Below are 56,527 nucleotides of genomic sequence, written 5' to 3'. Positions count from 1 at the left end.
TCGTGATCTGCGGCTACACCGACCCGCAGGGCTCGCGCACCGGCCTGGGCGCGCTGCTGCTGGGCGTGCATGGCGATGACGGCGCGCTCCGTTACGCCGGCAGCGTGGGCACCGGGTTTACCGAGCGCACGCTGGCTGAGCTGCGCGAGCGGCTGGGCGCGCTGGCGGCGGATGCCTGCCCGTTCGAGCGGGCGCCTGCCATCGGCAAGAAGCCGCACTGGGTTCAGCCTCGGCTGCTGGCTGAGGTGGCGTTTGCCGAATGGACGCGTGAAGGACGGGTTCGCCACGCCGTGTTCCACGGCCTGCGTGAAGACAAGCCAGCACGGGCGATCGTGCGGGAGAAGCCGCTGCCAGCGCCGGGCAAGGCAGCGCGCAGCAAGGGCACTGGCGGAAAGAAGGGACAGAGGACGGAGCTGCCGGCATCGCTGCGGGTCACCCACCCTGAACGGGTGATCGATCCGTCTACCGGCATCACCAAGATGGATCTGGTGCGCTACTACGCCCGGGTAGGGCAGCTGATGATGGAGCATCTGGCTGAGCGCCCGGTGGCTCTGGTGCGTGCACCCGAAGGCGTGCGCGGCGAGCTTTTCTTTCAAAAGCACATGGAGCGATCGGCGCTCGACGGCGTAGCCCAGCTGGACCCTGCCTTGGACCCAGGCCATGGCCCGCTGATGGCAGTGAGCCAATCGCAGGGCCTGCTGTCGGCCGCGCAGATGAACGTGCTGGAATTCCATACTTGGAACGCGCGCCAGGACCGTATCGAAAAGCCTGACCGCATGACGCTGGATCTGGACCCGGGCGAGGGTGTGGCCTGGGGCCATGTGCAGGAAGCAGCGCAACTGGTGCGCGTGTTGCTGACCGAATTGGGCTTGCCCGCCTTCTTGAAGACCAGCGGCGGCAAGGGGCTGCACGTGGTGGTGCCGATCAAGCGGCTGCACGGCTGGGATACGGTCAAAGGCTTTTCACAGGCCTTGGTACAGCACCTGGCTTTGACGTTACCCCAACGCTTTGTCGCCAAGAGCGGGTCGCGCAACCGCGTGGGAAAGATCTTTGCGGACTATTTGCGCAATGGCCGAGGAGCCACCACGGTCAGTGCGTGGTCCGCACGGTCACGACCGGGCATGGGGATATCGGTGCCGGTCGCGTGGGAGGAGTTGGACAGTCTGACCAACGGTGCGCACTGGACGGTGCAGACGATAGGCGACCGTCTGACGGTGGGCAATGCACCGTGGGAAGGCTACGCGCAGGCAGCTGTGTCGATCACCGCGGCAATGAAGCGATTAGCTGCGCTGTCGGAAGGGTGAAATGAGTACAGGATGTGACGTCGCGGACACAAATCAGCCGATCGCCTGGCGCTCGTAATATCCAGCGTCGGAAAACTGCCGTTCCGGACACTCCCAGTGCCTGTCGCCGATGTAAGGCGGCAGGTTGTCGCTTTGTTGACGCTGTGTGTCGGGCAGGTCGCGTTCGCCCATTTGCCTGCGGGGCGTACTGTCATCGGCGTGGTTGTCAAACAAGAACATGGGTGTCTCCAGTGCCAGTCGTAAACACCAGCGTCATGGGTGTATTTGGCCTGATGAAGCACCTGGCCCGGGTCGGTGGCCGGGGGCATCGCGCGTAGGAGGGCGCTGACGCCCCGGCGGAGGCAAGGCGCGGATTCGGGCCAGTCTGCTTCTTTAGAATCGCGCCCTTTGCCCGCTTCCGCATTTGTCACGCCACACCATGCACATCGTCGTCAACGAAGAACTCAAAGCCTACATCGACCCGCTCACGCCGCAGGAGCTTGAATCGCTGGAGCGCAGCATCCTCGCCGAAGGGTGCCGCGACGCGCTGGTGCTGTGGGGCGACGTGCTGGTGGACGGCCACAACCGCTACGGCATCTGCGTGCGTCACGGCCTGCCGTTCCAGACGGTGCAGGCCACACGTTTCGAGACGATGGAGGACGTGCATCTCTGGATGATCGAGCAGCATCTGGGACGGCGCAGTGTGTCGGACTTCCAGCGAGGCATATTGGCCTTGCGCAAGAAGGAAATCATGCAGGCCCGCCAGTCGCGGACACAGGCAACGCAAGCTGTTGACCCATCAGAGGATGCGCCCGCAGACCAGGTGGCATCGCTGCCCACTCAGGCCCCTGATGCACTGGACAGCCGTGAGGCCATCGCCCGCGCGGCCCGCATCAGCAGCAGCCAGGTGCTGATGATCGAAAAGATCCGCAAGCAGGCCGCGCCGGAAGTGGTGGCGGCCGTGAAGTCCGGCGCCATCTCCATCAACGCGGCCGCTGCCGTCGCCACACTGCCGCAAGACGAGCAAGTGGCTGCAGCCACCGCGGGCAAGAATGAATTGCGGCAGGCCGCCAAGCGCGTGCGCGAGGCCAAGCGCAAGCCGCCCTCGGGCGACTCGGCAGAGCAGCCGTCGCCGTCGCCAGCCAGCGGAGCCGCGCCGTCGTCGGCCGTGCCTGATGAATTGCAGTCCTTGCGCGACCGCGTCACGGCGTTGACAGCTGAGAACGCGGCCCTGCGCGCCCGCCTGCAAGCGCTTGGCGACGACGCAGCCGCGCCGTTCTGACGCAGGCCATCTGCAACGGCGCCGTTGCAGGCTTTTGCCTACAAGCGCACGGGCTTGGCACCCCTATCATCCGCCACCATTCCTTTAGCCATCCCAGCCTGTGACCTCTTCCGTGGACGATGAAAAGCGACGCCTTGAGCGCCCCGCCATGCCCCTGCGCCTGTTCGTGGGTTTCATGCTGGCCGGTCTGGCCACGGTGGTGATCGCGCTGTTCACCTACCAGACCAACCAGAATCGCGCTGCGGCGGTGGCCCGCATCAACGCGGCGGTGGAGGTGATATCGCAGGTGCAGGCGGTGCTTTCGACACTGAAGAACGCCGAAACCGGCCAGCGGGGCTATCTGCTCACGGGCAAGGAAAACTACCTGGAGCCGTTCAGTGCGTCCGAAGCTGCACTGGGTCAGGAATTCCAGATGCTGCGCCAGTTGCTCCAAGAAAGTCCTGAGCAATTGGCTCGGCTGGACTCCGTGCAGCGGCAGTCGTCGCAGAAGATGGACGAGCTGCGCCGCACCATCGCGCTGCATCGATCGAACCGGCACGAAGAAGCGCTGGCGCTGGTGCAAAGCGACGTGGGCCTGGTGCTGATGAACAACATCCGCATCACGCTGCGCGACATGCTGGAGGCGGAGCGGCAGGCGCTGGAGACCCGCCGGCGCACCTGGGAAGAAGCGGCCACCTTCGGCGCTTATTTCACTTGGGGCAGCTCGCTGCTGCTGCTTGTGCTGATCTGCGCCTCGGCCGCCATGACGGCCGCCGACCACCGTACCAAGGCGCGGGAGAATTGGATCAAGTCCGGCCTGGTGGCGTTGAGTTCGCGGCTGCAGGGCGACCACCGGCTCGATGAACTGGGCCAGCGGGTGGTGGAGTTTCTGGCGCAGTGGCTGGATGCCAAGGTGGGCGCCGCTTATGTAACCGAAGGTCATGGCATGTTCCAGCGCATGGGCGGTTATGCGCTGCAGGACGGGCAGGAGAAGACCAAGATCGTGAGGGGCGAAGGCCTGCTGGGCCAGGCGGTGCAGTCGCGCGAATTGCTGCATGTGCGCGATGTGCCGGCGGGCTACATGCCGATCACGTCAGGGCTGGGGCAGGGCACGCCGACGGAAATCGCCATCGTGCCGGCGCTGCTGCATGGCGCCGTGCATGGGGTGATCGAGCTGGGGTTTTTGCGCAAGCTGACAGCGACCGACATCGACTTCCTGCAGCGCGCTGCCGAGCAGGTGGCCCTGTCGGTGCGCTCGGCCATCGACCGCACGCAGCTGGAATCGCTGCTGGAAGAAACGCAGAGGCAGGCCGAAGAGTTGCAGGCGCAGCAGGAAGAGCTGCGCGTGAGCAACGAAGAGCTGGAACAGCAAAGCCGTGTGTTGCAAGAATCGCAGGCGCAGATGGAAGCGCAGCAATCCGAGCTGGAGGAAACCAATGCCCAGCTGGAAGAGCAGACCCAGCAGCTTGAATATCAGAAGCAGCAGTTGCTGCGCGCGCAGGATGCGCTGAGCGCCAAGGCGAACGACCTGGAACTGGCCAGCCAGTACAAGAGCGAGTTCCTGGCCAACATGAGCCATGAATTGCGCACGCCGCTCAATTCCAGCCTCATCCTGGCCAAGCTGCTGGCTGACAACAAGCATGGCAACCTCACCGATGAACAGGTGCGCTATGCCCAGACCATTCACGGCGCGGGCAACGATCTGCTGGCACTCATCAACGACATCCTCGACCTCGCCAAGATTGAGGCCGGCCAGGCTTCGATCACGGTGGAGACAGTGCCCGTCGCAAGGTCGGTGCAGGGCTGGATCGAGCCGCTGCGGGCGCTGGCGCAGGACAAGGGGCTGCAGCTGACGACCGTGGTCGATCCGGATGCGCCGGGTACCATTGAATCGGATGGGCAGCGTCTGGGCCAGGTGATCAAGAACCTGTTGTCGAACGCGCTCAAGTTCACTGAAAGCGGGCAGGTCACGCTGCATGTGCTGCCGCGCGAGCGCGGCGGAGTGGCTTTCGAAGTGCGCGACACGGGTATCGGCATTCCGGAGCACCAGCAGCAACTGATCTTCGAGGCCTTCCGTCAGGCTGACGGCAGCACGCACCGCAAATATGGCGGCACGGGCCTGGGGCTGTCCATCTCGCGCGACCTGGCGCAACTGCTGGGCGGCAGCATCAGCGTGCAGAGCGAGCCGGGCAAGGGCAGCACTTTCACACTGACGCTGCCTGCGGTGGCGCCTGCGCAGCCCGAGCCCGGTGCGCCCGCCCAAGCCACCGCAGCCGCCGTGCCTGCCGCTGCCCCGGCGGCGATGCCGGTGGCTTCCAGCCCGGCGCGTCCGCCGCAAGAGCCGCCAGCACCTCGCCGCGCGGGCGGTCTGCAAGACGACCGGGATCACATGCGGCCAGGTCAGCGCACCATGCTGGTGGTGGAAGACGACCCGCGCTTTGCCCGCATCCTCTACGACCTGGCGCATGAGATGGGGTTCCAGTGCGTGCTCGCCGCCACCGGGGGCGAGGGCCTCGCAGCCGCGCTGGAGCACCAGCCCAGCGCGGTGGTGCTCGACATGAATCTGCCCGATTTCTCCGGCCTGGGCGTGCTGGACCAGCTCAAGCGCAACCCGGCCACCCGGCATATTCCGGTGCATGTGGTGTCGGTGGCCGACTATTCGCAGGAAGCGCTGGAGCGCGGCGCAGTCGGCTACGCGCTCAAGCCCGTCAAGCGCGACGAACTCAAGCAGGCGCTGCAGCGCATGGAAGAAAAGTTCACGCAGAACCTGCGCCGTGTGCTGGTGGTGGAGGACGACGAGCGCCAGCGCGAAAGCGTGGGCCATCTGCTGGCCAATGGCGATGTGGAGATCGTTGGTGCTGAAACGGCGCGGCAGGCGCTGGACCTGCTGCGCACCACCACCTTCGACTGCATGGTGATGGATCTGAACCTGCCTGATCTGAGTGGCTACGAGCTGCTGGAACAGATGGCGGACCAGGAAGACGTGGCCTTCCCGCCAGTCATCGTCTACACCGGCCGCTCACTCACGCGCGATGAAGAGCAGCAGCTGCGACGCTTCTCCAAATCCATCATCATCAAGGACGCCCGCTCGCCCGAGCGGCTGCTCGACGAAGTGACGCTGTTCCTGCACCAGGTCGAATCGGCCCTGCCGGTGGAGCGGCGCAAGATGTTGCAGGTGGCGCGCGACCGCGATGCGAGCTTCGAGGGACGCACCATCCTGATCGTGGAAGACGACGTGCGCAACGTGTTCGCGCTCTCCAGTGTGCTGGAGCCCACCGGCGCCCGAGTGGAAATCGCGCGCAATGGCCGCGAAGCCCTGCAGGCGCTGGAGCGCGCCCAGGCTGCGGGAGGCACTGCTGTGGACATGGTGCTGATGGACATCATGATGCCGGAGATGGACGGTTTCACGGCCATGGTGGAGATCCGCAAGCGCGCCGAATGGCGCCGCCTGCCCATCATCGCGCTGACGGCCAAGGCCATGAAGGACGACCAGGAAAAGTGCCTGGCCGCCGGTGCCAACGACTACATCGCCAAGCCGCTCGACGTCGAGAAGCTGCTGTCGCTCGTGCGCGTTTGGATGCCCAAGTGACGGACACAGCCGCCGGCCTGCGGCAGCGCAAGAAGACCTTCGACATCGAGCAGCAGCTGCTGATCGAGGCCATCTACCACCGCTACCACTACGACTTCCGTGGCTACGCGCAGGCGTCGCTCAAGCGCCGGCTGCAGACTGCGCTGACCCGGTTCAACTGCCGCACGCTGTCGCAGCTGCAGCACCTGGTGCTGCACGAGCCCGAAGTCTTTCCGGCCATGCTGGAATACCTCACCGTGCAGGTCAGCGAGATGTTCCGCGATCCGCCTTACTTTCTGGCGCTGCGCGAGAAGGTGGTCCCGCTCTTGCGTACCTACCCGTCGCTCAAGATCTGGGTGGCGGGCTGCAGCACGGGCGAAGAGGTGTATTCGCTGGCCATCCTACTGCGCGAAGAAGGGCTGCTGGAGCGCACTTTGATCTATGCGACCGACATCAACGCCACGGCCCTGCAGAAGGCCGAAGCGGGCGTGTACGACATCGACCGCGCCCGAGGTTTCACGGAAAACCACGCCAATGCGGGTGGCCGGGGTTCGCTGTCGGAGCATTACAGCGCCGCCTACGGCCGCATGATGATTGACAAGAGCTTGCGCCGGCATATCGTATTTTCCGACCACAGCCTGGCTACCGACAGCGTGTTCGCCGAAGTGCACCTGGTGTCCTGCCGCAACGTGCTGATTTATTTCGACCGCGACCTGCAGAACCGCGCGCTGTCGCTGTTTCGCGAGGCGCTGTGCCACAAGGGCTTCCTGGGGCTGGGTTCGAAGGAATCGCTGCGCTTTTCCACGCAGGCGCCGGCCTTCGACGAATTCGTGCCCGATGAGCGTATCTACCGCAAGAAGGCGGGGCTGTGATGGCGTATCCGCAGGCACAAGCACAAGCAGATGTGCGTACGGGCCAGCGTTTCGAGGTGGTGGTGATCGGTGGGTCGGCCGGCAGCATCGATGCATTGGCCGTGCTGCTGCCCGCGCTGCCGGCCACGCTGCGCGCTGCCGTGGTGGTGGTGGTGCATTTGCCGCGCGAGCGGCCCAGTCTGCTGTGCAAGATCTTCGGGCCGCGCTGCGCGTTGCCGATGCGTGAGGCGCAGGACAAGGAGCCGCTCGAGCCCGGTGTCATCTACTTCGCGCCGCCTGACTACCACTTGCTGCTGGATGCCGGACCCACGCTGGCCTTGTCGGTCGACGACCCGGTGCACTTTTCGCGCCCTTCGATCGACGTGCTGTTCGAGTCGGCGGCCGACGCGTGCGGCGACAAGCTGGTGGCCATCTTGTTGTCGGGTGCCAATTCAGACGGCGCACAAGGGTTGGCCGCGGTGCAGGCGGCAGGCGGCGCCACGCTGGTGCAGTCGCCCGCCAGCTGCACCATGCCGTTCATGCCCGAGGCTGCATTGGCGCTGATGCAGCCGGGCCACATCTTGCCGCCCGATGGGATGGCGGCCTTGCTCTTGCAATGGCATTCAGGGAGACACCTGTGATTCTTGCCCCCTCCGTGGCGCGCGCGGCCGCACGGCCCGATCGCGTGAAATGCCTGGTCGTCGATGACGTCGAGCAGAACCTGATCGCGCTGGAGGCGTTGCTGCGCCGAGATGACGTGGAGATCCTTAAGGCCGCATCAGGCCCCGAGGCGCTGGAGCTGCTGCTGCGGCACAACGACGTGGCGCTGGCGCTGCTGGACGTGCAGATGCCCGAGATGAACGGCTTCGAGCTGGCTGAGCTGATTCGCGGCAGCGAGCGCACGCGCCACGTACCGCTGATCTTCATGACGGCCGGCTCGCGCGACCAGAACTGGCAGTTCAAGGGCTACGAATCGGGCGCGGTGGACTTTCTCTACAAGCCCATCGATCCGCACATGCTGATCAACAAGGCCAACGTGTTCTTCGAGCTGCAGCACCAGAAGCAGGCGCTGGCCTTCGAACTGCAGGAGCGCACCGAGGCGCTGCGCATCAACGACATGTTCATGGCCGTGCTCAGCCACGACCTGCGCGGCCCGCTCAGCGCGATCCTGGCGTCGGCCGTGGTGCTGCAGCGCCCGCACGATGCGGACAAGGTGCCGCTTTTGGCCGGCAAGATCCAGGCAAGTGGCCGCCGCATGAGCCGCATGATCGAAGACCTGCTGGACGTGACCCGCGCGCGCCAGGCAGGCGGGCTGGTCATGCAGACCGGTGAGCAGGTCGATCTGGCGGCGGCAGCCCAGCGCACCGTGCAGGAGCTGCGCGATGCCCACCCTGGTCGCATCATCGAGGTGAGCCAGCAGGGCGACCTGCGCGGCTGGTGGGACATCGACCGGCTGTGCCAGGTCATCGGCAACTTGCTGGGCAACGCCATCCACCATGGCGCGTCCGACCAGCCCGTGCAATTGCGTCTGGATGGCACGGCGGCGTGCGAAGTGGTGTTCAGTACGTCCAACGGCGGCACCATTCCACCGGCGTTGCTGCCGCATCTGTTCGATCCGTTCCGCGGCAGCACAAACGCCGCGCCGGGGCAGCACAAGGGCCTGGGCCTGGGGCTCTACATCGTGCAGCAGATTGTGCTGGGGCACGGCGGGCACATCGAGGCCGCGTCCAGCGCGGGGCGCACCGTGTTCCAGGTGCGGCTGCCGCGCAGCCAGGCGGCGCCTGTTGGAGTGTGACGTTTGAAGTTAAGCGGGGAGAGGGGTAGCTGGATTTGAGCATCCAGGCGCCGGGTTCAAGCCAGGCTGGACCCTTGGAGCCTGGTCTGTACGTCGTCCAGCAGCGCTTCCAGATCTTCCACCTCAAAGGGCTTGAGCAAGGCGCGAACGTGAGGCCCGAGCGTGTCGAGGCCGTGGCTCAACTGATAGCCCGAGCACAGCACGATCCAGCGCGACGGGTCTTTGGCCAGCAGCCGGCGGGCCAGGTCGGTGCCCGACATGCCGGGCAGGCTCACATCGGTGATCACCAGGTCGTAGGGCTGGGCCGCGTCGTGTTCCAGCGCTTCTTCGGCCGTGGCGCAGCTGGTGATGCTGCGGCCGTCGCATTCCAGCAGCAGGCCCATGGTCTCCCGCAGCTCGCAGTTGTCTTCGACGTACAGAATGCGCAGGGATGTCATGCAGGGCTGAGGGGGCTGGACAGAGTCGGTATGTAAAGAGGTCAGGCTGTGATTTCCCGACGCCAGGGCCGGGTTGTGGGCAGGATGCTGCGGGGGAAGAAAGCTGGGGGCACCTGGGATGCGGGTGCACCAGTAGCCATTATCGGGCGGCATGGCAGCAAGCCTGCGCATGGCAGGGATATGCGGGATGGGCAGAACGTGCGGTCAGGCTTGCCGCGGCTGCATCACCGCATGCCATGGCACAGAGGTTGCGCAAAGAGCCGAGGTGACGTGCTGCCATGGTGATTGAGCCTTCGCATGAACAATGGATCTTCGTGGCAACCCATGGGACATGCGGGAGCCTTGCGAAAAGTGGCGCGATCTTCTTCGGCTTTTTCCGACGGCCATGTAGGACAAGTGCGATGGTACGGTTGTCAGGTGTGCCCGCTCCTGCGCTTCGGTGCGGCGTTTGCCGACAGCGCTGGTTCCTCGGATCCTCGATACTGCATGTCAGCCGTGGTGGCGTGCGTCTTGCATGGCCTGGCAATGATCGAAAAGCTCCGTCCTATGATCCGAATCAAACTGCAGGTGGACCTCGCCTACTCCGTGAATGGTCCCGGAGGCGATTTCATTTTCAACTTTCATGCGGCCCACACGGGGCACCAGACAGTGCAGGACGAGAGCTTGCTCGTCACCCAGGGCCGCGGGGCCGGGGCGCCCATCGTCGCGACCAACCTGTCCACCGATCCAGTCACCGGCACACGCTGCCTGCGTTTGACCGCACAGCCGGGCCCGTTGAATTTGGCTTATGCCGCTACCATCGACATGCACCACGATGTGGCAGACCCTGCGCGAATTGCTGAGGTGCCGGTGCGTGAGTTGCCCGACGACGTGCTGCAGTACATGTACCCCAGCCGTTACTGCCAGTCCGACCAGCTATCGACGCTGGCATTCCGGGAGTTCGGCCACCTGTGGCAGGGCTACAGCCGCGTTCAAGCGATCCGCGATTGGGTGCACGGCCATGTGGAGTTTCGCTCCAACACCTCCAATTCGACCACCTCGGCCCTCGATACCTTCGTGCAGCGCGTGGGTGTGTGCCGCGACTTTGCGCACCTGATGATCGCCATCTGCCGCGCCCTGAACATTCCGGCACGCTTTGTGACGGGCACCGACTACGGCGCCGACCCGGCGCTCGGCCCTCCAGACTTTCATGCCTACGTGGAGGTGTATCTGGGCGGCCGGTGGTATCTGTTCGACCCGTCGGGCACTGCCATTCCGATGGGCATGATCCGCATGGCCACCGGCCGCGATGCAGCCGATGTGGCCTTCGCCACCATCTTCGGCAGTGTGGGCACCGAGGCGCCGAAGATCCGCGCCTGGGCCGTGCAGGATCCGTCGCGCGGCTTCGAGTTGCCGCACCACTCGTCGCTGGCCCTATCCACCGACGGGCCATCGCCAGAGCATGGCTTGCGGCAAGCCAACTGAAGTTTCAGGTCAAATGGGCCTCAAGCGCTTATCCATCAAGCGCTGGTAGCTATAAAAATAATAGTGTTCGTCAGTCTGCCTTGCGAAAGGTAAGGTTGATGCGCCACGGCCCGGTGAGCGGATGCACACCCTGAGCCACCGGCGCTACGCCGTGCAGGCGCAGCCGGTCGGCACCGCCCCACACCACGACGTCGCCATGCGCCAGCGGCACGTGCATTGCCTTCTCGGCGCGGTGATGTCCACCCCAAAGAAAAGTGGCCGGCAGGCCCAGTGACACCGACACGATCGGCGCCTGCAAGTCCCGTTCGTCCCGATCTTGGTGCAGCGACAGGCGCGTGCCGGGTGCGTAGCGATTGATAAGGCAGGCGTCGGCCACGAAGTGGGCAAAGCCCGCCTCGCCAGCCGCCGCTGCGGCCAATGCGCCGAAAGCTTGCGGCATCGGCACCCACGGCTGACCGCTCAGCGGATCGTGCGGCTCGTAACGGTAGCCGCGGCGATCGCTCACCCAGCCCAACGCTCCGGCATTGGTCGTGGCGACGCCCATGCGCCTGCCGCCTGGCGTTTCCATGTGCCGCCACGGTGCCGAAATGGCGGCCCGCTCCACGCCTTGCAGCAACTGCTGCACCCAGGGCAACGCAAAGCCGCGCAGCAGCACGGCCTGCGTGCCCAGCCGTAGCGAAGTGGGACTGCCGGTATCGTCCGAGAACAGGTCTGCGGTCATGGGGAAATGCTTGAGGTTACTGATGCCGGGAAAGCGTTGCGCCTACGATGCCAGCTTCGCATCCACTTTGTCCAACGATTGCCATGAACGCTGCTGTTGCTGCCACTCCCACACCGCTCAAGATTGACTTCGTCTCCGACGTGTCGTGCCCCTGGTGCATCATCGGCCTGCAGGCGCTGAAACAGGCCGCCGAGCGGCTGAACGGCCAGGTGGCGCTGGACCTGCATTTCCAGCCCTTCGAACTGAACCCACAGATGGCCCCCGAAGGCCAGGACATTGCCGAGCACTTGATGGAGAAGTACGGCGCCACGCCTGAGCAATCGCAGCAGAACCGCGACGCCATCACCCAGCGCGGGGCGGCCCTGGGCTTTACCTTCCGCATGGACCAGCGCAGTCGCATCTACAACACCTTCGACGCGCACCGCTTGCTGCACTGGGCGGGCGAAGAGGGCGCGCCCGGCAGCCAGGCGGCGCTCAAGCACGCGCTGTTCGCCGCCTACTTCACCGAAGGCCAGAACCCTGGCGACCACGCCGTGCTGCTGCAGGTGGCAAAAGAGGTGGGCCTGGACGTGGAGCGCGCGAAGGCCGTGCTGGCCTCGCAGGAATTCGCCGATGCGGTGCGCGAGCGCGAGGCGTTCTACCAGCAGCAGGGCATCAACTCGGTGCCGGCCATCATCATCAACGACCGCCACCTGATCCAGGGCGGCCAGCCGGTGGAGGTGTTCGAGCAGGCACTGCGGCAGATCGCGAGCGGCGGCGTCTGATGGACAAAAAAAGCGCGGGCGCTATTTTATTGATAGCTGCAAGCGCTTGCTTTATAAGCAATTCAGAGTGTTTTATATCTGAAGTTCCCTGAATTCAAGCGCTACCAGCTATTAAATAAATAGCATCAAGGTTGCACCGGAATCTTCATGGCCCGGTCCACCGGCACGGCCGTGACGCTGTTCTGCGGCGATCCTTCGATCAGCCGGTCGGAATAGGTCAGGTAGATCAGCGTGTTGCGCGGAGCGTCCACCATGCGCACGATGCGCAGACGCTTGAAGAGAATGGAGGTGCGTTCGCTGAACACCTCTTCCTGCTTCTTGAGCGGCGCCTTGTTGAAGGTGATCGGCCCCGTCTGGCGGCAGGCAATGGACGCCTCGGCCTTGTCCTCCGCCAGCCCCAGCGAGCCCTTGATGCCGCCGGTGCGCGCGCGCGAAACGTAGCAGGTCACGCCTTGCACGGCAGGGTCGTCATAGGCCTCCACGATGATGTCGTGGTCGCGCCCGATGAGCTTGAAGGCCGTGTCGACCGTGCCGATGGTCTCGCCGGCGGCCTGGGCCGACAGCGCGGCACCGGCCAGCGCCAGCAGCAGGGCGATGCGTCGCGGGGTCTGTTTCATCGTCGTCGTCCTTGTCGTCGTCATCGCCGGCATGCCCGTGCTCATGCGGCTGGAATTTCTGCACATCGCCGGGCCAGGTGGGCCAGCGCCTCTTCCACCTGATCGACCAGCACCAGGCACAGATCGCCCGGCTGGAGGCGGTCCAGCGCGGTGTCGATGGCGACGAACTCGCCGCGGATTTCTTGCACATGCGTGGTGCGCGCCGCGCCGGCCAGGCCTTCGCGCAGCAGTGCCATCACCTCGCCGTCGGCACGGCCGCGCTGGGCTGCGTCCTGGTACAGCAGCACGTCGTCGAACGCCTTGCCCAGGATGACGGTCTGCTCGCGGATGTCTTCATCGCGCCGGTCGCCGGCACCGCTGATCACCACGCTGCGGCGGTGGGCCGGCAACGCTTGCACCGCCTGCACCAGCGCGCGCATGGCGTCGGGGTTGTGGCCGTAGTCGGCAATCACCGTGGCGCCGCGGAAGTCCATCACGTTGAAGCGGCCAGGCGCGTTGTCGCTGTCGTTGACGAAGCCCGACAGCCCGCGGCGGATGGTCTGCCACGGCAGGCCCACGCCCCAGGCGGCAGCCACGGCGGCCATCACGTTCTCGACCTGAAAGCCCAGCTTGCCGCCCTGGGTGATGGGCACGTCGCGCAGGTGGATGGATTCGCGCCATGAGCCTTCGGCGGCGACGATGGAGTCGCCGTCCACATAGACCGAGCGGTGCCCCTGGGCGCGGTGCGTGGCCATCACTGGGTGATGGCGGTCGCTGGCGAAGTAGATCACCTTGGCGGTGGTGGCCGAGGCCATGGCCGCGACGACCGGGTCGGTGGCGTTGAGCACCGCGTAGCCTTCGGGCGTGACGTTCTGCACGATCACGCGCTTGACCAGGGCCAGGTCTTCCACCGTGTTGATGTAGTTCATGCCCAGATGGTCGCCCGCGCCGATGTTGGTCACCACGGCCACCGAGCAGCGGTCGAAACCCAGGCCCTCGCGCAGGATGCCGCCGCGCGCGGTCTCGAACACGGCTGCATCCACTTCGGGGTGCAGCAGCACGTTGCGCGCGCTCTTGGGGCCGGAGCAGTCGCCCGAGTCGATCTGGCGGCCGTTGACGTACACGCCGTCGGTGTTGGTCATGCCCACGCGCAGGCCCTGTGCGGAAAAGAGGTGCGCAATCAGCCGTGCCGTGGTGGTCTTGCCGTTGGTGCCGGTGATGGCGACAGTGGGAATGCGCCCGTCCTGGCCGTGGCTGTAGAGCTTGTCGACCATGGCCTGGCCGACGTTGCGCGGCTTGCCGTAGCTGGGCGCCAGGTGCATGCGCAGGCCGGGTGCGGCGTTCACTTCGACGAAGCCGCCGCCTTGTGTTTCCAGCGGCTGCAGCACCGTTTCGGCCACCATGTCGACCCCGCAAATGTGCAGGCCGACCATCTGCGCCGCGGCGATGGCGCGGGCGGCCACGTCGGGGTGCACGTCGTCGGTCACGTCGGTGGCGGTGCCGCCGGTGGACAGGTTGGCGTTGTTGCGCAGGATGACGCGCTGGCCCTTGGGCGGAATCGATTCAGGCGTCAGGCCTTGCATGGCCAGGCGGGCGACGGCGATGTCGTCCAGCCGGATCTTGGTGAGCGACGTGGCGTGGCCTTCGCCCCGGCGCGGGTCGAGGTTGACCAGGTGCACCAGGTCGCGCACGGTGCGCTCGCCATCGCCCAGCACCTGAGGGGGCTCGCGACGCGCGGCGGCCACCAACTGGTCGCCCACCACCAGCAGGCGGAAGTCATGCCCCGGCAGAAAGCGTTCGACCATGACTGTGCCGTATTCGGCAGCGGTGCGGAAGGCTTCGTCAAGCTGCGCGCGGTCGGTGATGTTGACCGTCACGCCCTTGCCCTGATTGCCGTCCTGCGGTTTGACCACCACGGGCAGGCCCACTTTCAGCGCCACGGCCCAGGCCTCGTCCATGGTTTCGACGGGCGCCCCCAGCGGCACGGGCACGCCGGCGGCATGCAGCAGGCGCTTGGTCAGGTCTTTGTCTTGTGCGATGGATTCTGCGACGGCGCTGGTGGAGTCGATCTCGGCCGCCTGGATGCGCCGCTGCTTCGATCCCCAGCCCAACTGCACCAGGCTGCCGCGCGTCAGGCGCCTGAACGGAATGCCGCGCGCCACGGCCGCGTCCACGATGGAGCCGGTGCTGGGGCCCAGGCGCTCGTCTTCGTCCAGCTCGCGCAGGCGCGCCACGGCGGCATCAGCGTCGAAATGGCTACCGGCCAGCGCTGCGCTGATCAGCGCCTGCGCGTCGTCGAAGGCCTGGCGGCCCACCGCCTCTTCGCTGTATTCGACGACGACCTGGTACACGCCCGCATCGGTGGTGGTCGATGTGCGGCTGAAGCTCACCGGGCAGCCGGCCTGCGCCTGCAGCGCCAGCGCAGCGGCCTGCAGCACGTGCGCCAGGGAGATGTCGGCATCGGTGTTTTCGGCATGCAGCGCGCCGACGGCCGGGAATAGCGCCCGCAGGCGGCTTTCGAAGCCGGCGATCTGGTGCATGGCGCGCTCGTGCTCGGCACAGGTCACGATGGCCTCGATGGAGGTGTGGCGGCTCCAGAGGTTGGGGCCGCGCAGGGCCCGGGTGCGGGATACGTCCATGACGAATCGGTCTTTCTTGTGTGCGATCGGGTCGAAAAAAGAAAAGCGAGGCAGGCCGCGGGCGGCTCAGCGCACGGCGCCGGTGCAGGGCGTTTCGGGCTCGAAGGTCTTGATGCCGGCGCCGATCAGGTCAGGCGCGATGTCCAGCGCCCAGGCCGTGGCGACGATGGCAAGCAGCGTGTCGGTGTCGGTCGCCACCGCGTTGCGGCCGAAGGTCAGGTCGGCCACCGCGCCCAGCATGTGCTCGGCCGTGCCGGTGGCCAGCACCACCTGGCCATTCTTCACGAACACGGCGCGCCCGGCGTTGTCGGCACGGTGGGCGGCCATGGCGGCCAGCGTGCCGTCCTGCGCATAAAGCACCACGCTGCCGTCGCACAGCTCGGCCAATTCCAGCACCTGCGGCTCGGCGGCGTTCAGCACCGCGGCGCCACCGGGCAGCACCACGTCGACCTGCGTGCGCAGCACTTTGTACATCTGCGACTGCTCGTGCACGTCGAATTCGGCGAGCGATGCCAGTCCGTCCATGTCGGTGACCACGCCCACCTGGCAGCGGTCGTAGGCCAGGCCGTCGCGCAGGATGGTGCGCGCGTCGTTTTCGATCACGGCGGCCTGCACCATCTGGTTCATCAGCAGGCGGTGCGCGGCCTCCCAGTGGGCGCTGTCGCCGGTGTCCACGCAGCGGCGGTCCAGGTACAGGCCTTCGCGGCAGGCGAGGCCAGTGTGCCGGCCACCCAGGTGCATCAGCCAGGCGACCACGCGGGCGATGGTGCTGGTGCCGCGCGTGCCGGCCACGCCCACCAGGGGAATGCGGCCCGCGCTCTGCTTGCCGTCGTCACTTTCATCGGCGGGGTACAAATGTTCGGCGATGGCCTGGCCCACCGGGCGCGGCGCGCCAATGGCTGGCTTCAAATGCATCAACAGGCCGGGCCCGGCGTTCACCTCGACGATCGCGCCGTTCTGCTCATGCAGCGGGCGCGAGATATCCTGCGCCACCATGTCGATGCCTGCGATGTCCAGGCCCACCACGCGGGCGGCCAGCTGGGCGATGTAGGCGACCTCGGGGTGCACGTCGTCGGTGCAATCGACCGCCACGTTGCCGTTGCGCTGCACCACGATCTGGCGGCCGGCGGCGGGCACCGAGTCGCCCCCCAGGTCCTGTCGCTTGAGTTCCAGCTGCACCTTGGTATCCGTCGCCAGGTCGATGATCTCCAGCGGGTATTCCTCTTCATAACCCCGGCGCGGGTCGGAATTGAGCTGGCTGTCGATCAGTTCCTTGACGGTGGAGCGGCCGTTGCCGGTGATGCTCACCACTTCGCCGCGCGCCGCGGCCACCACCTTGCCACCTACCACCAGCACGCGGTGCTCGTTGCCGGGAATGAAGCTCTCCACCATCACGTCGCTGCCCTCGGGGTAGGCGACGTGGTAGGCCGCTTCGATGTCCTGCTGCTTGCGCAAGTCGAGCGTCACGCCCCGGCCGTGGTTGCCGTCCGAGGGCTTCACCACGACAGGCAGGCCGATGTCCTCTGCGGCCTCCCAGGCTTCCGCGGGACTGTTCACCACCCGGCCTTCGGGCACCGGCACGCCGCACGAGCGCAGCAGGCTCTTGGTCAAATCTTTGTCGCTGGCGATGCCTTCGGCGATGGCGCTGGTGAGCTCGCTCTCGGCCGTCCAAATGCGGCGCTGCGCGGCGCCGTAGCCCAGCTGCACCAGGTTGCCGTCGTTCAGGCGAATGTGCGGAATGCCCCGGTCGGTGGCGGCAGAGACAATGCACGCGGTGCTGGGGCCGAGGTACTGGTCGTCCACCTCGGTGCGCACGCGCGCCACGGCAGCGGGCACGTCGAACGGCGTGTCGTTGATGGCGGCCATGATCAGTTGGTGGCCCTGCTCCAGCGCCACGCGGGCCACGCGCTCGTCGCGCGCCCGGAACACCATGCGGTACACGCCTGTCTGGCTGGTCGAGCGCGTCTGGCCGAAGCCGGTGGGCATGCCCGCAAGGTTCAGCAGTTCGATCACGATGTGTTCCAGCACGTGGCCGCACCAGGTGCCGCCCTCGAGCCGCTCCAGAAAGCCGCCGCGCTCGCCCACGCCGCAGTGGTGCTCGACCAGCGCCGGGAGCCATGCCGTCAGCCGCTGGTTGAACCCGGGCAGGGCGTTGGACGGGTGCTCTTCCAGCGCGCCCAGGTCCAGCCAGACCTCGAGCACGGGACGGTACGTCCAGATGTTGGGGCCACGCAAATAGTTGATGCGCAGCAGTTGGATGTCAGTGAAAGTCGCCATGGATTGCAGCGGGTAGGAATGCGGATGAGCCCTGCGGCAGGGCCGACGGACGAGAGAGGCCAAGTGGTCTGATTGTGCGCTGACTTCGGGCGCGTTCTCTGGACGGTGTCAGCGTGGGGTGCGGCGGGCGCGTTAGGCGATGATCATGCCCGCGCCGCCAGGTGGCGCCCTGAGACAATGCAACCGAAGTCCCATGGCACAGATGCCGCGCCGGCGGGAGCGCCAGAACCAAACACAATGCAGCAACATCACCATCCTGTGGACGCCTCGGGTGTCTTGACGGGCCCCGCGGGGGCCGAACTGCGAGCCAGGCTCGCACCTTCAGAAAACGTGCTGGCCGAGCTGCAGGTTGACCTGAGCCCCGAGCTGCGTTTTGCGCCCGGCGTGCTGGCACTGACCAGCGCCCGTCTGCTGGCGCGCAACGCGCAGGGCGCCGTGCACGAATGGCCGCTCGAATCTGGTATGGCACTGCGCCTGATTGACCATGCCGGCGTGGGCACGCTGGAGCTGCACGACGCCACCAGCCGCCTGGCCCTTTGGCGCTTCACCCTGGGCGCGCATGCCGGTGCGCTGCGCTTGGTGCAGGCATTTGATCGGCAACTGGCCCGCGTCTCGCTGCCCGTGGGCGCCCCGGCCGCAGCCGAGGAAGACCAGGAAACGCTGTGCCAGGACTGCGGCGCCCCGCTGCCGCCCGATACCGAGGAATGCCCCGCCTGCGCCCGCGTGCAGGGCCCGCAGACGTCCACCTGGGTGCTGCTGCGCCTGTGGCGCTTTGCGCGCCCGTACCGCAAGCAATTGGCGACGGGGTTTGCGCTCACGGTGGCATCCACGGCGGCCACGCTGGTGCCGCCGTACATGACCATTCCGCTCATCGACGACATCCTCATTCCGTACCAGAACGGCCAGGCCATTCCGGTCACGCTGGTGGCCATGTACCTGGGCGGGCTTCTGGCTGCCGCGCTGCTGGCCTGGGGGCTGGGCTGGGCGCGCACCTACACGCTGGCGCTGGTGTCCGAGCGCATCGGCGCCGACCTGCGCACCAGCACCTACGAACACCTGCTCAAGCTGTCGCTCGATTACTTCGGCGGCAAGCGCACGGGCGATCTGATGGCCCGCATCGGCTCGGAAACCGACCGCATCAACGTCTTTCTGTCGCTGCATGCGCTCGACTTCGTCAACGACGTGCTGATGATCGTAATGACCGCCGCCATCTTGTTCAGCATCAATCCCTGGCTGGCGCTGGTCACGCTGGTACCGCTGCCCTTCATCGCCTGGCTGATCCACAACGTGCGCGACCGGCTGCGTACCGGCTTCGAGAAAATCGACCGGGTCTGGTCCGAGGTAACCAACGTGCTGGCCGACACCATTCCGGGCATTCGCGTGGTCAAGGCCTTCGCCCAGGAAAAGCGCGAGGCCCAGCGCTTTCGCGACGCCAACCAGCACAACCTGGAGGTCAACGACCGGCTCAACAAAACCTGGTCGCTGTTCACGCCCACCGTGTCGCTGATGACCGAAATCGGCCTGCTGGTGGTGTGGGCCTTCGGCATCTGGCTGGTGGCGCACAACCAGATCACCGTGGGTGTCCTGACCGCGTTTATCGCCTACATCGGGCGCTTCTACACCCGGCTCGATTCGATGAGCCGCATCGTGTCCGTCACGCAGAAGGCGGCGGCGGGCGCCAAGCGCATCTTCGACATCCTGGACCACGTCAGCAACGTACCCGACCCGGTGCAGCCCGCCCGGCTGGACAAGGTGCAAGGCGCGCTCACCCTGCGCAACGTGGGCTTTCGCTACGGCAGCCGCTCGGTCATCAAGGGGCTGAACCTGGACATCCGCCCCGGCGAGATGATCGGCCTGGTGGGCCACAGCGGCTCGGGCAAGAGCACGCTGGTCAACCTGATCAGCCGGTTCTACGACGTCAGCGAAGGCTCCATTCAAGTGGATGGCGTGGATCTGCGCCGCCTGCGCGTGACCGACTACCGTAGGCACATCGGACTGGTGCTTCAGGAGCCGTTCCTTTTTTTCGGCACCATCGCCGAGAACATCGCCTACGGCAAGCCCAATGCCTCGCGCGCCGAGATCATCGCCGCCGCACGCGCCGCCCACGCGCATGAATTCATCCTGCGCCTGCCGCACGGCTACGACTCGCTGGTGGGCGAACGCGGCCAGGGCCTGTCGGGCGGCGAACGCCAGCGCATCAGCATCGCCCGCGCGCTGCTGATCGACCCCCGCATCCTGATCTTGGACGAAGCGACTTCTGCCGTGGATACCGAGACGGAAAAGGAAATTCAGAAGGCGCTGGACAACCTGGTGCAAGGCCGCACGACCATCGCCATCGCCCACCGCCTGTCCACGCTGCGCAAGGCCGACCGGCTGGTGGTGATGGACCGTGGCGAGGTGGTCGAAGTCGGCCCGCACGACGCATTGATGGAAAAGGAGGGCGCTTACTGGCGCCTGTACGAAGCCCAGGCGCGCCGTGCCGAAGAAGACGCCCAGGCGGCTGGCGTGGTGATCGTCGAAAGCGGGTTGCTGCACCCGTCGCACCCAGCGGGTCAGTCCTGAGTCCAGCCTAAGGAATCGAAAGCCTCCATGACGAATGCAGAAACTTCCCTTTCCGGTGCCGCGCCGTCCTTCACGCTGCTGCGCAATGCCCACGGCCGGCTGGTGCTGCGCCTGGCAGACGGCTCCGAGCATGCTGGTGTCGTGCCTGTGCGGGCCTTTCCGATCGCCGCGCCCGATGAAGGCGTATCGCTGGTCGGACTGGATGGGCATGAGCGGGTCTGGATTGACCGGCTGAACGCCTTGCCGCCAACCCAGCGCAGCCTGATCGACGAGGAACTGGCCGCGCGTGAATTCGTGCCGGTCATTGAAAGCATCACGGCCGTGTCCAGCTTTTCCACGCCCAGCACCTGGACGGTGCAGACCGACAGGGGCGAAGCGCGGCTGGTGCTCAAGGCCGAAGATGACATTCGCCGGCTGGGCGAGCGCACTTCGCTGCTGATCGCCGCCAGCGACGGCGTGCAGTTTCGGGTGCCCGACGTGACGGCGCTGGACCGCCAGTCCCGCCGGCTGTTGGAACGTTTTTTATAGCAGCCAACGCTTGCTGGAAGAGGCTTCGGTTCGACTCGACCGCTCGCTCGGTCAGCAGCTCGACTAGGTGTAAACCCTTGGTTTTAGGGTTAAAGGCAGAAAAGGGCTCAATTTACCCTCTTGTTTGTCGTTATAGAGTACGACAGGGGGGTGATTGCGCCTTGTCGATGCTGCTATTTCGAGGAGCCTGCCATGTCGATTCCATCTCTTGACCGTTCGCCCAGTTGGCGCCCGCAGGGTGCTGATCTGTACCCCACTGGCGCGGCGACTGCCATTCCGGCAGCGCGCGCGAGCGGCAGCAGTGCGCCTGCTCCGGTGGAGTCAATGGATCGGCTGGGCAAGGGCGCCACGGTGCGCGAGCCCGACAAGCCGTCTTCCGCGCCCGAGACTCCCAACCGCGACTGGACCGAGACGAAGAAGCAGGAAACCGTCAAGGAGCCCGAGGAGCCGCCAAAGGAGCCCATCTCCAAGATGCTGCTGGAATTCATTCAGTCGATGTGGCGCGCGAGCGGCAGCGCCGTCGACATGGCGCAGGAGATCAACAAAACCGCCCAGCAGGAGCGGCAGGCCCAGCAGGAGCAGCAAAAAGAGAACGTGCAGCTGACCTATGCCGATCCGAAGGTCAAGCGCACCAGTGGGCTCTGAGCCAGCGGGTGTTTTTGCTACTAAAAGCATAGCTATTGGCGCTTGCTGAATAAGCGCTAGAGGTCGATTTGATCCATAAGTGCGTCAGGGCTTGGCGGGTTTGGGTTCAGCCGCTGCAGGTGCAGCGCCAGCAGAAGCCGCTTTTGCCTTGGCCCGGTCCCGCTCTGCACGGTACTTGACGGCGTAGGCACGCACTTCGTCCAGGGTCACGAAGCCGTCGTGGTTGGTGTCTGCATCGTCAAAGGCGGCAGACAGGCGCGGCACGATGGCCACTTCCTTGCGGCTCAATTTGCCGTCGCCGTTGAAGTCCAGCATGTGGAATTCGCGGATCGCCTTGATCTCGCCCTTGCTCATGGGCGCACTGGCCGCCGCAGCGGATGCGGGCGCCGGATTCGCAGATGCAGCCGCCGTGGCTGCGGCAGCAGGCAGGACCAGCCAGGCGCCCAGGCAAAGCGCCAAGCCGGGGCGGAAGAGTGGAAAAACGATCGTTTTCAGTGACAAGCGCATCACCGTGGGACTTCTGTCGGCACCACGGGTTCCCCGCGTGCGGGATTGGAGATGCCCGATCGCACATGGCCCGCAGGCACGTGACGCGCGGCCGAGTCCACATGGCCGGTCTGGTCGTCGAAGAAGAAGTCGGGCTCGAACTCGCGCAGGAACGGGCCTTTTTCCAGCCCGCCCAGGAACATCGCCTCGTCCACGGCCAGATTCCATTTCATCAGCGTGTTGATGGCGCGTTCGTGCGCGGGCGCGCTGCGTGCCGTGACCAGCGCGGTGCGCAGACGCATGCCCGACACGTCGGCCTGCTGCTGCAACTGGTGCAGCGCGGCCAGCAGCGGCTTGAACGGCCCGCCCGACAAGGGCAGCGCGGCGTTGGTGATCTCGTGCGTCTGAAAAGCGGCCAGCCCTTCGGACTGGTACACGCGCTCTGCCTCGTCAGAGAACAGTACGGCGTCGCCATCGAAAGCGATGCGCAGCTCGTCCGGATAGTTCTCCCCGGCCGCTACGGACTGCGTCAGCACCCGCGCCGCCGGAAAGCCCAGCGCCAGCGCCTCGCTCACGTCTTCTTCGTTGGCCGACAGGAACAGGTGCGCACCCAGCGGCCGCAGGTACTTGAATGGATCGCGCCCCTGGGTGAACACGCCGCGCTCCAGCGGCAGGCCGGCGTCTTGTGCCGAATGGAAGATGCGCAGCGCGCTGACCGGGTCGTTGCGCGAGAGGATGACCACCTCCACCCGCCGGGCCTGCGCGGTGTTGAACGCAAGCAGCTTGCGCACCAGCGGAAAGGCCACGCCCGGCTTGGCCGGCACGTGCAGGCGCTCTTGCTGCAGCTGCATGTAGGGCAGCGGATTCTTCGGGTCGAAGATGGTGTTTTCTTCCTCGAAGTCGAAGAGCGCGCGGGACGAGATGGCGACGACGAGCTTGTCGTTCAGGTTCACGGACATGGGGCCTGCTACTTCACGAACTGGTTGAGCTGGATGATCGGCATGAGCACGGCCAGCACGATGAGCATGACGATCAGGCCCATGGCCACGATCAGCAGCGGCTCCAGAATGGTCGCCAGTTGCATGGAGCGGCGCTGCACCTCGGCCGACAGCTGGATGGCTGCGCGCTGCAGCATCACCGGCAGCTGGCCGGTCTGCTCGCCCAGCCGCGCGAACATGGCCACCAGACCGGGAAAACGCTTTTTCTGCGCCAGTGCAGAGGCCAGCGGCGCGCCTTCGCGCACCAGCACCAGCGCATCCAGCGCGTCGGCGCGCAGGGCGCGGTTGTTCAGCGTTTCGGCGGCGGCCTGCAGCGCTTTCAAGATGGGCACGCCCGCGCCGGCCAGCATCGCCAGCGTGCCGGTAAAGCGCGCCGCGTTGTAGCCTCGCGCCAGCCGGCCGACCACGGGCAGCGTCAGCCACCAGCCGTCGAACTTTTGCCGAAATACGGGCTGAGCCAAGGCATAGCGGGCGCTGATAGCTATCAAAACGAGAGTGCCCAGCATGGCCCAGCCGTAGTGCCGCACGGCATCGCTGATGGCCAGCATCGCCACGGTCAAAAACGGCAGCGCGCGTTTGGTGCCGGCGAACACGCTGGCGACCTGCGGCACCACGTAGCCCACCAGAAACAGCACGATGACGATGGCCACCACGGTGACGATGGCCGGGTAAAGCGCCGCGCCGATGAGCTTGGCGCGCAGGGTCTGGCGCTCTTCCAGGTCGTCGGCCAGCCGTTCGAGCACCAGGCCCAGGCTGCCGCTGGATTCACCCGCCCCGACCACGGCGGCGTAGATATCGGAAAACTCGCGCGGATGGCCGGCCAGCGCGCGCGCGAAGGTGGAGCCAGCGTTGACTTCGGCCCGCAGCGCGGCCACCAAGTAGCGCTGGCGGTCGCCTTCGGCTTCGTCTGCCAGGGCGGTGAGCGCTCGCTCCAGCGGCAGCCCTGACGCGACCAGGCCCGACAGCTGGCGCGTCCAGATCGCCAGGCCGGCGGCATTGAACACCGGCCGCGTGAACAGCCGCTCGCCCATGCCGGGCGGGCCACCGTCCTGCAACTGGGCAGAAGCCAGCGGCTCCACGCCCAGCGGCACCAGGGCCTGCGCGCGCAGCAGGCTGCGGGCGGCCTTGGGCGAATCGGCTTCGATGGTGCCCTTGCGGGACTGGCCCTGGGCGTCGATCGCTTCGAAGGAAAAGGCGGGCATGCGGGCGGCGGGAAGATGAAGGGAAAAGGCGCCGCGCCGGGTGGCGGGCAGCCCACGATGGTAGCCGCTGCAGGGTGCAGCGGTGTGACCGTGGCGCTGCCTGCGCTTGCTAGATGGTTTCAGCCGTCGGCACACCTGCGCCGACGTTGGCCGCAGCGGCGATGTCCAGCGAGCGCAGGCGCAGGTCGCCGTCGAACACGTCGCTGACCAGCATGAATTCATCCGCCTCCGTCGCTCGGTACAAGTCGGCAAAGCCCTCGCGTACGGTGTCGGGCCCGCCCACCACACCGGCGGCCAGAAAGTCGCCGATGGCCGCGCGTTCCTGCGGCTGCAGCGACTCGGTATAGCCCTGCACCGGGGGCCGCAGCAGGCCGCGCTGGCCGGTCAGAATGCCCAGTACCCGCTGATAGGTGCTGCTGGCCAAGTACTCGGCTTCCTCGTCGGTGGGCGCGGCGATCACCGGCACGCCGATGGCTACGTAAGGGCGCTGCAACTTGGCCGAGGGCTGGAACAGGCGCCGGTACAGATCGATGGCCGCATGCAGCAGGCGCGGCGCGAAGTGCGAAGCGAAGGCGTAAGGCAGGCCTTTTTCGGCCGCCAGCTGGGCGGAAAAGAGGCTGGAGCCCAGCAGCCAGATCGGCACCTCGGTGCCCGCGCCTGGCACGGCGGTGATGCGCTGGCCTGGCTGGGCGGGCGCGAACAGGCGCTGCAGCTCGGCCACGTCGCGCGGAAAGTCGGCTTCCGTTTCCACGCGGTCGCGGCGCAGCGCGCGCATGGTGGGTCCGTCGGTGCCGGGCGCGCGGCCCAGCCCTAAGTCGATGCGGCCGGGGTACAGCTCGGCCAGCGTGCCGAAGGCTTCGGCCACCACCAGCGGCGCATGGTTGGGCAGCATGATGCCGCCCGAGCCCACGCGGATGCTGCGGGTGGCGCCCGCCACGTGCCCGACCAGCACGGCGGTGGCAGAACTGGCAATGCCGGGCATGTTGTGGTGCTCGGCCATCCAGTAACGCTGAAAGCCCAGGCCTTCCACATGCCGGGCGGTGCGCACGGCGAGGGCGATGGCCTCGGCGACCGTTCCGCCTTCGCGCACGGCCACCAGGTCGAGCATGGACAGGGCGGGTTTTTGCTTCGTGGAGTTCATGCGGCCCATTGTGGGCGCCGAGCCATTTCCGTGCTGACGTCGGGAATAACGCGACGTGGCTGCCCATTGTTTACATTGCGCAGATCACGATAGTGTGAATTTATGGGAAACATGAAGATAATCGGGCCAATCGATGCGCCGGGAGGGCTGCCATCGGCTTCAGCCCCCGTCACCGTTCACCCGCACCAAGCCACCCATGGGATTTTTCAGCCGCCTTTTTCCGCTCCGTGCCGACGGCCGTCCGGCATCGGAAGACTGGACATCGTTGCCTACGAGCGAGGCCAGCGCGCTGGTGCTTTCAGGCACCGACGCGGCTCAGCTGCTGACCGAATTCGACATCGACCAGGCCATTGCCAGCCACGAGCGCTGGGTGCCCTGGCTGGAGCAGGCGCTGCACGGCGTGCCCGACGCGCAGCTGCAACCCGAGGTGATCTGCCGTGACGACTGCTCCGAGCTGGGCCAATGGCTGCACGGCGGCGGCCAACGCACTCTGGGCCACCTGCCTGCGTTCGACATGCTGATGCGGCGCAACCGCTTCTTCCATACGCAGGCGGCGGAGATGCTGACCCTGCTTGCCGCCGGCGATGTGCGCCAGGCGGAACAGGCGTTCAAGAGCTGCCGGCACGCCTCCACGCAGGTGGTGCTGCTGCTGAAGGAATTGCGCCGGGGCCTGGTGCGCCGGCGCTGAAAGCAGCTGCGGCCGTTTTCTTAATGAAAACGGCCGCTAGCGCTTGATGGATAAGCGCTGACAGCTATAAAAATAATAGTAAATCAGCGCTGGGCTGGCCTCCGCTCTTACTGCAGAGCCAGCTGCGTCTTCAGTGCCGCCCAGGCCGTGCCATTCAGGCGCTGGACGTAGCTGACCACCTGCCCCTCGTCGATGGCAGGCCGCTGTTGCCGCGATTGGTACACGACACCGTTGTATTCCGCGAAACCACGCACGTTGTCGAGCGTGGTCGAAGGGAAGTTGGCGATTCTCAGCACCTTGACGCCCCCCATGGTGTCGATGGTGAACGCACTTTGCGCCAGGGCCGTGCAGTTGGCTGAATCGGTGTAATTGGGCGCGGTGGCTTCGCAGCGGTACAGCTGCGCCGTGCTGGGGTTGATAAAGGCGACGCGCAGTGTGTGCGTGGCGTCTACCAAGCCCAGCGGCACCGTGCCGGCTGCGGTTGAGAGGTTGACCGCGGTGGCCGGACGCGCGTTGATGAGTGCCGTCAGGCTGGGTGCTGCGGTTGCGTCCGTCGCGGTGTTGTTGATCCGGATCGGCCAACTGAGCTGGGCGGTCACGCTGCTGCGCAGCACGGAGCCCGCCGGGAAGGTGGCGGTGCCCAGTGCCGTAGTTGACGCCATCGTGATGACGGGGCTGCGCGTGATGCCTTCGGCGTTGAGGCGAGCGTCGCCGGTCTGCATCTGCGCCACCACGTCGGCCATCGTGCGGCCCGACAGATCCTGATCGCCCAAGGCCACGCTGTAGAAGCGGCTGGCGCCGTCGCAGAACTTGGTGCGCGAAGGCGAGCCGCGCGTGTTCAGGCGCGGCGGTGTTCCATCACAGCGGTTCCAGCCGCTGTCGGTGAGTTGCAGCGAAGCGGGTGCCGGGTAGAGCTGGCCAGCGGTGAGCGCCGTGCCGGCAGCCACGCCCGCGCGGCGTTCGAACTGCTGTGCGTAGCCGTTGGCAGCCACCACGCCGTCGGACTCGCGCACGGCATAGGTGTAATTCTGCGCGTCGGTGTAGTTCAGCGAGCCGAGGGCGGTCGACGGTGTGGCCGCAGCATTCACCGCGGCGGTGCTGGTGGTACCGCCGAGTTCCAGCGCATAAGCCGTCAGCTTGGCGGCGGTGCGTGCGGTGTCCGGCAGCACGGCGGCGGAAGAGAGTGCGTCGCCCTGGTAGTCGTAGAGCTTGGCGACGGGGACATCCAGCTGCTGCGCCACAGCGGCCTCTGCATCGGCCAGCAGCAGGCCCTGGGCTACGGCTTTTTGCACCAGCGTGGTCAGTGGCGAGATCTGCGCGGTCTTGCTGGCAGGTGCGGACAGCACGATTTCACGCGTGGTCGCCCTCGCATTGGCAGCCGTATCGGCCGCATCCACCGCTGCGGTGCCCACCACCGCCAGCACGGCGGCTGCCTTGAAGGCATTCGCTGCCGTGTCGTCGGCCGGCTGGTACGTCACGGTGTAGCCGCCGTCGGCGCCAGTGGCTGCGCTGGCAGGTTCGGTAGCGTCGCAGGCCTGGTTGGCATTCAGGTCCACACAGACCTGGGCACCGCGAATGGCCTGGTCAATGAAGACGGCGCCACTCAAGGTGATGGGGGCAGGCGGTGGTGGGGGCGTCGGTGTTGGCGTCGGTGCTGGAGCTGGCGCCGGTGCCGGTGCGGGTGCCGCTGGCGTGGTGGGTGCCGGAGCGTCATCACCGCCGCCGCCACCGCCGCAGGCAGCCAGCAGGCTCAGCAAGCCGGCGGCCAGCAAACCTTTATGCATGGGCGACAGAGAAGGGCCGAAGGAGAAATGAGGGGCGGTGGATTGGGGCATGGCGGTCTTTCCAATGAGTGACACGCGGACGATAGGGTGATACGTTCCGAAACAACATGATGCAAATGCACCATGTACGCCGCCCATGCGCCAGTGCATCTTGGCGCGCACAACAACGGGGGGGAACAGGACATGCCGCACACGACAGGCTTCGACGACTTCGGTGATTTGCTGCTGCATGTGTACCGGCTGTCCCATGAGCAGCCACTGCAGACGTTTCAGGACGCGTCGCTGGACGCCGTGCGCCGCGTGCTGCCGTTCGATTCGTCGATGTGGGGCTCGGCCACCTACGGCGCCACAGGCATCGACATCCATACGCTGCACTTGGACCGGCAGCCGATCGAGATGTTGGCGGGTTACGAGGCCATCAAACACCTCGATACGGCGGCGGCCGAGGTGGCATTGCAGCCCCGCGCCACGATGGCTTTCGATGCCGCCATGCAGTTCGGCGCACCGCACCAGAAAGCCATCAAGGCCTATGGCGAGCGGTTCGGCCAGCGTCACTTCTTCATCAGCTCGGCCATGAATCCGGCCAACGGCTTGGTGCAGTGGGTCACCTTGTTCCGTACCCGCGCGGATGCCCATTGCACCGAGAGCGAGCGCAGCCTGCTGGCAGCCGTCGCGCCGCACCTGCAACAGGCCATGGGCTACAACCGCGTGCGGCACATGGAAGCGCTGGCCACCAACGACACCCATGCAACCCACAGCGCGCCCACGGCCACCCGCCGCGCGCAGGCGGTGGCGGATCTGCGGGGCATGGTCTATCACGCCACGCCGTCGTTCGACGCGCTGCTGCGCGGGGAGTGGAGCGCCGTTCCGGACGGCCGCCTGCCGCAGCCGCTGATGCAGCGTTTCGCCTCCGGCAACTCCCGCTTTGCCGGGCGCACGCTGGTGGCCCGCTGCCACGTGGAGCGCGAACTGCTGTTCGTGAATGCCCGCCCCAGCTGCGCGGCAGACCATCTGACGCCGCGCGAATGGCAGGTGGCGTGGCTGCTGGCCAAGGGATTGAGCCACAAGGAAATCGCACGTCAGCTGGACCGCGCGCCTGCCACGGTGCGCAATCACATCCAGGCCATCTACCGCCGGCTGGGCGTGGGCAGCGTTGCCTCGCTGGTCAATGAGCTACAGGCGGCGGTGGACTGAAAGCCTGCGCGCCTGAGGGTGGGTGTTCAGTCCCGCGTCACGCGCAGCACCTCTTCGGGGCTGGTGATGCCGGCTTGCACCAGCCGTTCGCCGTCCTCGCGCATCAAGCGCATTCCGCGCGCCAGCGCGGCGGTGCGAATGTCGGCTTCAGCCGACTGGTTGTGCACCTTCTCGCGGATGGCGTCATCTACCACCAGCAGCTCGAACACGCCGGTGCGGCCTTTGTAGCCGCTGGGGTCGCCCGCGTCGAGCTTGCGCACCAGCCGCTGGGCCAGCACGCCCAGCAGCGAGCTGGACAAGAGAAACGGCTCCACGCCCATGTCGGTCAGGCGGGTGATGGCGCTGGCGGCGTCGTTGGTGTGCAGCGTGGCCAGCACCAGGTGGCCGGTGAGCGAGGCCTGGATGGCGATCTGCGCGGTCTCGAAGTCTCGGATCTCGCCGATCATGATCACGTCAGGGTCCTGGCGCAGGATGGCGCGCAGGGCCTTGGCGAAGGTCAGGTCGATGCGGGCGTTCACCTGCGTCTGGCCCACGCCGGCCAGCTCGTATTCGATGGGGTCTTCCACCGTCATGATGTTGCCCTGCGTCGCGTCCATGCGCTGCAGCGCGGCGTAGAGCGTGGTCGACTTGCCCGAGCCCGTGGGCCCGGTCACCAAAATGATGCCGTGCGGCTGGGTGATGAGGTTCTCGAATCGGGAGAGCGTGTCGCCCTGCATGCCCACCGATTCCAGCGTGAGCTTGGTCTGGGTCTTGTCCAGCAGGCGCAGCACGGCGCGCTCGCCATGGGCGCTGGGCAGGGTGGACACGCGCACGTCGATGGCGCGCGTGCCCAGCCGCAGGCTGATGCGGCCGTCCTGCGGCAGGCGTTTTTCAGAGATGTCCAGGTCCGCCATGATCTTCAGGCGGGAGATCAGCGCTGCATGCAGAGCGCGGTTGGGCTGAACCACTTCGCGCAGCGTGCCGTCCACGCGAAAACGCACGCTCGAATGGCGCTCGTACGGCTCGATGTGGATGTCGCTGGCCCCGTCGCGCGCGGCCTGCGTCAGCAGCGCGTTCAGCATGCGGATGATGGGCGCGTCGCCCGCCGATTCCAGCAAGTCTTCGACGGCGGGAAGCTCCTGCATCATGCGCGAGAGGTCGGCGTCGGACTCGACTTCGCTCACCACCATGGCCGCGCTCGATTCGTTCTGCGAATAGGCGGCGCTGATGCGCTGGGCCAGCGCGGGCGCGTCCAGCGGCATCAGCTGCCGCACGGCGGAGTGCTTGCGCAGCACTTCCGACAGTGCGCCCGCATCGGGCGCCAGGCCGTGCCAGAGCACCAGGCTCTGGCCGTCGTCTTCCAGCAGCAATTGCGCGGAGCGCGCGAACGCGTAGGGCAGGGGGTGGCGCATGGGGCGGGCAGGGCTTATTGCGGGCTGTAGGGCGACGGGTTGCCCGGCGTGTACGCGGGCGCCGGGGCTGGTGGGGCGATCAGCGGTATGGGCTGCAGCGGCGCGATCAGCGGCGGCGGCGTGGGCGCGCGCGGCACGGCGGGCGCGCCGGGTTGCGTAGCAATGGGCTGGGCCGGCAGCGGCGGCAGCACCGGCGCGTCGGACACGCTGCGCATCACGCTGCTGGGCGCCGGTTGCGTGACCTGCTGCAGCGCGCGAATGGCTTCGTACCGGTCCATCACCAGCGCGTCGCTGGTGGCGCCGTCGCGAATGACCACGGGGCGCAGGAACACCATCAGGTTGGTCTTGCGGCGCGAGCGGTTTTCGTTGCGAAATAGGGCGCCCACCACCGGCAGGTCGCCCATCACGGGAACCTTGTCCTGGCCCATGGCGTAGCGGTCTTCCAGCAGGCCGCCCAGCACGATCACGCTGCCGTCACCCACCAATACGGTGGATTCGATCGAGCGCTTGCTGGTGGTGGGGCCGTTGACGGAATTGAGCGTGGAGGCGTCCACCTGCGACACCTCCTGGTACAGCGTGAGCTTGACGGTGCCGTTCTCGTTGATCTGCGGGCGCACGCGCAGCATCAGGCCCACGTCCTTGCGCTCCACCGTGGTGAACGGGTTCACCGTGCTGCTGCCGGTGGTGTTGGCGTACGAACCGGTCGGGAAGGGCACGTTGTTGCCGATGATGATCTGGGCTTCCTCGTTGTCCAGCGTCATCAGGTTGGGGGTGGACAGCACGTTGGCATCGCCCGTGTTTTCCAGAAAGTTGGCCAGCGCGCCCAGGTAGTAATTGCCGTTGATGCGCGGGGCGATGGCGACGTTCAAACCGTTGCCCAGCCCTGCGGCGGCACCCGCGATGGTGGTGGCGTTGCCGCTGGCCGCAGCCAGCGCCAGGCTGAGGATGTTGGCGCCGCCGTTGGCGCTGGAGGCACTCGAGTTCGTGCCCAGCACACCGACCGTGCCGTTGCCGTAGTTGCCCATCACGCCCTGCCACTGAATGCCGAATTCGGCCACCTTGTTGGCAGAGACTTCGACGATCAGGCTTTCCACCAGCACCTGGGCGCGCCGTCCGTCGAGCTGGTCGATGACCGCGCGCAGCTGGCGAAACTGCGGCTCGGGCGCCGAGATGATGAGCGAGTTGGTCGTCGGGTCGGCCTGGATCTGCCCGCCGGTCGAAGGCTGGTTGCTGTTGGCTGAATTGAGGCTGCTGGCCGCGCTGCCCAGGCCGCCGCCTGTGCTGCTGCTGCCACCGCCGCCCAGGCCGCCCGCGGCACCGCCGCCGAACGAGCCACCGCCCATGCCGCCGCCGCTCTGCGACAGCCCGCCGGACGTTCCGCCGCCCGTGGAGCCGCCGCCGCTGCTGGCAGCGCCCCCGCCCGATGCGCCGTTGCCCTGCGTGGCCGCCAGTGCGGCACGCAGCGTGGCCGCCAGCTTGGTGGCGTCGGCGTTCTTCAGGTAGACGACGTGGATGTTGCCGTTCGCGGCGCCGCTGCCCGGCGCGGCGGGCTGGTCCAGCTTGGCGACCAGTGTGCGCACCAGCGCCAGGCGCGCCGGGTTGGCCGCCCGCACGATCAGCGAATTGCTGCGTGGCTCGGGCAGCAGCGTGGTGCGAAAGCCCGTGTCCGACTGCCCGGCAATGGGCGCGCCCTGGCCCACGGCAGCGGTGGGGGCCGCACTGCCCGAGCCTTCGATCAGCCGCGACACCAGCGGCGCAAGTTCGCTGGCCACGGCGTTTTGCAGCGGAATGATTTCCACGTCGCTGGCGTTGGAGACATCCATGGCTGCCACGATGCGCGCGATGCGCTGCAAATTGTCGGCGTAGTCGGTGATCACCAGCGAGTTGTTGCCGGGGTTCACGTTGATGGTGTTGTTGGGGCTGATCAGCGGGCGCAGCACCGGCACCAGGTTGGCCGCGTTCTCGAAGTTCAGCTTGAAGATCTGCGTGACGATCTGCCCGCCCGAGGGCGCCCGGCCCGACGAGCCCTGCGTCACGCTGACCGAGCCGGCCTGCAGCTTGGCGTCGGCCTCAGGCACCACCTTGTATAGGCCCGCAGCCTCCACCACGGTAAAGCCCTGCAGCCGCAGCGCCGCCAGGAACTGGTCGAACGCGGCGGCGGGCGTGACGGCGCGCTCGGTCACTAGGTTCAACTGGCCCTTCACGCGTGGGTCCACCACCACGTTGCGACCGGTGATGGTGGCCATGGTGCGTGCCACCGCTTCGATGTCGGCTCCGGCGAAGTTCAGCGTCACCGGCTCACCCGCGCGCACGCTGCCGGTGCTGGTGGTGACCGCTGTTTGGGCATGTAATTGGCCACTGGCGCACGCCAATAAAGCGCAAGCAGCTATAAAATTAATAGCAAAGTGCAGGCGCTGAGGAGGCAAGGAATTCATACGGTCAACCCACGGTGATGATGGAGCGCGCGCCGTTGCGCCGCCCGATGATGTTGAGAAGGTTCGCCAGCGCGGCCTCGCGGTCCGGCGCGGCGGTGGCTTCGCCGGTAAAGCGCAGCCGATTGCCCACCCACTGGCCGCTGCCTTGCAGTAGCAGCGCGCCGCCCAACGTGGTCAGCGTGAGCGTGGGCGCCGGGCCGCTGCCCTGCAGCGCCAGGCGGTAGCTGCCCATGGGGCGCAGTGTGGAAAGGCGCGACGACATGTCCAGCGCGTCCAACTGCACGCCGCCAGCCAATTGCAGGCGCCCATCCGCCCAGGCCAGCGTCAGCCCCTGGGTGGACAGCTGCAGCTGCCCTTGCGGCTGCACGGTGTTCCAGGGCGTGCCCAGTCCGGTCAGCACCGCTGCGGGCCACTGGCTGCGGCCATCGGCCACGGCGACGCGCACCGTGCCCCAGCCGGCCTGCGCGGCGATGCGCAGCGGTTCGGCCGCCGTGCAGCAGTCGGCGCGCAGCTCGGCCCGCACGCCGGCCCAGGCGGGGCGCAGCCGCCATTGCAGGCGCCCGGGCAGGGCGGCGCGGTCCTGGCTGCCGCTGCCGCCGGTCAGCAGCAGCTGGGCAGAGCCGTTCCACACGGTGCCGCGCGGCTGCGCCAGCAGCACGTGGCCCGCACTGGCCCGTGCCACGCCGGCTGCCAGCCATTCGGCCGGCGCGAACAGGGCAACCGCCGGCACAACGCCCAGCAGCAGGCCCAGCAAGGCCCAGCCCCAGGGCGATCGCGGAGCGGCAGCGGAGGAAAGGGTGCGCAAAGAAGGACGGGCCACGAAGAAGCAGAGATGAAGAAAAAACGGAGGAAGAAGACGGGCGCTGCGGGCGTCAGGCGGGCGGCAATACCAGCACCAGCGTGCCGTCCCAGCGCGGCGGGCCCGAAGGCGTGGCAGCGGCAGCGGGCGGCGTGGTGGGAGTGGCGGTTGCGTTGGCAGCGGGGGCGCTCAGCAGGCCTGCACCCGGTGCCGGGCGGGCGTTGGCGGCCACCGGTGCGGCGCTGCGTGTCAGCTTGGCTTCCAGCGGCACGACACGGGCAGTGGCGCGCACCTGCGTCAGCCATTGCGCCAGCGCATCGGCCGACACGGCTTTCAGCGTGACGGTGGCGCGGTCGCCGGCCGTCGTCAACTGGGCGCTGGCACCCAGTTGTTGTGTCAATGAGGTCTGCAACGTGCGCAGGGCGTCGCCACCCCGGGCGCGCGGCGCGCTCTGCAACTGCAGTGCCTCGGCCTGCAGCGACTGCATGTGCTGCAGCTGTGCGTCCAGCGCGGCGTGGCGTGCAGGGGCGGCGCGCAGCGTCTGCAGCGCGGGCGCCAGAGCCACCCACCACAGCAGGGCCACCGCGACCAGGCCGGCCGCAGCCAGCACCAGGGTTTGCTCGCGCCGTGCCAGCGCCCTCCAGCGTGCCTGCAGCGCGGGCACCAGGGCGGCTGCGTTGCTGCTTGAATCAGCCGGAGCGTTTCTCGTAACGGCGGTCATCGCTGGGTCTCCAGCCGCACTTGCAGCATGCCGTTCTGTTCGCGGGCCAGATAGCCGCGCGCCATCAGGCGTTGGTTCAACGCGTCGACGGCGTCAGAGGTTAAATCGAGCCCGCGCAGCCGCAGTTCACCGCCGGTGTATTCCATTGACGAGGGCAGCTGGCCGTCGGGCAAGGCAGCGCCGGTGGCGGCCATCAGCGGCTCCAGGTCGGCGGGCGACAGGCTGCCGGCGGCCTGGCGCAGCAGCGCCAGTTCGCGCTCCATCTGCACCGGCGCATCGACGATGGCGCGCACCTGCGGAAAGGTCTGCGTGAGTGCGCTGCGCACGCCGGCTTCCTTGGCGGCCAGTGCCCGGCGTTCCTGCCAGGCCCACACATTCAGGCCCACCACCTGGGCGACCAGCAACACGCCGACGGCCCAGCGTGCGGCGCGCCACTGCGGCGCGCGGGCCAGCAAGCCGGCCGCGCTGCCGGCCTTGCGCAGCGCACGGGTGCGGCCGCTGCTGGCCAGGTCGAACTGGGCCAGGTCCCAGTTGCCGCGGGCCGCGGCCAGCGCGCGCTGGCTGGCGGTCTGCAACTCGACCGGGCGGCCCAGCAGGCGTTCGGCCACAGTGGCAACGGCAGGTTCAGCGCGCAGCAGAGCGGCAGGAGCGTCGTCGGCAGGGGCGGCACTGGCGCCTACCCAGTCCAGCGATGCAGGCGTGAGCGGCAGCACCACCAAGGCCTGATCGGCGCCGCGGCCGGTGGCGACCAGTTGCGCGTCTTCCGGTGTGCCGACGGCGAAGTATTCAGGCGCGCCACTGGCCGTGGGGCCGGGCGCGAATTCGGGCACCACGCGCGACACGGGCCGGCCGGCGGCCTCCAGTGTTTGCAACGCGGCGCGCAGCCAGGCCCGGTCGCACACGGCGACCCAGGCAGGCTCGCCCGCGCGCGCGCCGGGCTCCAGGGCAAAGTGCAGTAGCACCGTGTCGTCAAGCACGCGCTCTTCCAGCAGCCCTTCGAGCACCGCACGCAGGCGCGGCGCCTGCGCGCCGGTGCCCTGCGGCAGCGTCACGCGGTGCCAGGACAGCAGGCAGGGCGGCACCACGGCCACGGTCTCGCCGGCGCGGCCCGGGTCGGGCAGCAGGGCGGCAGAGGCACTGGCGTGGCGGATGGCGGTGTGTCCGTCGGCGGTCAGCGTGTAGCTGTACTCGGCGGCGGGCCCCGGAGTGTCCGGGGTCAGGGTAAGGATGAGGGTGCTCATGGATCGGTTCGGCGGGCCATTCTAGAGGCGTGCGATGACATCGTCGCGCTGCGGGGCTGGAGGGTGGTGGCGCACTTTGTCAGCGCAGCGCATCGGCACTGTCGCGCACGAAACTGCCGCGCTCGCGCCACAGCGTGCGAACCGAGCCGCGCTGCTTGAGCACCAGCGAGCGTTCTTCCACCACCGCCGTGCCCAGCCGCAGCCGGCCGCGCACTTCAAAGTAGCTGGACGACACGGAATGCGTGGCGGCGGTCAGCTCGGCATTGCTGCCGATGAGCTTGGCCGCGTCGTTCTCGGTCTTGAAGTGGGTGCCTTCGCGCGCCTGAACCAGCCGCTGCGCATCGGACATGTCGAGCTGGTCGACACTGGCCCAAAGCACCACGGCGCTGGCCGTGTTCACATTGACCTTGGTGGGCACCGGCAGCAGCGTGGCGTAAGGCGCCAGTGCTGCCGCGCTGGCGGGCGACAGGCCCCACCAGGTGAGCTGGGAGACGGTCTGCGGCAGCAAGGGCGCGTTGGCGTTGGTGCTTGCGCTGACATTGGCGGTCGCGCCGCCAGCATTGGTGCCCGTGCCCGTATTTCCGCTGCCCGTGCTGGTATTGCGCTGCACCTGGGCTTGCGCCATGCCCTGGCTGAGCAGCGCCAATTCCTGCATCGGCAGGCCCAGGTACTCGAAAAGGCGCGTGAACTGGCGCAGCGCGACCGGATTCACCTGGCCGGTGCTGGCCAGGTTGCGTAGGTTCAGGCGCGACTGCAGGTCGGTGACCTGGCCCGAGAGGAAGGCGTCGGCGGTGTCGGTACTGGCGTCTTCCACCTGGCTTACGCCGCGTTGCGCGGCCAGAAAGGTCGACAGGCGCGCTTCTTCCAGCGGTACCGACCAAGGCTCGGTCAGGTTGTCGGTGCCGTCGCCACCGCGTGCGAGCGAGTCTTCGCGCAAGATCAACCGCGACCAGTCCAGCGCGCCCACCAAGATCCAGGCCGACTGGATGCGCGCGCGCTCGGCCGTTTCGACCTCCACCGCGCGCCACTGCTGCCACATGGCGGCAGAGGCGAAGGTGGCCACCAGCGTGACGGTGAGCATGGCCGCCAGCAGGGCGGCCCCGCGCTGCGCGGCGGCTGACTTAGACAGACGCAGGCCGCTCATGACTTGTTGCCGCCTTGCAGCGGATTCACCCAGTCGATGGTCATCGGGCCCGCCAGCGCGCCGCCTTGGGGCAGCAGCAACTGCAGCCGAACGCCGTCGGGAATGCTCGCCGCCTCGGGCGAAAGCCCGCCCGGCGTCTGTGGCACGGAGGAGTTGCCATTGCTGGACTGTGCGTTCGACCAGGCACCGCCCCGGAAATAGAACAGCTGCCACTGCTGCAGCGGCATCAGCACGGTCTCGGCGCGGCGGTCGGCCTCGCTCGGCGTGCGCGACCACGATGCCGCGCGCTGCCAGGCGTCTTCCCAGTCGCCGCGCGTGCGCACGGGGCCGGACTGCCAGCGCAGCCATTGCGTCGAATCTCCCACGGCCCGCACCGTCCAGGCCACCACCAGGGCGCCGTCGTCCGGCTGCCGCGTGCCGTGCCGCGTCATGCGCAGCACCTGGCCGTCCCAGGCAAGGGGCTCGGTGCCTTCGATGGCCTGCAGCGCGTCCAGGTCGGCCTTCCACTGGGCCAGCACGGTTTCCATCACCAGCAGGCCGTCGGTGCGCTGGCGTGTCTGCTCCTGCGACCGCACCATGCCGTCCAGCCCGCGCCAGCTCATGATGGCGATCAGCGCCATCACGGCGATGGCGACCATCAACTCGATCAGGGTGAAGCCGCGCGGCTTTTGGTGAACCACGTCAGTACCTGCCCACGATGGTGGAGACGCGAAGGACGGAGTTGCCGCCTTCGGACACCTGCGCATCCACGCGGCGAAACTGCGGGTTGGGCAACGGCAGCACGGACACCAGCACGTCGTAGCGCCGGCCGGCCTGCTCGCAGCTGAGCTGGCTATCGCCGATGGAGGGAATCTGGCCCGACAGGCGCACCTTCACCAGTTCGTTTTCGGCGCACACATGGGCCAGCAGCACGTCGGTCTGGCGCGCGGCGTTGCGCGTCAGGGCCGAAGTCGCCTGCAGGCCCGCCATGAGCGCGATGGCGACGATGGCCAGCGCCACCATCACCTCGATCAGCGTGAAGCCACGCGGCAAGCCCGTGCGTGTCATTGCAGCCCCTGCGCCGCGAAAGGCCGCAGCCCGTCGGTGGCCACGCGCACTGCGCGCTGCGGGTGGGCGCTGCTCACGATCACCACCTGCTGCGCGCCGATCAGCGGCTCCGGCCCTAGCCACAGCACCGCCGGCCCGACCACGCCCGTGGCGGCGTCCAGCCATTGGGTAGGCAATTGCGCGCCGGGTGGCAGGCCATCGAAGCGAAAGCCCTGCGGCCCCGCCTGCCAGCGCACCGCCACGCCCGACGTGCGCGACTGCACGCGCGCCGATTCCAGCAGCGCCGCCAGCCGCTCGCCCTCGCGCTGCAACTGCGTATCGCCGCTGTCACGAATGGCAAACCCCACGCCGACGGTCGCCAGGGCGATGATGGAGATGACCACCAGCAGCTCCAGCAGGGTGAAGCCGCGCGAGGGGGTACGAGAGATCAAGGCGTGGGCCGGCTATGCAAAACCCCAGACCAAAGTCACTGCCAGCTGCCGATGTCGGCGTCCTTGCCCTCGCCGCCGGACTGGCCGTCCGCGCCGAACGACATCACGTCCACCTCGGCCTTGATGCCGGGGCTGAGATACTGATACGGGCGGCCCCAGGGGTCGTTGGGCAGCTTTTCCAGGTACGGGCGCCAGTTGCCCGGCGCAGGGCCGGCCGAGGGCTTGGCAATCAGCGCCTGCAGGCCCTGTTCGGCCGTGGGGTACCGCTGGTTGTCCAGGCGGTAGAGCTTGAGCGCCTGCATGATGTTGGTGATGTCGGTGCGGGCGGCGGTGCTGCGCGCGTCGTCGGCGCGGTCCAGCACGTTGGGCACGATCAGCGCGGCCAGCACGCCGATGATGACCAGCACCACCATCAGCTCGATGAGGGTGAAGCCCGCAGCCACGCGGCGGCGGATGCGTTGCCCGATGCCTTGGGTGGAGCGGGGCTGGGAAGGTGCTGCAAGAGCGTGCATGGCGGTGGGCAGACTCGTGTGGGAGCTCGAATGGGTCGAATGGGACATATCCGGTCAATCATAATCCTGCGATGGTGACAAACACATTCAGCCCCTGGGGCGTCCGGCTGGGCACGATGGCGCTCTGGGCATTGGCGGGCGCCAGCACCGTCTATTGGGGCCTGCGGCTGTCGGCGCAGGCGCCGGCATTGCCCGTGGCGGCGGCTGCGCCGGAGCCGGTGGCGCCCGATGCGCAGGCGCTGGCTCGCCTGCTGGGCGCAGGCCCGTCCGGCCCGACAGCCGCACCCGCTGCGGCCAGCCGGTTCGCCCTGGTGGGCGTGCTGGCCGGCACCGCCAGCGGCGGCGGCGCGGCGCTGATCGCCATGGACGGCAAGCCTGCCAAGCCTTACCGGGTCGGCGGTGAGCTGGAGCCGGGCCTGGTGCTGCAGTCGCTGGGCCGCAGCCAGGCACGGCTGGGTCCGTCGGTCGATGGCGCGACCAGCCTGTCGCTGGACATGCCGCTCAGAAAGTAACTTCAGCCAGTAACTTCAGTGTCCGTGCACGCCAAGGGCACGGTCATCCATTCGCCATAGGCGGGCGCGGGCGCCGTCCATTCATCCGCCAGCGGCAGCCGGGCGCCGTGCTGCTGCAGCCACAGCACGCAACGCACCACGCCGGCGTGGGTGATCCACAGCACGTCTGCGTTGTTCAACTGCGCAGCGCGTCGTGCCTGCGCCAAGGCGTCGGCCACGCGCAGCAGCATGGCAGACAGCGATTCGCCACCGCCTGGTGGATGGTGGGCGAAGGTCGCCGTCCAGGCGTCGATGTCGGCGCGGGCGATGTCGGCCCACGCGCGTGCTTCCCAGCGGCCAAAGTCCAGCTCGGCCAGGGCGTCGTCAGAATTCAAGGTCAAATCTGGCCGTAGCGCTTGTGTATCAAGCGCTAGCTGCTCACATCTTTGTAGTGGTGAATGCCAGCACCCCGCCAACTGGGCGGGCAGCGCGGCGTGCAGCCGGGTGGCGGCCTGCCGCGTGGCGGCGGCGTCGGCCGGCACGTCGTGGCGGCCGTAGCAAATGCCCGGGTCGATCAGCGGCTGGGCGTGGCGCACCAACCAGAGTTTCGGCATCGCCGTCACACGCCGCGGGGCGCCAGGGCAATGGCCACACCCAGGTAGAACGCCAGCTCGCACACCTGCTGCGTCGCACCCAGGCAGTCGCCGGTAAAGCCCTGCAGCCGGCGCGCGAACCAGCGGCCCATGCAGGCGGCGGCCACGGCGCTGGCGGCAATGCATGCTGCCAAAGTGATAGCGCCCAGCGCCCATCCCATAAGCGCTAGCGGCAGAAGACACCATGCAACCGCCACCCACAGCGCCGGCAGGCTGATGCGGTCGGCCAGCGGCTTGCTTTTGGATGTGGCCGCGTCGCCGACATGCGCCAGCCGGCGAATCAGCAGCAGCGGCCAGCCACGCGACAGCACATGGCCGGACCAGAGCGACAGCAGCGCCGCAGCCAGCCCGTGCGTGCCGATCAGCGCCAGCAGCGACACCTTGGCCAGCAGCACCAGCGCCAGCGCCATGGCGCCGAACGCGCCGACGCGCGAATCCTTCATGATCTCCAGCGCCCGCTCGCGCTGCGGGCTGCCGCCCAGGCCGTCGGCCACGTCGGCCAGGCCGTCTTCATGAAAACCACCCGTCGCCAGCACCGTGGCGATGGTGCAGCCCACGGCGGCCACCAGCGGAACGAGGGGCGATAAAGGACGCGCCTGTCCGCCCAGCGCTGCATGCAGCAGGGCATAGACCGCCGCCGCCACGCCCGCCACCAGCCAGCCGACGCCCGGAAAATGCGCCGCGCTGGCTCGCAGCATGGCTGGGCTGTAGCCCACCCAATCCGCCAGCCGGCCAGTCACCGGCAGCCGTGTGAAGAACTGCACGGCCAGCAGGTAGTGGCGCAAGGCTTGCCGCAGAGTCAGCATTGGTTTGCTATGAAAATAATAGCTAAAGCGCTTATGGATAAAGCGCTAGAGGCTTATTTTGCTTTAAGAAACAGCCGGTATGCCGGGTTGGCCGTTTCTTCGACCCAGGGGTAATCCAGCGCCTGCAGAAAGGCGTCGAACGCGGTTTTGTCTTCCGGCGGCACCTGCATGCCCACGAGGATGCGGCCGTAGTCTGCGCCTTGGTTGCGGTAATGGAACAGGCTGATGTTCCAGGTCGGCTGCATCAGGCTGAGGAACTTCAGCAGCGCACCGGGCCGCTCGGGGAAGGTGAAGCGCATCAGGCGCTCGTCCTGCGCCAGCGCCGAGTGGCCACCGACCAGGTGGCGCAGGTGTTCCTTGGCCAGCTCGTCGTGCGTCAGGTCTAGCGCCTCGAAGCCCTGTTGCTGGAAGGTGTTGGCGATCTTTTCGGACTCGCCCCGGCCCAGCGTGGTGAGGCCCACGAACACGTGTGCCTGGTCCGCGTCGCTGATGCGGTAGATGAATTCGGTCACGTTGCGCGGGCCGCCGGGCAGGGCGCCCACCACTTCGCAGAAGCGCCGGAAGCTGCCGCGCGCTTCGGGAATGGTCACGGCAAACAGCGCCTCGCGCTCCTCGCCCACCTCGGCGCGCTCGGCCACGAAGCGCAGGCGGTCGAAGTTCATGTTGGCGCCGCACAGGATGGCGGCGTAGGTCTCGCCCGTGGTCTGGCGCTCGGCGACGTACTGCTTGATGGCCGCCACTGCCATTGCGCCAGAGGGTTCGACGATGCTGCGCGTGTCGACAAAAACGTCCTTGATGGCTGCGCAGACGGCGTCGGTGTCCACCGTGATGAATTCGTCCACCAGGCCGCTGGCGACTCGGAAGGTTTCTTCGCCCACCAGCTTGACGGCGGTGCCGTCGGCAAAGAGTCCCACATCGGTCAGGGTGACGCGCTTTTGGGCCTTCACCGACTGCAGCATCGCGTCGGAATCGTTGGTTTGCACACCGATGATCTTGATCTCGGGCCGCACGGCCTTGATGTAGTTGGCCACGCCCGAGATCAGGCCGCCGCCGCCGATGGCCACGAAGATAGCGTCCAGCTTTTGCGACCCCAGGCCTTGCAGCTGGCGCAGGATTTCCATGGCGATGGTGCCCTGGCCCGCGATGACGTCCGGGTCGTCGAACGGGTGGACGAACGTCAGGTTTTGTTCCTGCTGCAACTGCAGCGCGTGGTTGTACGAGTCGAAATAGCTTTCGCCGTACAGCACGACTTCGCCGCCGAGCTCCTTCACCGCGTCGACCTTGATGTGCGGGGTGGTGATCGGCATGACGATGATGGCTCGCACACCCATCTTGCGCGAGCTGATGGCCACGCCCTGGGCGTGGTTGCCCGCCGATGCGCAGATCACCCCGCGCGCCAGCTGCTCGGGCGTGAGCTGCGCCATCTTGTTGTAGGCGCCGCGCAGCTTGAAGCTGAAAACGGGCTGCTGGTCTTCGCGCTTGAGCAGCACCTGATTGCCCAACCGCCGGCTCAGTGCGCGGGCCGGCTGCAGATCGGACTCGATGGCCACGTCATAGACGCGGGCCGTGAGGATCTTCTTGAGGTAGTCGAGGGGCGTGAGGGGCTGTGTCATAGGCAAGCGGGCGTCGTGAAAGACCCGCTGCAGCAAGCAGCGGGGCCGTCATCATAGGCGCTGGCCCGGGGACGCCGGCCGTTACGGCCGGGCAAAAAAAACGGCCCCGAACCGTGAGGTCCAGGGCCGAATCCATCCTTTGAGGAGATGGAGGAGACAATCAGCGCACTGTTCAAATCGAGCAGCGCATGGGCCGAAGTGTAGCGCAACACATGCTGCGATGCAGCAAAATTACCGACCGGCGAGCGGATAGGCCATACCGCCGGTCAAACTTTTGGGAAAAAACAACATGGAATGCACCGTCAGCTGGACCGGAGCCAGCGGAACGCGATCAGGGATGGGGTTTGTCGCAGAGACCGGCAGCGGTCACATTCTGGCCATGGACGGCGCCCCCGACGCAGCCAACCCGGCCAACGGCGGGCAGAACCTGGCGCCCCGCCCCATGGAAGCCCTGCTGGCCGGCACGGGTGGGTGCACCGCGTACGACGTGGTGCTGATCTTGAAGCGCGGCCGTCACGACGTGCGGGGCTGCAGCGTCAAGCTCACGTCCGAACGCGCCGATGTCGATCCGAAGGTGTTCACCAAGATCCACATGCAATTCACGGTGACAGGGCGCGGCATTCCGGCTGCCGCCGTGGAGCGCGCCATTGCCATGAGCCACGAGAAATACTGCTCGGCCAGCATCATGCTGGGCAAGACGGCAGAAATCACCACCGGCTTCGACATCGTCGAGGGTTGAAAGCCCCTGGGTAGCCTCTGCCGCCGTGCGAGGCTACAGAGCAGCGCGCTCCGGATCTCTGTGTCTAGAGATAGTGCGCAGTGGTCGTCATGACCTTGGCTGCGGCGCGCATTGCCAGCCGTGCGGGCGGGGGCAGCGGTAACGCGCCCGCCGCCAGCGCATGCGCAGCGTGGCGCTCCTCATCGGCCTGCATGCGCACCACAACGGCGCGTGATGCCAGGTCGGCGGCCGGAAGACGTCCCAGGTGCCCCTTCAGGTGGTGTGCCACCTGGCGTTCCGTTTCGACGACGAACCCCAGGCTGACGCGGTCGCTGACCTTGGCCGCCACCAGACCAATGGCGAAAGCCCCGGCGTACCACAGCGGATTCAGCAGGCTCGCCCGTGCGCCCAGCGCATCCAGGCGTTCCTGGGTCCACGCCAGGTGATCGGTCTCTTCGCGCGCTGCGTCCAGCAGCTCTCGGCGCAAGGCCGGGTCCGCCGTCACGCTCGCCTGGGCTGTGTAGAGCGCCTGTGCGCAGACTTCTCCTACGTGGTTGACACGCATCAGCGCACCGGAGAGTTTTCGGTCTGGCGCGGAAAGTGCTTGTTGCACCGTGCCACTTGCCGGCGACGCTTCAGCCGCCACCGGCTTGGCAAACAGCGTTCTGAGTGCGGCATCCGCAGCGATCAAGAGTTTGTCCATGGGAATGTGAGGGGCCGTGAAGTCATAACGCAGTAAAAAGAGGAGCAACGTAGGCCATGACGACGCCATCGTGACGGATTTCTTCGGTTGTTCTGGCTTGTTGCAGCACTGCAACGGAATCTGGCTTCGCAACTCGATTGTGCGGGAATTCCTTTGCGAAACCCGCTGTCGTCTGTTGCAATATCCCTAACTTCCCCACCAGGAGGTTGGCCCGGGGAACCGGCGAGGGCTGCGCGTCTTACGCAGCTCGGCCCTCTGAACCGGCGCCCTCTGTTTAACCTTGGAGTAACTCGCAATGAAAAAATCCCTGATTGCCCTGGCTGTGCTGGCTTCCTCCGGTGCTGCAATGGCTCAGTCGTCCGTGACGCTGTTCGGTATCGTTGACACTGGCGTGAGCTACGTGAACAACGCCAATCCAGCTGGCGACAATGTGTACGGCCTGACCACCAGCGGCAACGCTACGAGCCGTCTGGGTTTCCGTGGCACCGAAGACCTCGGTGGCGGCCTGAAGGCTGGCTTCTGGCTCGAAGGTGAAATCTTCGGCGACAGCGGCAACACCGCTGGCTTCAACTTCCAACGTCGTTCCACGATCAGCCTGGCTGGCGGCTTCGGTGAAGTCCGTCTGGGCCGTGAACTGACCCCTGGCTACAGCAAGACCAGCGGCTACGACATCTTCGGTCAAACCGGTATCGGCCAATTCAACGGCTGGCAAAACTGGGTTGGCAGCGCAACGGCTGATGCCAACAACATCCGTTCGAGCAACATCGTCAGCTACTACACGCCTAACTTCGGCGGCTTCACCGGCGGCATCGGCTACGGTTTCGACGAACAAACCACCGGCAAGGCTGGCCGTTACGCTGGCGGCTTCGGCGCCTATGACAATGGCCCTCTGAGCGTTGCCGTGTCGTACGACCAACGTGACCTGGCTACGTCGATCTCCCGCGACACCCTGACCGTCGCTGGTTCGTACAACCTGAACGTTGCCAAGCTGAGCACGATCCTGCAACAGTCGAAGTACGACCGTCCAGGCGCTTCGGATGCTAAGTTCAACGCTTACTCCCTGGGTGCATCCGTGCCTGTCGGCGCTGGCGAATTCAAGCTGCAATACGCTCTGTACGATCAAAAGGCCATCGATTCGAAGGCTCACCAAATCGCTCTGGGCTACGTGCACAACCTGTCCAAGCGCACCGCTGTGTACGGCACCGTTGCTTACCTGAAGAACAAGGACGCTTCCAACCAAGCTCTGCCAGGTCTGACCGGCAAGGGTCTGTCCAACGTGACCGGCCCAGGTGCTGGCGAAAACACCTCCGGCGTGCAAGTCGGCGTGCGTCACTCCTTCTAATTTCCAGCTGGCGTAAGCCAGCTTGGGTTAGCAAGACAAAAACCGCTGCGTTCGCGCAGCGGTTTTTTTTTGTCACGTAGGTAACAGGAATTAAGGGAAAACGACTGTGGTTGATGTGCGACCGTGACTTTCAAGGCGGAGTGACGATTTCTAGAATGAAATTTCCTTCACCCCCTGCAGAAAGAGACAACACATGCGTATTTCGTCTGTGAAAAAAATGGCGGCAATGACCGCCTTGGCAGCAGTGGCTCCCTTCGCGTTTGCACAACAGGCAGGCACCAGCAGTGTGCAGCTGTACGGCATTGTGGATGTGGCTTACCGACACACCAACAATGAAGGCGCCAACGCCAACGACACATTGAGCCAACTAGTCGGCGGCGGCATGTCGCAGAGTCGGTGGGGCATCAACGTCAACGAAGACCTGGGCGGAGGCCTCAAGGCCATCGCCAATCTGGAAAACCGTTTCGGCGCCGACACCGGCACGCCGACTACGCCTTACTTTCAGCAGTCGTGGGTCGGCTTGCAAGGTGGCTTCGGACGCCTCACGCTGGGTCGCCAGTACAACATGATGTTCGACTTGGTGACCTCCACCTATTCGTCCTTCCCCTACTCGCCTTACATGGAGGCCTATAAGCCCGAACTGGGCATGGCTATGGGTGCGCGAGCGAACAACGCCATCAAATACATGGCCGAAGTGGGCGGCTTGCGCGGCGCGTTGCAGTACTCCTTCGACGAAGGAAATACGGTCGATCAACTGGGTGCCACCGTGAACCCTGCAGGCGCTATCCGCACGGCGGGCGGCTATCTGCGTTATGCCACCGGCGGTCTGGCGGGGGGTGTGGGTTACTTGAACACGCGCCTGCCCGGCGGCACCAAGGTCGATGCCTGGACGGCCGGCGGCTCTTACCGCACCGGCCCCTGGTATCTGAACCTGGGTTATGGCTTGAACAAGCGCCAGGACGACTACCCGCTGAGCATTGCCGGCGTGGTCGACAGCGCCCTCATGGGCGCTTACTGGTCTGGCTCATCCAACGGCGGTTTCCTGCCTGGTGGAGCGGCCAACCCGGCAGCTCCCGCCACCTTGCTGGCGCTGCGCAACCATGCCGACAAGCGTCAGATGTACAAGGCCGGCTTCGGTTACCAAGCCACGCCGCAGATCAACGTGGGGCTGCACTACTTCCATGCGCGCCAGTCGGGTTCGGCCTCGGGTGCTTTCAACGGCAAGGCCAATTTCCTGGTGTCGGTGCTCGATTACGCCCTGTCCAAGCGAACCGATGCCTACTTTGCGCTGGACCACACACGCGTGAGCGGAGGCGACGGCATGGCGCTGGACGCCAACGGTGCACGCACCCGCACCGGGATCACGGTGGGCATGCGTCACCGGTTCTGACCAGCTTCTCTGCCCGCAGGCCGGGCAGCGTAGCGAATTCATCGTGCAAGCCGACAGACCTAACGGCTGTCGGCTTGGTCGCTGGTGAGGGGCGCTGGGTAGACCTCTCAAAAGGTTTCCTCGGCAAATGCGCCACTCGCAAAGCACGCTGGGGGTTGAAGCATGTGCATGCAGGTTGGCATCGCACTTGCTCAGACAACGAATAGCGCTGCCGTTTGTGTCCGTCCCTTGCACCATGTGCGGGATCTGGCGCGAGATGCAGGGCTGTTGCCAGGCGATCCGTTTTTGTCTCCCGGCACAGCGACTGCGCTGTTTCCATCATCCCGCTCCCGCCCCCTGGCAGTGCAGGGTACGGTCCGTTTTTGCTGGCTTCCCTGCTAGCATGCCTTGTACAACTCCGGTTTTCTGAATGCTCGCTTTTATTCTGCGTCGCCTCATCCAGGCTGTGATCGTGATGGTCACTGTGGCCTTCATATCGTTCATGCTGTTCCAGTACGTGGGGGACCCGGTGGTCTTTCTGCTGGGGCAGGACGCGACCGCGGACCAGATCCGTGAAATGCGCACGTCGCTAGGGCTCGATAAGCCCTTCATCGTGCAGTTCTGGCACTTTTTGGTGAACGCGGCGCAGGGTGAGTTCGGGCTGAGCCTGCGCCAGGGCGCCAAGGTCTCGCGGCTGATTGCCGAACGCTTTCCGGCAACGCTCGAGCTGGCACTGGTCGCCGCGCTGCTGGCGCTGGTGATCGGCGTGCCGATGGGCGTGTATGCCGCGCTGCGCCGGGGCACCTTCACCAGCCAGCTGTTCATGACACTGTCCCTGCTGGGCGTGTCGCTGCCCACCTTCCTGATCGGCATTCTGCTGATCCTCGTTTTCGCCGTGCATCTGGGCTGGTTTCCGAGCTTCGGCCGGGGCGAAGTCACGCAAGTAGGCTGGTGGAGCACCGGCTTGCTGACGGCCAAGGGCTGGCATCACATCACGCTGCCGGCCATCACGCTGGCGATCTACCAGCTCACGCTGATCATGCGGCTGGTGCGCGCCGAGATGCTGGAGGTGCTGCGCGCCGACTACATCAAGTTCGCCCGCGCGCGGGGCCTGACCGACCGCGCCATCCACTTCGGTCACGCGCTCAAGAACACGCTGGTGCCGGTGATGACCATCACCGGCCTGCAGCTGGGCGGCCTGATCGCCTTCGCCATCATCACCGAGACGGTGTTCCAGTGGCCCGGCATGGGGTTGCTGTTCATCCAGGCCGTCACGTTCGCCGACATTCCCGTCATGGCGGCCTATCTTTGCCTGATCGCGCTGATCTTCGTGGTGATCAACCTGGTGGTCGACCTGCTGTATTTCGTCGTTGATCCGCGCCTGCGCGTGGGCAAGGCAGGAGGCCATTGACATGGCCTTGTCCGCCAGCGCCCAAGCCATCGCACAACCGCCGCGACTGAAAGCCGGCGGCCGAGCCTTCGCGCAGATCACGCAGTTCCATCCTGAACTCACCGCCTTCCGCCGGGATCTGCATGCGCACCCTGAACTGGGCTTTGAAGAGGTCTACACCGGCGCCCGCGTGAAAGAGGCGCTCAAAGTGTGCGGCGTGGACGAGATCCACGACGGCATCGGGCGCACCGGCATCGTCGCCGTCATTCGCGGGCAGGGGCGTGGCAGCGGCAGCATGGTCGGCCTGCGTGCCGACATGGACGCGCTGCCCATGACCGAGCAAGGCGACACGCCCTGGAAGTCGTGCAAACCGGGCCTCATGCACGGCTGCGGCCATGACGGCCACACCACCATGCTGGTGGGCGCGGCCCGCTACCTGGCGGCCACGCGCAACTTCGACGGCACGGCCGTGCTCATCTTCCAGCCCGGTGAAGAGGGCTTTGGCGGTGCGCGCGTGATGATCGAAGACGGCCTGTTCGAGCGCTTTCCGGTGCAGTCGGTCTTTGCCATGCACAACTGGCCGGCGATGAAGCCTGGCACGGTGGGCCTGAACGACGGCGCCATGATGGCCGCGGCCGACCGCATCACCATCGAAATCAACGGTCGCGGCGGCCACGGCGCGCATGCCTACCAGACGGTGGACGTGGTGCTGGTGGCCGCGCACATCATCACGGCGGTGCAGGGCATCGTGTCGCGCAACGTGCGGCCGCTCGACAGCGCGGTGATCAGCCTGTGCGCCGTGCAGGCGGGCGACTTGGGCGCCTTCAGCGTGCTGCCCGGCACGGCCACCCTGGTGGGCACCGTGCGCAGCTTCGACCCTGCCGTGCAAGAGATGGTGGAGCGGCGCATTCAAGAGCTGTGCGGCGCCATCGCCCTCGGGTTCGGCGCCACCGCCACCGTGCGCTACGAACGCATCTACCCCGCCACCATCAACACCGCCAACCACGCCGTCTTTGCGGGCGACGTGGCTGCCAGCCTGGTGGGCGCAGACAACGTGGTGCGCGATCTGGAGCCCAGCATGGGCGCCGAAGACTTCTCGTTCATGCTGCAGAGCCGCCCCGGCGCCTACCTGCGCATCGGCCAGGGGGCGGGGCCGGGCAACAGCGCGCTGCACAACAACCGCTACGACTTCAACGACGACATCCTGCCGCTCGGGGCTGCGCTGCATGCCAGCCTGATCGAGCGGGCGATGCCGCTGGCCACGCTGTGAGCCGCATGCCCCAGAATGCCGCCGCAGGCACCATCACCACCGCCTTGTTTGCACGACCGCTGCGCATGAAATTCATAGCAAAAACGGCTCTAGCGCCCGTATTCGTTGCGCTATTAGCTATCAATACAGTAGCATCTGCGCAAACGATCCGCATCGGCAACCAGGGCGATGCCGTGTCGTTGGATCCGCATTCGCTCAACGAATCGCTGCAGCTCAGCCTGACAGGCAACGTCTACGAACCGTTGATCAGCCGCAACCGCGACCTGAGCCTGGCGCCCGCGCTGGCCAACGCCTGGCGGCAGACCGCGCCCACCGTGTGGCGATTGGAGCTGCGCCAGGGCGTGCGCTTTCATGACGGTACGCCGTTCACGGCCGACGACGTGGTTTTCTCGCTGGCGCGCACCCAGCTGGACGGCTCCGACATGAAGAGCTACACCAACCACATCAAAGAGGTGCGCAAGCTGGACGACCACACGGTGGAGATCGAAACCACCGTGCCCTTTGCCATCCTGCCCGACGTGCTGACCATGGTCTACATGATGAGCCGACAGTGGTGCGAAACCCAGCAGGCGCAGGCGCCGGCCGACCGCCGCAGCGGTGCGGAAAACGCCGCGTCGTTCAGCGCGAACGGCACTGGCCCGTTCCGCGTGCGCGACCGCCAACCGGGCGTGCGCACCGTGTTTGCACGCAACGCCGATTATTGGGCGCCGCTGGACGGCGCCCCGGCCGAGGTGATCTTCACCCCCATCGGCAGCGACGCCACGCGCGTGGCCGCGCTGCTGTCGGGCCAGGTCGATGTGATGGAGCCCGTGCCGGTGCAAGATCTCGCCCGGGTCAACAGCAGCCCGCGCACCCGCGCTGTCGCCGGCCCCGAGTTGCGCACCATTTTCCTGGGCATGGACCAGCAGCGTGACGAACTGCTGTATTCCAGCGTGAAAGGCAAGAATCCGTTCAAGGACGTGCGCGTGAGGCGCGCTTTCTATCAAGCCATCGACATTGATGGCATCCAGAAGACGGTGATGCGCGGCGCCTCCAACCCGTCGGCGCTGCTGGTGGGGCCCGGCGTGAACGGCTTTCAGCCGGACATGAAAAGACTGCCGTACAACGTGCGCGCGGCCCAGCAGTTGATGAACGAAGCGGGCTACGGCAGCGGCTTTGAGATCACGCTCAACTGCCCCAACGACCGGTACGTGAACGACGGCCTGATCTGCCAGGCAGTGGCCGCCAACCTGGCGCGCATCCAGGTCAAGGTGCGCTTGCAGACAGAAACCAAGGCCACGTATTTTCCGAAAGTGCTGCGCCGCGACACCAGCTTCTATCTGCTGGGCTGGACGCCTTCCACCTACGACGCGCACAACGCGCTAAACGCCTTGGTGGCCTGCGTGGACGGCAAGGGTGCCGGCCAGTTCAACCTGGGCAGCTATTGCAACCCGAAGGCTGACGAGTTGATCCGCCGCGTGCTCACCGAGCAGGACAAGACCCGCCGCAATGCGCTGATTCGCGAAGCCTTCCAGATCCATGCGACCGACGTGGGCCACATTCCGCTGCACCAGCAGGCGCTTGCCTGGGGCGTGTCCAAGAAAGTGAGCGTGGTGCAGTTGGTCGACAACTTCATGCCCTTCAAATGGATGAGCATCAGCCCCTAGGGGTGAACGCTTTATGAGGCACGCAACTTGCGCGTCTCCCGGTTTGCCGAATGAGTCAGTCAGTTAGTCAGTCAGTCAGTCAGTTACCCACGAGTTCCCGAGAGTCCCCCACGATGAAGAAAACCCTGTTCCGCTGGTACGACAGCGACGTCGGCCACAGTTTCCGCACCTCGCCGGTGGCCATTGGCGCGGCGCTGATAGCGCTGGTGTGCGTGATCTGCGCCGTGTTCGCCGGCTGGGTGGCGCCGCACAACCCGTTCGATCTGACCACGCTGGAGCTGTCCGACGCGCGCCTGCCGCCCGGCTGGAACACCGAAGGCGGCGGCAGCTGGAAGTACCCGCTCGGCACCGACGACCAGGGCCGCGACATTCTCTCGGCCGTGATCTACGGCGCGCGCATCTCGCTGATCGTCGGCTTCGCGTCGGTGGTGCTGTCGGTGGTGGTGGGCGTGGGGCTGGGCCTGCTCGCCGGCTTCAAGGGCGGCTGGATCGACGGGCTGCTGATGCGCCTGTGCGACGTGATGCTGTCGTTTCCGGCCATTCTGGTGGCGCTGCTGATCGCCGGCGTCGGCAGGGCGGTGTTCCCCAACGCGGGCGAATCGCTGGCCTTCGGCGTGCTGATCCTGTCCATCTCGCTGACCGGCTGGGTGCAGTACGCGCGCACCGTGCGCGGCTCCACGCTGGTGGAGCGCAACAAGGAATACGTGCAGGCCGCCCGCGTGACCGGCGTGTCTTCTCTGTCCATCATGCGGCGCCACGTGCTGCCGAACGTGCTGGGGCCCGTCATGGTGCTGGCCACCATCCAGGTGGCGACAGCCATCATCACCGAGGCCACGCTGTCCTTCCTAGGCGTGGGCGCGCCGCCCACCTCGCCCTCGCTGGGCACGCTGATCCGCATCGGCAACGACTACCTCTTCTCGGGCGAATGGTGGATCACCGTGTTCCCGGGCCTGATGCTGGTGCTGATCGCCATTTCGGTGAACCTGCTGGGCGACTGGCTGCGCGATGCGCTGAACCCTCGCCTGCGCTGAAGATCCCTGCGTTGAAATATGAATGAAATAGACCTCCAGCGCTTGAATAGCAAGCGCTGGTAGCTATAAAATTAATAGCATTCCCCTGATGAAGATGAATCGCAAAGGCCTGGCCCATGTCCCTGCTTGAAGTCCAGAACCTCGTCGTCGAATTCCCGAACCGCCGCGGCACGCTGCGCGCGCTGGACGACATCTCCTTTTCCATCGCGCCGGGAGAAATCCTGGGCGTGGTGGGCGAATCGGGCGCGGGCAAGTCGCTGACCGGCGCGTCCATCATCGGCCTGCTGGAGCCACCGGGCCGCATCGCGTCGGGCCGCATCCTGCTGGAGGGCGAGCGCATCGACAACCTGCCGCCGCACAAGATGCGCCAGGTGCGCGGCCGCCGCATCGGCGCCATCTTTCAAGACCCGCTCACCTCGCTGAACCCGCTCTACACCGTGGGCCAGCAGCTGATCGAGACCATCCGCACCCACTTGCCGATGGGCGCGGCCGAGGCTCGCCAGCGCGCCATCGACCTGCTGAAGGACACCGGCATTCCCGCCGCTGAGCAGCGGGTCGACCATTACCCGCACCAGTTCTCCGGCGGCATGCGCCAGCGCGTGGTGATCGCCCTGGCGCTGGCGGCGTCGCCCCAGCTCATCGTGGCGGACGAGCCCACCACCGCGCTGGACGTGTCCATCCAGGCGCAGATCATTCAGCTGCTGAAAAACATCTGCCGCTCGCGCGGCGCCGCTGTGATGCTGATCACGCACGACATGGGCGTGATCGCCGAGACTTGCGACCGCGTGGCCGTGATGTACGCCGGCCGCATCGCCGAAATCGGGCCGGTGCACCAGGTCATCAACCACCCCGCGCACCCCTACACGGTGGGCCTGATGGCCTCCATTCCCGACATGACGCAGGACCGCGAACGCCTGAACCAGATCGACGGCGCCATGCCGCGCCTGAATGCCATTCCCCAGGGCTGCGCCTACAACCCGCGCTGCCCCCACACCTTCGACCGCTGCCGCGTGGAGCGACCCGATCTGCTGCCCGCCGGCGCCACACGCGCCGCCTGCTGGCTGCACGACGGTGCCGCGGCACCGGCAGCGGCCGGTCTGCAAGGAGTTGCAGCATGAGTGCAAAACCCATGACTTCTCTCCATGCCAACGCCGCCACCCAGCCGCTGGTGCAGGCGAACGACCTGGCGCGCACTTTCGATGTGTCCGCGCCCTGGCTCAACCGCGTCATCGAACGCAAGCCGCGCACGCTGCTGCACGCGGTGGACGGCGTCAGCTTCGAGATCGAGCGCGGCAAGACGCTGGCGCTGGTGGGCGAGTCGGGCTGCGGCAAAAGTACCGTCGCGCGCCTGCTGGTCGGCCTGTACGACCCCACGCGCGGCGGCTTCACCTTCGACGGGCAGGACGCCCACGCCGCCTTCAAGGGCAACGATGCGCGCGCCATGCGCCGGCGCATCCAGATGATTTTTCAAGACCCGTACGCCAGCCTGAACCCGCGCTGGCTGGTCGAAGACATCGTCGGCGAGCCGCTGCGCGAACACGGCCTGATCACCGACAAGGCCGAACTGAAAACTCGCGTGGGCGAACTGCTGCAGTCCGTGGGCCTGTCGCCGCTCGATATGGTGAAGTACCCGCACCAGTTCTCGGGCGGGCAGCGCCAGCGCATCTCGATTGCGCGTGCGCTGGCCACCGAGCCGGAGTTTTTGGTGTGCGACGAGCCCACGTCGGCGCTGGATGTGTCGGTGCAGGCGCAGGTGCTCAACATCATGAAAGACCTGCAGCGCGAGCGGCAGCTCACGTACCTGTTCATCAGCCACAACCTGGCCGTGGTGCGCCATGTGGCCGACCAGGTGGGCGTGATGTACCTGGGCCGGCTGGTGGAAGTGGCGGACAAGCAGCAGCTCTTTTCTGCGCCGCGCCACCCCTACACCCGCATGCTGCTGGACGCGATTCCGAAGATGCACGACACCGGCCGCGCCCGCACCCCCGTGCAGGGCGAGGTGCCCAACCCGTTGAACCCGCCCGCCGGCTGCGCCTTCAACCCGCGCTGCCCGCACGCCAACGACCGCTGCCGCACCGAACGCCCCGTGCTCATCAACGACGGCGGCACGCGCGTGGCCTGCCATGGCATCGAAGAAGGGCGCATTCCGCTGGTGGAGATGGCGGCAGCTTGAGCGGCTGCGCCAGTTTTTGAGTGTTTTAGGGCTCTAGCGCTTGTCCATCAAGCGCTGACAGCTATTTATTTGATAGCATGCAGGGCCCGCGGCGGGCGGCCGCTCAATTCAAGCGGCCGTTCACGCCTCCCACGCTGTAGCGGCCCGCGCCCAGCAGCATCACGCTGAAGGCGCCGAACAGGTACAGGCCCTGCAGTTCCAGCGCCCAACCGCCTTGCTTGGTGAGCGCGAACAGGTCTGCCATGTGCACCAGGCCAAGGGCGACCAGCATGTTGAGCACGATGATCGCGGCGCCCGCCCGCGTGAAGAGGCCGACGATGATCAGCACCGGCGCCAGGATCTCGCCGACGAAAACGCCATAGGCCAGCATGCCTGGCAGGCCGGCTTTTTCGAGCATGCCGGCGATGAAGCCCACACCGGCCTGCAGCTTGAAGATGCCGTGCAGCAGCACCAGTACGCCCAGCGAGACGCGCAGCAGCAGCTTGCCGGCGTCGTCGGTGGAGAGCTGGGGGGCATGGGCTTTGGTGTTCATGGTGCGTCCCTTGCGCTTGAAAGCTGGTGAAAAGTGAAGGCTGCAGTGTGCGGGCAATGCGCGGTGGCGTATGTGCGTTTGCGCACAGCGTGCGGCGACGGGGCAGGGGCGCGTGGAGCGGGGCCGATGGGTGTTGGGTGGAAATGGCCGCCAGCGCTTGTTGGAGAAGCGCGGGTAGCTATCTTTTTGTTAGCTATCGCTATCGCCTTACCAGCGGTGTTGGTACGACACCGTCAGCGTGGCACCCGCGGCCGGCAGGCGGCTGTTGTTCTGCCCGCTGGCCATGAGCTGGCTGTACAGCGGCAGGTAGTAGCGGTTGAACAGGTTCTGCACGCCCAGCGTGACGGTGTCGCTCGGCGTGGCCTTGAAGCGGGTCATGACATCGACCGTGGCGTAGCCGCGCACCTGGGCGCGGCCGGACTGCGTCACGCCGTCGGCCAGCCGGTATTCGCGGCTGCCGAACCAGGTGAGCTGGGCGCGGTGCATCCAGCGGGCGTCGGGCTGGTATTGCACGTGGGCCGTGATCTTGACGGGCGGCACGCGAAAGCCCGTCATCGGCCGGTAGGCCGTGGCGCCCTGGGGCCGCTCGCGCCCGTGCATCCACGCGATGGAGCCGCCCGCGGCCATGCGGTCGCCGTCCCAGTAGTGGTCGGCCGTGGCCTCGATGCCCCGGATGCGCTCGGCCGTGCGTGCCAGCGTCAGCCCGTTGTTGTACGACTGGATGCCGCCCAGCGAGGAGGTGGACTGGAACACTGCCAGCGTGCCCGCCACCGGCCCCATGTGGCCGCGCCAGCCCGCCTCGAGGTTATTGGTCTTGACCGGCTGCAGGTCCGACGCGCCGATGTCGAAGCCCGGGCGTGCATTGCGCACCTGCAGGCCCACGTCGGGCAGCTCGAAGCCCTGGCTGAATGCGCCGTACACCTCCTGGCCCGGTGCGAGCTTCCACACGCTGCCCAGGTTGCCCACCCAGGCGTTGTAGCGCGTGGTGCCGCCGCGCACGTTCTGCGGCGCAGCCGCCTGTAGCTGCGACAGTGGCGTGAAGTCGTCGAACGAAGCGCTGGAGCGCTCGTAGCGCAGGCCGCCTTCCACCGACCAGGCGGCATTGACCTTGTGGCGCAGCTGGCCGAACAGGCCGGTTGTGTTCAGCGTGACCCACGGCATGTACACCAGCTGCCCGGTGCGACGGAAGACCAGCCCGCCGCTCGCGTCGTAGGTGGCGGCGTCGAAGATGTCGAGCGGCATGCGGCTGCGCTCGCGAACGGCGTCGGCACCCCATACGAGGCGCGTGTCGCCCGAGGCGGCCACTGGCGTGTCCACCGTGAGGCGCGCGCCCGCCACGAGGTTGTCCTGCCCGATCTGGTCCACCTGGCCGCCCCGGTTGGGGAAAGCCCGCGCATCGAAGGGCATGAAGCGGATGGTGTTGTCGCGCGCATAGACCTGAGCGCTGACGCTGCTGCCCGCCAGGTTGCGGTGCGTGTAGTCGATGCTTGCCATGGCGTTGTCCACCTCGTTCTGGCGGTCCAGCACCAGGCCCTGGCGTGGCCGCGCCACGGCCGTGCCCAGCGGCGCGGCGTTCACGCGCGGGTCGCTGGCGTAGTCGGTGTCCTGGCGCGCGCGCAGCACGCTGGCCGACAACTGCACGCGCTGCGCGTCGTCGAAGCGCCAGGCCAGCTTGCCGCCCAGGTGGTAGGTGTTGGCATCGAACAGGTCGCCCTGGCTTGCGTCGGGCGCGATGCGGTCGCCGTGGCCGTCGAAGCGCCCGCCCTGGCGGCGGCCCGACACCGTCACGCTGTAGTCCAGCCCCTGGGCCGTGCGGCCGGCTTCGTGGTGGGCCACGGTGGCGCCCAGGCCGTCGCGGCTCGGGTGGGCCAGCGATGCCTCGGTGCTCACCGTGGTTTCGCTGGCGGAGCGGCCGTCGGCCTGGTGGGTGGTCACGGCGATGATGCCGCCCGACGCGCCGCTGCCCAGCCCCGCATGGCTGCCGCGCAGCACCTCCACACGGTCCACGCCGTTGGGGTCGATGTTGATCATGTTGCGCAACGAGTTGCGGTTGGTGTTGAGCGCGATGCCGTCCACCACCACGAGCGCGTTGCGCCCACGCAGCGTCTGGCCGTAGTCGGAGATGGAGCGGTTGGAGTCCGACAGGCCAGGCACGCTGCGCGCGAGCACGCCGCCCAGGCCGTCG

50 protein-coding genes (2 of these 50 running past the window's edge) are annotated in these 56,527 nt (G+C 66.8%); 23 read left to right on the top strand and 27 right to left on the bottom strand.

Going from position 1 to position 56,527, the window contains the following annotated elements:
* Window positions 1-1,304, top strand: partial view of a DNA ligase D gene (ligD, locus tag RQI28_RS06965; protein ID WP_311221882.1) — the 3' portion only. It extends 1,258 nt beyond the left edge of the window; only the last 1,304 of its 2,562 coding nucleotides appear in the window; the start codon falls outside the window, past its left edge; its stop codon occupies window positions 1,302-1,304.
* A gap of 33 nt (window positions 1,305-1,337) precedes the next feature.
* Here the strand turns inward: ligD and RQI28_RS06960 are convergent, their stop codons facing one another.
* Window positions 1,338-1,523: a hypothetical protein gene (locus RQI28_RS06960; protein ID WP_311221881.1), complete on the bottom strand. Its 186-nt coding sequence runs from the start codon at window positions 1,521-1,523 to the stop codon at window positions 1,338-1,340.
* Window positions 1,524-1,722: 199 nt separating this feature from the next.
* Between RQI28_RS06960 and RQI28_RS06955 the strand changes: the two genes are divergently transcribed.
* The 5 genes from RQI28_RS06955 (at window position 1,723) to RQI28_RS06935 (ending at window position 8,758) form a co-directional block, all read left to right on the top strand.
* Complete coding sequence (locus RQI28_RS06955; protein WP_311221880.1) at window positions 1,723-2,565, top strand: plasmid replication/partition related protein; 843 nt, start codon at window positions 1,723-1,725, stop codon at window positions 2,563-2,565.
* A 148-nt stretch (window positions 2,566-2,713) separates the two neighbouring features.
* Window positions 2,714-6,133, top strand: coding sequence for a response regulator (locus RQI28_RS06950; protein ID WP_311221879.1), 3,420 nt, complete (start codon window positions 2,714-2,716; stop codon window positions 6,131-6,133).
* Window positions 6,130-6,984 carry a CheR family methyltransferase gene (locus tag RQI28_RS06945; RefSeq protein ID WP_404976868.1) on the top strand — a complete coding sequence of 285 codons (855 nt, stop codon included), beginning with the start codon at window positions 6,130-6,132 and terminating at the stop codon, window positions 6,982-6,984. Before RQI28_RS06950 ends, RQI28_RS06945 begins: the two co-directional genes overlap by 4 nt.
* Window positions 6,984-7,604 carry a chemotaxis protein CheB gene (locus tag RQI28_RS06940; protein WP_311221878.1) on the top strand — a complete coding sequence of 207 codons (621 nt, stop codon included), beginning with the start codon at window positions 6,984-6,986 and terminating at the stop codon, window positions 7,602-7,604. The genes RQI28_RS06945 and RQI28_RS06940 overlap by 1 nt, the downstream gene beginning before the upstream one ends.
* A complete protein-coding gene (locus RQI28_RS06935) occupies window positions 7,601-8,758 on the top strand; it encodes a hybrid sensor histidine kinase/response regulator (RefSeq protein WP_311221877.1) in 1,158 nt (385 codons plus the stop codon). Before RQI28_RS06940 ends, RQI28_RS06935 begins: the two co-directional genes overlap by 4 nt.
* 56 nt (window positions 8,759-8,814) lie before the next feature.
* On the opposite strand, the gene RQI28_RS06930 is transcribed toward RQI28_RS06935, so the two are convergent.
* On the bottom strand, window positions 8,815-9,186 hold the full coding sequence (locus RQI28_RS06930; RefSeq protein WP_311222066.1) for a response regulator: 372 nt from the start codon (window positions 9,184-9,186) through the stop codon (window positions 8,815-8,817).
* 555 nt (window positions 9,187-9,741) lie between these two features.
* On the opposite strand from RQI28_RS06930, the gene RQI28_RS06925 reads away from it, so the two are divergent.
* Window positions 9,742-10,659: a transglutaminase family protein gene (locus RQI28_RS06925; RefSeq protein ID WP_311221876.1), complete on the top strand. Its 918-nt coding sequence runs from the start codon at window positions 9,742-9,744 to the stop codon at window positions 10,657-10,659.
* Window positions 10,660-10,729: 70 nt separating this feature from the next.
* Here RQI28_RS06925 and alkB read toward each other — a convergent pair whose 3' ends face one another.
* Window positions 10,730-11,380: a DNA oxidative demethylase AlkB gene (alkB, locus tag RQI28_RS06920; protein WP_311221875.1), complete on the bottom strand. Its 651-nt coding sequence runs from the start codon at window positions 11,378-11,380 to the stop codon at window positions 10,730-10,732.
* An 83-nt stretch (window positions 11,381-11,463) separates the two neighbouring features.
* Here alkB and RQI28_RS06915 point away from each other — a divergent pair, with 83 nt between their 5' ends.
* Window positions 11,464-12,144: a DsbA family oxidoreductase gene (locus RQI28_RS06915; protein ID WP_311221874.1), complete on the top strand. Its 681-nt coding sequence runs from the start codon at window positions 11,464-11,466 to the stop codon at window positions 12,142-12,144.
* Window positions 12,145-12,269: 125 nt separating this feature from the next.
* Here RQI28_RS06915 and RQI28_RS06910 read toward each other — a convergent pair whose 3' ends face one another.
* The 3 genes from RQI28_RS06910 to cphA (RQI28_RS06900) form a co-directional block, all read right to left on the bottom strand.
* Entirely contained in the window at window positions 12,270-12,761 is a 492-nt protein-coding gene (locus RQI28_RS06910; protein ID WP_311221873.1) for a CreA family protein, read from the bottom strand.
* Between the two features lie 41 nt (window positions 12,762-12,802).
* Window positions 12,803-15,379, bottom strand: a complete 2,577-nt coding sequence (gene cphA, locus RQI28_RS06905) for a cyanophycin synthetase (protein ID WP_311221872.1) — start codon at window positions 15,377-15,379, stop codon at window positions 12,803-12,805.
* 66 nt (window positions 15,380-15,445) lie between these two features.
* Window positions 15,446-17,656: a cyanophycin synthetase gene (cphA, locus tag RQI28_RS06900; protein WP_311221871.1), complete on the bottom strand. Its 2,211-nt coding sequence runs from the start codon at window positions 17,654-17,656 to the stop codon at window positions 15,446-15,448.
* 237 nt (window positions 17,657-17,893) lie between these two features.
* Between cphA (RQI28_RS06900) and RQI28_RS06895 the strand changes: the two genes are divergently transcribed.
* From RQI28_RS06895 to RQI28_RS06885, 3 genes are all read left to right on the top strand, one after another.
* Window positions 17,894-20,218 carry an ABC transporter ATP-binding protein gene (locus RQI28_RS06895; protein ID WP_311221870.1) on the top strand — a complete coding sequence of 775 codons (2,325 nt, stop codon included), beginning with the start codon at window positions 17,894-17,896 and terminating at the stop codon, window positions 20,216-20,218.
* Window positions 20,219-20,245: 27 nt separating this feature from the next.
* Window positions 20,246-20,746 (top strand): DUF1854 domain-containing protein, encoded by a 501-nt coding sequence (locus RQI28_RS06890; RefSeq protein WP_311221869.1) that lies wholly within the window; start codon window positions 20,246-20,248, stop codon window positions 20,744-20,746.
* A 192-nt stretch (window positions 20,747-20,938) separates the two neighbouring features.
* Entirely contained in the window at window positions 20,939-21,391 is a 453-nt protein-coding gene (locus RQI28_RS06885; RefSeq protein WP_311221868.1) for a hypothetical protein, read from the top strand.
* 84 nt (window positions 21,392-21,475) lie between these two features.
* Here the strand turns inward: RQI28_RS06885 and RQI28_RS06880 are convergent, their stop codons facing one another.
* From RQI28_RS06880 to RQI28_RS06865, 4 genes are all read right to left on the bottom strand, one after another.
* Complete coding sequence (locus RQI28_RS06880; RefSeq protein ID WP_404976878.1) at window positions 21,476-21,898, bottom strand: EF-hand domain-containing protein; 423 nt, start codon at window positions 21,896-21,898, stop codon at window positions 21,476-21,478.
* Window positions 21,898-22,836, bottom strand: a complete 939-nt coding sequence (locus tag RQI28_RS06875) for a 5'-nucleotidase (protein ID WP_311221867.1) — start codon at window positions 22,834-22,836, stop codon at window positions 21,898-21,900. Before RQI28_RS06875 ends, RQI28_RS06880 begins: the two co-directional genes overlap by 1 nt.
* Before the next feature lie 8 nt (window positions 22,837-22,844).
* Complete coding sequence (gene gspF, locus RQI28_RS06870) at window positions 22,845-24,077, bottom strand: type II secretion system inner membrane protein GspF (protein ID WP_311221866.1); 1,233 nt, start codon at window positions 24,075-24,077, stop codon at window positions 22,845-22,847.
* 109 nt (window positions 24,078-24,186) lie between these two features.
* A complete protein-coding gene (locus RQI28_RS06865; protein WP_311221865.1) occupies window positions 24,187-25,218 on the bottom strand; it encodes an LLM class flavin-dependent oxidoreductase in 1,032 nt (343 codons plus the stop codon).
* Between the two features lie 196 nt (window positions 25,219-25,414).
* Here RQI28_RS06865 and RQI28_RS06860 point away from each other — a divergent pair, with 196 nt between their 5' ends.
* On the top strand, window positions 25,415-25,906 hold the full coding sequence (locus RQI28_RS06860; protein ID WP_311221864.1) for a CZB domain-containing protein: 492 nt from the start codon (window positions 25,415-25,417) through the stop codon (window positions 25,904-25,906).
* 107 nt (window positions 25,907-26,013) lie between these two features.
* Here RQI28_RS06860 and RQI28_RS06855 read toward each other — a convergent pair whose 3' ends face one another.
* Window positions 26,014-27,741 carry a hypothetical protein gene (locus tag RQI28_RS06855; RefSeq protein WP_311221863.1) on the bottom strand — a complete coding sequence of 576 codons (1,728 nt, stop codon included), beginning with the start codon at window positions 27,739-27,741 and terminating at the stop codon, window positions 26,014-26,016.
* Window positions 27,742-27,873: 132 nt separating this feature from the next.
* On the opposite strand from RQI28_RS06855, the gene RQI28_RS06850 reads away from it, so the two are divergent.
* Window positions 27,874-28,884 (top strand): LuxR C-terminal-related transcriptional regulator, encoded by a 1,011-nt coding sequence (locus tag RQI28_RS06850; protein ID WP_311221862.1) that lies wholly within the window; start codon window positions 27,874-27,876, stop codon window positions 28,882-28,884.
* Window positions 28,885-28,910: 26 nt separating this feature from the next.
* Here the strand turns inward: RQI28_RS06850 and RQI28_RS06845 are convergent, their stop codons facing one another.
* From RQI28_RS06845 to gspG, 10 genes are all read right to left on the bottom strand, one after another.
* Window positions 28,911-30,275 carry an ATPase, T2SS/T4P/T4SS family gene (locus tag RQI28_RS06845; RefSeq protein WP_311221861.1) on the bottom strand — a complete coding sequence of 455 codons (1,365 nt, stop codon included), beginning with the start codon at window positions 30,273-30,275 and terminating at the stop codon, window positions 28,911-28,913.
* Window positions 30,276-30,289: 14 nt separating this feature from the next.
* Window positions 30,290-32,710 (bottom strand): type II secretion system secretin GspD, encoded by a 2,421-nt coding sequence (gene gspD, locus RQI28_RS06840; protein ID WP_311221860.1) that lies wholly within the window; start codon window positions 32,708-32,710, stop codon window positions 30,290-30,292.
* 4 nt (window positions 32,711-32,714) lie between these two features.
* Window positions 32,715-33,530, bottom strand: a complete 816-nt coding sequence (gene gspN / locus RQI28_RS06835) for a type II secretion system protein N (RefSeq protein WP_311221859.1) — start codon at window positions 33,528-33,530, stop codon at window positions 32,715-32,717.
* 52 nt (window positions 33,531-33,582) lie between these two features.
* The gene (gspM, locus tag RQI28_RS06830; RefSeq protein ID WP_311221858.1) at window positions 33,583-34,230 is read right to left on the bottom strand and encodes a type II secretion system protein GspM; all 648 of its coding nucleotides are present in this window, start codon (window positions 34,228-34,230) and stop codon (window positions 33,583-33,585) included.
* Window positions 34,227-35,471, bottom strand: a complete 1,245-nt coding sequence (gene gspL, locus RQI28_RS06825) for a type II secretion system protein GspL (protein WP_311221857.1) — start codon at window positions 35,469-35,471, stop codon at window positions 34,227-34,229. The genes gspM and gspL overlap by 4 nt, the downstream gene beginning before the upstream one ends.
* Before the next feature lie 79 nt (window positions 35,472-35,550).
* Window positions 35,551-36,552: a type II secretion system minor pseudopilin GspK gene (gene gspK / locus RQI28_RS06820; protein ID WP_404976879.1), complete on the bottom strand. Its 1,002-nt coding sequence runs from the start codon at window positions 36,550-36,552 to the stop codon at window positions 35,551-35,553.
* Window positions 36,553-36,611: 59 nt separating this feature from the next.
* Window positions 36,612-37,295, bottom strand: a complete 684-nt coding sequence (locus RQI28_RS06815; protein ID WP_311221855.1) for a prepilin-type N-terminal cleavage/methylation domain-containing protein — start codon at window positions 37,293-37,295, stop codon at window positions 36,612-36,614.
* A 1-nt stretch (window position 37,296) separates the two neighbouring features.
* On the bottom strand, window positions 37,297-37,662 hold the full coding sequence (gene gspI, locus RQI28_RS06810) for a type II secretion system minor pseudopilin GspI (RefSeq protein ID WP_311221854.1): 366 nt from the start codon (window positions 37,660-37,662) through the stop codon (window positions 37,297-37,299).
* Window positions 37,659-38,093 carry a prepilin-type N-terminal cleavage/methylation domain-containing protein gene (locus RQI28_RS06805; RefSeq protein ID WP_311221853.1) on the bottom strand — a complete coding sequence of 145 codons (435 nt, stop codon included), beginning with the start codon at window positions 38,091-38,093 and terminating at the stop codon, window positions 37,659-37,661. Before RQI28_RS06805 ends, gspI begins: the two co-directional genes overlap by 4 nt.
* Before the next feature lie 35 nt (window positions 38,094-38,128).
* Entirely contained in the window at window positions 38,129-38,605 is a 477-nt protein-coding gene (gene gspG, locus RQI28_RS06800; protein WP_311221852.1) for a type II secretion system major pseudopilin GspG, read from the bottom strand.
* A gap of 71 nt (window positions 38,606-38,676) precedes the next feature.
* Here gspG and RQI28_RS06795 point away from each other — a divergent pair, with 71 nt between their 5' ends.
* Entirely contained in the window at window positions 38,677-39,117 is a 441-nt protein-coding gene (locus RQI28_RS06795) for a type II secretion system protein N (RefSeq protein ID WP_311221851.1), read from the top strand.
* Between the two features lie 2 nt (window positions 39,118-39,119).
* On the opposite strand, the gene RQI28_RS06790 is transcribed toward RQI28_RS06795, so the two are convergent.
* From RQI28_RS06790 to ilvA, 3 genes are read right to left on the bottom strand one after another with little or no spacing between them, the layout of a single operon-like run.
* Window positions 39,120-39,710: a histidine phosphatase family protein gene (locus RQI28_RS06790; protein WP_311221850.1), complete on the bottom strand. Its 591-nt coding sequence runs from the start codon at window positions 39,708-39,710 to the stop codon at window positions 39,120-39,122.
* 5 nt (window positions 39,711-39,715) lie between these two features.
* Window positions 39,716-40,555 (bottom strand): adenosylcobinamide-GDP ribazoletransferase, encoded by an 840-nt coding sequence (locus RQI28_RS06785; protein ID WP_311221849.1) that lies wholly within the window; start codon window positions 40,553-40,555, stop codon window positions 39,716-39,718.
* 53 nt (window positions 40,556-40,608) lie between these two features.
* Window positions 40,609-42,168 carry a threonine ammonia-lyase, biosynthetic gene (ilvA, locus tag RQI28_RS06780; RefSeq protein ID WP_311221848.1) on the bottom strand — a complete coding sequence of 520 codons (1,560 nt, stop codon included), beginning with the start codon at window positions 42,166-42,168 and terminating at the stop codon, window positions 40,609-40,611.
* A 289-nt stretch (window positions 42,169-42,457) separates the two neighbouring features.
* Between ilvA and RQI28_RS06775 the strand changes: the two genes are divergently transcribed.
* Complete coding sequence (locus RQI28_RS06775) at window positions 42,458-42,907, top strand: OsmC family protein (protein WP_311221847.1); 450 nt, start codon at window positions 42,458-42,460, stop codon at window positions 42,905-42,907.
* 64 nt (window positions 42,908-42,971) lie between these two features.
* Here the strand turns inward: RQI28_RS06775 and coq7 are convergent, their stop codons facing one another.
* Window positions 42,972-43,589, bottom strand: coding sequence for a 2-polyprenyl-3-methyl-6-methoxy-1,4-benzoquinone monooxygenase (gene coq7 / locus RQI28_RS06770; protein ID WP_311221846.1), 618 nt, complete (start codon window positions 43,587-43,589; stop codon window positions 42,972-42,974).
* Window positions 43,590-43,884: 295 nt separating this feature from the next.
* Here coq7 and RQI28_RS06765 point away from each other — a divergent pair, with 295 nt between their 5' ends.
* The 8 genes from RQI28_RS06765 (at window position 43,885) to RQI28_RS06730 (ending at window position 53,810) form a co-directional block, all read left to right on the top strand.
* Window positions 43,885-44,931 carry a porin gene (locus tag RQI28_RS06765; RefSeq protein WP_311221845.1) on the top strand — a complete coding sequence of 349 codons (1,047 nt, stop codon included), beginning with the start codon at window positions 43,885-43,887 and terminating at the stop codon, window positions 44,929-44,931.
* 193 nt (window positions 44,932-45,124) lie between these two features.
* Window positions 45,125-46,321 (top strand): porin, encoded by a 1,197-nt coding sequence (locus tag RQI28_RS06760; RefSeq protein ID WP_311221844.1) that lies wholly within the window; start codon window positions 45,125-45,127, stop codon window positions 46,319-46,321.
* 409 nt (window positions 46,322-46,730) lie between these two features.
* Entirely contained in the window at window positions 46,731-47,711 is a 981-nt protein-coding gene (locus RQI28_RS06755) for an ABC transporter permease (RefSeq protein WP_311221843.1), read from the top strand.
* A gap of 1 nt (window position 47,712) precedes the next feature.
* Window positions 47,713-48,960 (top strand): M20 aminoacylase family protein, encoded by a 1,248-nt coding sequence (locus tag RQI28_RS06750; RefSeq protein WP_311221842.1) that lies wholly within the window; start codon window positions 47,713-47,715, stop codon window positions 48,958-48,960.
* A gap of 65 nt (window positions 48,961-49,025) precedes the next feature.
* Window positions 49,026-50,606 (top strand): ABC transporter substrate-binding protein, encoded by a 1,581-nt coding sequence (locus tag RQI28_RS06745; protein WP_311222064.1) that lies wholly within the window; start codon window positions 49,026-49,028, stop codon window positions 50,604-50,606.
* 113 nt (window positions 50,607-50,719) lie between these two features.
* Window positions 50,720-51,637 (top strand): ABC transporter permease, encoded by a 918-nt coding sequence (locus RQI28_RS06740; RefSeq protein WP_311221841.1) that lies wholly within the window; start codon window positions 50,720-50,722, stop codon window positions 51,635-51,637.
* A 116-nt stretch (window positions 51,638-51,753) separates the two neighbouring features.
* Window positions 51,754-52,755, top strand: a complete 1,002-nt coding sequence (locus RQI28_RS06735) for an ABC transporter ATP-binding protein (RefSeq protein WP_311221840.1) — start codon at window positions 51,754-51,756, stop codon at window positions 52,753-52,755.
* A gap of 11 nt (window positions 52,756-52,766) precedes the next feature.
* Complete coding sequence (locus tag RQI28_RS06730; RefSeq protein WP_311221839.1) at window positions 52,767-53,810, top strand: dipeptide ABC transporter ATP-binding protein; 1,044 nt, start codon at window positions 52,767-52,769, stop codon at window positions 53,808-53,810.
* Window positions 53,811-53,913: 103 nt separating this feature from the next.
* Here RQI28_RS06730 and RQI28_RS06725 read toward each other — a convergent pair whose 3' ends face one another.
* Window positions 53,914-54,342, bottom strand: a complete 429-nt coding sequence (locus RQI28_RS06725) for a DoxX family protein (protein WP_311221838.1) — start codon at window positions 54,340-54,342, stop codon at window positions 53,914-53,916.
* A gap of 207 nt (window positions 54,343-54,549) precedes the next feature.
* A protein-coding gene (locus RQI28_RS06720; protein ID WP_311221837.1) for a TonB-dependent receptor crosses the window boundary here: on the bottom strand, window positions 54,550-56,527 show its 3' portion. Its footprint extends 473 nt past the window's final position; only the last 1,978 of its 2,451 coding nucleotides appear in the window; its start codon lies off the right edge, out of view — the gene reads right to left on this strand; its stop codon occupies window positions 54,550-54,552.

The sequence above is a fragment of the Acidovorax sp. WCS2018Noco2-16 genome (assembly GCF_031843945.1).
Classification (GTDB): domain Bacteria; phylum Pseudomonadota; class Gammaproteobacteria; order Burkholderiales; family Burkholderiaceae_C; genus Paracidovorax.
The sequence above is the reverse complement of the archived record's forward strand: the minus strand, read 5'-3'. Positions and strand labels throughout refer to the sequence as shown.

What these genes read in the sequence shown, in the direction of transcription:
- RQI28_RS06790 (WP_311221850.1), bottom strand. Translation starts at nt 39,710, where the DNA reads ATGCCGAAACTCTGGTTGGTGCGCCACGCCCAGCCGCTGATCGACCCG.
- ilvA (WP_311221848.1), bottom strand. Translation starts at nt 42,168, where the DNA reads ATGACACAGCCCCTCACGCCCCTCGACTACCTCAAGAAGATCCTCACG.
- cphA (WP_311221872.1), bottom strand. Translation starts at nt 15,379, where the DNA reads ATGGACGTATCCCGCACCCGGGCCCTGCGCGGCCCCAACCTCTGGAGC.
- gspI (WP_311221854.1), bottom strand. Translation starts at nt 37,662, where the DNA reads ATGACACGCACGGGCTTGCCGCGTGGCTTCACGCTGATCGAGGTGATG.
- RQI28_RS06750 (WP_311221842.1), top strand. Translation starts at nt 47,713, where the DNA reads ATGGCCTTGTCCGCCAGCGCCCAAGCCATCGCACAACCGCCGCGACTG.
- RQI28_RS06765 (WP_311221845.1), top strand. Translation starts at nt 43,885, where the DNA reads ATGAAAAAATCCCTGATTGCCCTGGCTGTGCTGGCTTCCTCCGGTGCT.
- RQI28_RS06940 (WP_311221878.1), top strand. Translation starts at nt 6,984, where the DNA reads ATGGCGTATCCGCAGGCACAAGCACAAGCAGATGTGCGTACGGGCCAG.
- RQI28_RS06760 (WP_311221844.1), top strand. Translation starts at nt 45,125, where the DNA reads ATGCGTATTTCGTCTGTGAAAAAAATGGCGGCAATGACCGCCTTGGCA.
- RQI28_RS06915 (WP_311221874.1), top strand. Translation starts at nt 11,464, where the DNA reads ATGAACGCTGCTGTTGCTGCCACTCCCACACCGCTCAAGATTGACTTC.
- RQI28_RS06745 (WP_311222064.1), top strand. Translation starts at nt 49,026, where the DNA reads ATGAAATTCATAGCAAAAACGGCTCTAGCGCCCGTATTCGTTGCGCTA.
- gspD (WP_311221860.1), bottom strand. Translation starts at nt 32,710, where the DNA reads ATGAATTCCTTGCCTCCTCAGCGCCTGCACTTTGCTATTAATTTTATA.
- gspL (WP_311221857.1), bottom strand. Translation starts at nt 35,471, where the DNA reads ATGAGCACCCTCATCCTTACCCTGACCCCGGACACTCCGGGGCCCGCC.
- RQI28_RS06735 (WP_311221840.1), top strand. Translation starts at nt 51,754, where the DNA reads ATGTCCCTGCTTGAAGTCCAGAACCTCGTCGTCGAATTCCCGAACCGC.
- RQI28_RS06960 (WP_311221881.1), bottom strand. Translation starts at nt 1,523, where the DNA reads ATGTTCTTGTTTGACAACCACGCCGATGACAGTACGCCCCGCAGGCAA.
- RQI28_RS06860 (WP_311221864.1), top strand. Translation starts at nt 25,415, where the DNA reads ATGGGATTTTTCAGCCGCCTTTTTCCGCTCCGTGCCGACGGCCGTCCG.
- RQI28_RS06955 (WP_311221880.1), top strand. Translation starts at nt 1,723, where the DNA reads ATGCACATCGTCGTCAACGAAGAACTCAAAGCCTACATCGACCCGCTC.
- RQI28_RS06880 (WP_404976878.1), bottom strand. Translation starts at nt 21,898, where the DNA reads ATGCGCTTGTCACTGAAAACGATCGTTTTTCCACTCTTCCGCCCCGGC.
- RQI28_RS06775 (WP_311221847.1), top strand. Translation starts at nt 42,458, where the DNA reads ATGGAATGCACCGTCAGCTGGACCGGAGCCAGCGGAACGCGATCAGGG.
- RQI28_RS06875 (WP_311221867.1), bottom strand. Translation starts at nt 22,836, where the DNA reads ATGTCCGTGAACCTGAACGACAAGCTCGTCGTCGCCATCTCGTCCCGC.
- RQI28_RS06855 (WP_311221863.1), bottom strand. Translation starts at nt 27,741, where the DNA reads ATGCCCCAATCCACCGCCCCTCATTTCTCCTTCGGCCCTTCTCTGTCG.
- RQI28_RS06950 (WP_311221879.1), top strand. Translation starts at nt 2,714, where the DNA reads ATGCCCCTGCGCCTGTTCGTGGGTTTCATGCTGGCCGGTCTGGCCACG.
- alkB (WP_311221875.1), bottom strand. Translation starts at nt 11,380, where the DNA reads ATGACCGCAGACCTGTTCTCGGACGATACCGGCAGTCCCACTTCGCTA.
- RQI28_RS06895 (WP_311221870.1), top strand. Translation starts at nt 17,894, where the DNA reads ATGCAGCAACATCACCATCCTGTGGACGCCTCGGGTGTCTTGACGGGC.
- gspG (WP_311221852.1), bottom strand. Translation starts at nt 38,605, where the DNA reads ATGCACGCTCTTGCAGCACCTTCCCAGCCCCGCTCCACCCAAGGCATC.
- RQI28_RS06755 (WP_311221843.1), top strand. Translation starts at nt 46,731, where the DNA reads ATGCTCGCTTTTATTCTGCGTCGCCTCATCCAGGCTGTGATCGTGATG.
- RQI28_RS06740 (WP_311221841.1), top strand. Translation starts at nt 50,720, where the DNA reads ATGAAGAAAACCCTGTTCCGCTGGTACGACAGCGACGTCGGCCACAGT.
- RQI28_RS06725 (WP_311221838.1), bottom strand. Translation starts at nt 54,342, where the DNA reads ATGAACACCAAAGCCCATGCCCCCCAGCTCTCCACCGACGACGCCGGC.
- RQI28_RS06910 (WP_311221873.1), bottom strand. Translation starts at nt 12,761, where the DNA reads ATGAAACAGACCCCGCGACGCATCGCCCTGCTGCTGGCGCTGGCCGGT.
- gspM (WP_311221858.1), bottom strand. Translation starts at nt 34,230, where the DNA reads ATGACCGCCGTTACGAGAAACGCTCCGGCTGATTCAAGCAGCAACGCA.
- gspK (WP_404976879.1), bottom strand. Translation starts at nt 36,552, where the DNA reads ATGCTCACCGTCACGCTGGTGGCCACCTTCGCCTCTGCCGCCATGTGG.
- RQI28_RS06885 (WP_311221868.1), top strand. Translation starts at nt 20,939, where the DNA reads ATGTCGATTCCATCTCTTGACCGTTCGCCCAGTTGGCGCCCGCAGGGT.
- gspF (WP_311221866.1), bottom strand. Translation starts at nt 24,077, where the DNA reads ATGCCCGCCTTTTCCTTCGAAGCGATCGACGCCCAGGGCCAGTCCCGC.
- RQI28_RS06890 (WP_311221869.1), top strand. Translation starts at nt 20,246, where the DNA reads ATGACGAATGCAGAAACTTCCCTTTCCGGTGCCGCGCCGTCCTTCACG.
- RQI28_RS06925 (WP_311221876.1), top strand. Translation starts at nt 9,742, where the DNA reads ATGATCCGAATCAAACTGCAGGTGGACCTCGCCTACTCCGTGAATGGT.
- RQI28_RS06850 (WP_311221862.1), top strand. Translation starts at nt 27,874, where the DNA reads ATGCCGCACACGACAGGCTTCGACGACTTCGGTGATTTGCTGCTGCAT.
- coq7 (WP_311221846.1), bottom strand. Translation starts at nt 43,589, where the DNA reads ATGGACAAACTCTTGATCGCTGCGGATGCCGCACTCAGAACGCTGTTT.
- RQI28_RS06865 (WP_311221865.1), bottom strand. Translation starts at nt 25,218, where the DNA reads ATGAACTCCACGAAGCAAAAACCCGCCCTGTCCATGCTCGACCTGGTG.
- RQI28_RS06785 (WP_311221849.1), bottom strand. Translation starts at nt 40,555, where the DNA reads ATGCTGACTCTGCGGCAAGCCTTGCGCCACTACCTGCTGGCCGTGCAG.
- RQI28_RS06845 (WP_311221861.1), bottom strand. Translation starts at nt 30,275, where the DNA reads ATGCGCCACCCCCTGCCCTACGCGTTCGCGCGCTCCGCGCAATTGCTG.
- RQI28_RS06795 (WP_311221851.1), top strand. Translation starts at nt 38,677, where the DNA reads ATGGTGACAAACACATTCAGCCCCTGGGGCGTCCGGCTGGGCACGATG.
- cphA (WP_311221871.1), bottom strand. Translation starts at nt 17,656, where the DNA reads ATGGCGACTTTCACTGACATCCAACTGCTGCGCATCAACTATTTGCGT.
- RQI28_RS06730 (WP_311221839.1), top strand. Translation starts at nt 52,767, where the DNA reads ATGACTTCTCTCCATGCCAACGCCGCCACCCAGCCGCTGGTGCAGGCG.